The 57671-nt window shown below is 31.8% G+C and carries 62 protein-coding genes (2 of these 62 cut by a window edge); all 62 read left to right on the top strand.

Features of this window, described 5'->3' with window-relative positions; translation table 11 throughout:
• A protein-coding gene (fliI, locus tag SYNTR_RS02775; protein ID WP_156204673.1) for a flagellar protein export ATPase FliI crosses the window boundary here: on the top strand, nucleotides 1-751 show its 3' portion. The gene continues 572 nt to the left of window position 1, outside the view; only the last 751 of its 1323 coding nucleotides appear in the window; its start codon lies beyond the left edge, outside the window; its stop codon occupies nucleotides 749-751.
• A gap of 6 nt (nucleotides 752-757) precedes the next feature.
• Complete coding sequence (gene fliJ / locus SYNTR_RS02780) at nucleotides 758-1198, top strand: flagellar export protein FliJ (protein WP_156203089.1); 441 nt, start codon at nucleotides 758-760, stop codon at nucleotides 1196-1198.
• A gap of 25 nt (nucleotides 1199-1223) precedes the next feature.
• A complete protein-coding gene (locus SYNTR_RS02785; protein WP_243140253.1) occupies nucleotides 1224-1784 on the top strand; it encodes a MotE family protein in 561 nt (186 codons plus the stop codon).
• Between the two features lie 61 nt (nucleotides 1785-1845).
• Entirely contained in the window at nucleotides 1846-3237 is a 1392-nt protein-coding gene (locus SYNTR_RS02790) for a flagellar hook-length control protein FliK (RefSeq protein WP_243140254.1), read from the top strand.
• Between the two features lie 15 nt (nucleotides 3238-3252).
• On the top strand, nucleotides 3253-3843 hold the full coding sequence (locus tag SYNTR_RS02795; protein WP_156203092.1) for a flagellar hook capping FlgD N-terminal domain-containing protein: 591 nt from the start codon (nucleotides 3253-3255) through the stop codon (nucleotides 3841-3843).
• On the top strand, nucleotides 3830-4219 hold the full coding sequence (locus tag SYNTR_RS02800; protein ID WP_156203093.1) for a TIGR02530 family flagellar biosynthesis protein: 390 nt from the start codon (nucleotides 3830-3832) through the stop codon (nucleotides 4217-4219). The genes SYNTR_RS02795 and SYNTR_RS02800 overlap by 14 nt, the downstream gene beginning before the upstream one ends.
• Before the next feature lie 97 nt (nucleotides 4220-4316).
• Nucleotides 4317-5678 (top strand): flagellar hook protein FlgE, encoded by a 1362-nt coding sequence (locus tag SYNTR_RS02805; RefSeq protein WP_156203094.1) that lies wholly within the window; start codon nucleotides 4317-4319, stop codon nucleotides 5676-5678.
• A 220-nt stretch (nucleotides 5679-5898) separates the two neighbouring features.
• Nucleotides 5899-6093: a flagellar FlbD family protein gene (locus SYNTR_RS02810; RefSeq protein WP_156203095.1), complete on the top strand. Its 195-nt coding sequence runs from the start codon at nucleotides 5899-5901 to the stop codon at nucleotides 6091-6093.
• Nucleotides 6094-6105: 12 nt separating this feature from the next.
• Complete coding sequence (locus tag SYNTR_RS02815; protein WP_156203096.1) at nucleotides 6106-6579, top strand: flagellar basal body-associated FliL family protein; 474 nt, start codon at nucleotides 6106-6108, stop codon at nucleotides 6577-6579.
• A 23-nt stretch (nucleotides 6580-6602) separates the two neighbouring features.
• A complete protein-coding gene (gene fliM, locus SYNTR_RS02820; protein WP_156203097.1) occupies nucleotides 6603-7598 on the top strand; it encodes a flagellar motor switch protein FliM in 996 nt (331 codons plus the stop codon).
• Nucleotides 7591-8802 carry a flagellar motor switch phosphatase FliY gene (fliY, locus tag SYNTR_RS02825; RefSeq protein ID WP_156203098.1) on the top strand — a complete coding sequence of 404 codons (1212 nt, stop codon included), beginning with the start codon at nucleotides 7591-7593 and terminating at the stop codon, nucleotides 8800-8802. The genes fliM and fliY overlap by 8 nt, the downstream gene beginning before the upstream one ends.
• Before the next feature lie 18 nt (nucleotides 8803-8820).
• Complete coding sequence (locus SYNTR_RS02830) at nucleotides 8821-9183, top strand: response regulator (protein ID WP_156203099.1); 363 nt, start codon at nucleotides 8821-8823, stop codon at nucleotides 9181-9183.
• 23 nt (nucleotides 9184-9206) lie between these two features.
• The gene (fliO, locus tag SYNTR_RS02835; protein WP_156203100.1) at nucleotides 9207-9845 is read left to right on the top strand and encodes a flagellar biosynthetic protein FliO; all 639 of its coding nucleotides are present in this window, start codon (nucleotides 9207-9209) and stop codon (nucleotides 9843-9845) included.
• Nucleotides 9832-10614 (top strand): flagellar type III secretion system pore protein FliP, encoded by a 783-nt coding sequence (gene fliP / locus SYNTR_RS02840; protein ID WP_156203101.1) that lies wholly within the window; start codon nucleotides 9832-9834, stop codon nucleotides 10612-10614. The genes fliO and fliP overlap by 14 nt, the downstream gene beginning before the upstream one ends.
• Nucleotides 10615-10633: 19 nt before the next feature.
• Entirely contained in the window at nucleotides 10634-10906 is a 273-nt protein-coding gene (gene fliQ, locus SYNTR_RS02845) for a flagellar biosynthesis protein FliQ (RefSeq protein ID WP_156203102.1), read from the top strand.
• A gap of 19 nt (nucleotides 10907-10925) precedes the next feature.
• Entirely contained in the window at nucleotides 10926-11690 is a 765-nt protein-coding gene (fliR, locus tag SYNTR_RS02850) for a flagellar biosynthetic protein FliR (RefSeq protein ID WP_156203103.1), read from the top strand.
• A gap of 8 nt (nucleotides 11691-11698) precedes the next feature.
• On the top strand, nucleotides 11699-12805 hold the full coding sequence (gene flhB / locus SYNTR_RS02855) for a flagellar biosynthesis protein FlhB (protein ID WP_197079167.1): 1107 nt from the start codon (nucleotides 11699-11701) through the stop codon (nucleotides 12803-12805).
• A gap of 12 nt (nucleotides 12806-12817) precedes the next feature.
• Nucleotides 12818-14878, top strand: coding sequence for a flagellar biosynthesis protein FlhA (gene flhA, locus SYNTR_RS02860; RefSeq protein ID WP_156203105.1), 2061 nt, complete (start codon nucleotides 12818-12820; stop codon nucleotides 14876-14878).
• Complete coding sequence (gene flhF / locus SYNTR_RS02865; protein ID WP_156203106.1) at nucleotides 14875-16053, top strand: flagellar biosynthesis GTPase FlhF; 1179 nt, start codon at nucleotides 14875-14877, stop codon at nucleotides 16051-16053. The genes flhA and flhF overlap by 4 nt, the downstream gene beginning before the upstream one ends.
• Entirely contained in the window at nucleotides 16034-16930 is an 897-nt protein-coding gene (locus SYNTR_RS02870) for a MinD/ParA family protein (RefSeq protein ID WP_156203107.1), read from the top strand. Before flhF ends, SYNTR_RS02870 begins: the two co-directional genes overlap by 20 nt.
• A 38-nt stretch (nucleotides 16931-16968) precedes the next feature.
• Nucleotides 16969-17610 carry a flagellar brake protein gene (locus tag SYNTR_RS02875; protein ID WP_156203108.1) on the top strand — a complete coding sequence of 214 codons (642 nt, stop codon included), beginning with the start codon at nucleotides 16969-16971 and terminating at the stop codon, nucleotides 17608-17610.
• 19 nt (nucleotides 17611-17629) lie between these two features.
• Complete coding sequence (locus SYNTR_RS02880; RefSeq protein WP_156203109.1) at nucleotides 17630-18700, top strand: protein-glutamate methylesterase/protein-glutamine glutaminase; 1071 nt, start codon at nucleotides 17630-17632, stop codon at nucleotides 18698-18700.
• A gap of 20 nt (nucleotides 18701-18720) precedes the next feature.
• The gene (locus SYNTR_RS02885) at nucleotides 18721-20748 is read left to right on the top strand and encodes a chemotaxis protein CheA (protein WP_156203110.1); all 2028 of its coding nucleotides are present in this window, start codon (nucleotides 18721-18723) and stop codon (nucleotides 20746-20748) included.
• 16 nt (nucleotides 20749-20764) lie between these two features.
• On the top strand, nucleotides 20765-21238 hold the full coding sequence (locus SYNTR_RS02890) for a chemotaxis protein CheW (protein ID WP_243140226.1): 474 nt from the start codon (nucleotides 20765-20767) through the stop codon (nucleotides 21236-21238).
• Nucleotides 21239-21253: 15 nt separating this feature from the next.
• Nucleotides 21254-21886 (top strand): chemotaxis protein CheC, encoded by a 633-nt coding sequence (locus SYNTR_RS02895; RefSeq protein WP_156203112.1) that lies wholly within the window; start codon nucleotides 21254-21256, stop codon nucleotides 21884-21886.
• Entirely contained in the window at nucleotides 21879-22364 is a 486-nt protein-coding gene (locus SYNTR_RS02900; protein ID WP_156203113.1) for a chemotaxis protein CheD, read from the top strand. Before SYNTR_RS02895 ends, SYNTR_RS02900 begins: the two co-directional genes overlap by 8 nt.
• Nucleotides 22365-23138 carry an RNA polymerase sigma factor WhiG gene (whiG, locus tag SYNTR_RS02905; protein ID WP_156203114.1) on the top strand — a complete coding sequence of 258 codons (774 nt, stop codon included), beginning with the start codon at nucleotides 22365-22367 and terminating at the stop codon, nucleotides 23136-23138. It begins immediately after the preceding gene.
• Nucleotides 23139-23156: 18 nt separating this feature from the next.
• Nucleotides 23157-24575, top strand: a complete 1419-nt coding sequence (locus SYNTR_RS02910) for a DUF342 domain-containing protein (RefSeq protein ID WP_156203115.1) — start codon at nucleotides 23157-23159, stop codon at nucleotides 24573-24575.
• A gap of 26 nt (nucleotides 24576-24601) precedes the next feature.
• Nucleotides 24602-24922: a hypothetical protein gene (locus tag SYNTR_RS02915; RefSeq protein ID WP_156203116.1), complete on the top strand. Its 321-nt coding sequence runs from the start codon at nucleotides 24602-24604 to the stop codon at nucleotides 24920-24922.
• Between the two features lie 4 nt (nucleotides 24923-24926).
• Nucleotides 24927-25622 (top strand): translation initiation factor IF-2 N-terminal domain-containing protein, encoded by a 696-nt coding sequence (locus tag SYNTR_RS02920; RefSeq protein ID WP_156203117.1) that lies wholly within the window; start codon nucleotides 24927-24929, stop codon nucleotides 25620-25622.
• Between the two features lie 201 nt (nucleotides 25623-25823).
• Nucleotides 25824-26522 carry a 30S ribosomal protein S2 gene (gene rpsB / locus SYNTR_RS02925; protein ID WP_156203118.1) on the top strand — a complete coding sequence of 233 codons (699 nt, stop codon included), beginning with the start codon at nucleotides 25824-25826 and terminating at the stop codon, nucleotides 26520-26522.
• A gap of 104 nt (nucleotides 26523-26626) precedes the next feature.
• Entirely contained in the window at nucleotides 26627-27277 is a 651-nt protein-coding gene (tsf, locus tag SYNTR_RS02930) for a translation elongation factor Ts (RefSeq protein ID WP_156203119.1), read from the top strand.
• 46 nt (nucleotides 27278-27323) lie between these two features.
• Nucleotides 27324-28040, top strand: coding sequence for a UMP kinase (pyrH, locus tag SYNTR_RS02935; RefSeq protein ID WP_156203120.1), 717 nt, complete (start codon nucleotides 27324-27326; stop codon nucleotides 28038-28040).
• A 6-nt stretch (nucleotides 28041-28046) separates the two neighbouring features.
• Nucleotides 28047-28604: a ribosome recycling factor gene (frr, locus tag SYNTR_RS02940; RefSeq protein WP_156203121.1), complete on the top strand. Its 558-nt coding sequence runs from the start codon at nucleotides 28047-28049 to the stop codon at nucleotides 28602-28604.
• A 90-nt stretch (nucleotides 28605-28694) separates the two neighbouring features.
• Nucleotides 28695-29435: an isoprenyl transferase gene (locus SYNTR_RS02945; RefSeq protein ID WP_156203122.1), complete on the top strand. Its 741-nt coding sequence runs from the start codon at nucleotides 28695-28697 to the stop codon at nucleotides 29433-29435.
• A 16-nt stretch (nucleotides 29436-29451) separates the two neighbouring features.
• Nucleotides 29452-30249, top strand: a complete 798-nt coding sequence (locus tag SYNTR_RS02950; RefSeq protein ID WP_156203123.1) for a phosphatidate cytidylyltransferase — start codon at nucleotides 29452-29454, stop codon at nucleotides 30247-30249.
• Nucleotides 30250-30306: 57 nt separating this feature from the next.
• Nucleotides 30307-31422 (top strand): sporulation integral membrane protein YtvI, encoded by a 1116-nt coding sequence (ytvI, locus tag SYNTR_RS02955; protein ID WP_156203124.1) that lies wholly within the window; start codon nucleotides 30307-30309, stop codon nucleotides 31420-31422.
• Nucleotides 31422-32570, top strand: a complete 1149-nt coding sequence (locus SYNTR_RS02960) for a 1-deoxy-D-xylulose-5-phosphate reductoisomerase (RefSeq protein WP_156203125.1) — start codon at nucleotides 31422-31424, stop codon at nucleotides 32568-32570. Before ytvI ends, SYNTR_RS02960 begins: the two co-directional genes overlap by 1 nt.
• Before the next feature lie 17 nt (nucleotides 32571-32587).
• The gene (gene rseP, locus SYNTR_RS02965; protein ID WP_156203126.1) at nucleotides 32588-33619 is read left to right on the top strand and encodes an RIP metalloprotease RseP; all 1032 of its coding nucleotides are present in this window, start codon (nucleotides 32588-32590) and stop codon (nucleotides 33617-33619) included.
• A gap of 4 nt (nucleotides 33620-33623) precedes the next feature.
• Nucleotides 33624-34676, top strand: coding sequence for a flavodoxin-dependent (E)-4-hydroxy-3-methylbut-2-enyl-diphosphate synthase (gene ispG, locus SYNTR_RS02970; RefSeq protein ID WP_156203127.1), 1053 nt, complete (start codon nucleotides 33624-33626; stop codon nucleotides 34674-34676).
• A 127-nt stretch (nucleotides 34677-34803) separates the two neighbouring features.
• On the top strand, nucleotides 34804-36507 hold the full coding sequence (locus SYNTR_RS02975) for a proline--tRNA ligase (RefSeq protein ID WP_156203128.1): 1704 nt from the start codon (nucleotides 34804-34806) through the stop codon (nucleotides 36505-36507).
• Nucleotides 36508-36534: 27 nt separating this feature from the next.
• Nucleotides 36535-37200: an MgtC/SapB family protein gene (locus tag SYNTR_RS02980; protein WP_156203129.1), complete on the top strand. Its 666-nt coding sequence runs from the start codon at nucleotides 36535-36537 to the stop codon at nucleotides 37198-37200.
• A gap of 220 nt (nucleotides 37201-37420) precedes the next feature.
• A complete protein-coding gene (locus tag SYNTR_RS02985) occupies nucleotides 37421-41068 on the top strand; it encodes a PolC-type DNA polymerase III (protein WP_156203130.1) in 3648 nt (1215 codons plus the stop codon).
• Nucleotides 41069-41330: 262 nt separating this feature from the next.
• Nucleotides 41331-41789, top strand: a complete 459-nt coding sequence (locus SYNTR_RS02990) for a ribosome maturation factor RimP (protein WP_197079168.1) — start codon at nucleotides 41331-41333, stop codon at nucleotides 41787-41789.
• 14 nt (nucleotides 41790-41803) lie between these two features.
• Nucleotides 41804-42859, top strand: coding sequence for a transcription termination factor NusA (nusA, locus tag SYNTR_RS02995; RefSeq protein ID WP_156203132.1), 1056 nt, complete (start codon nucleotides 41804-41806; stop codon nucleotides 42857-42859).
• On the top strand, nucleotides 42852-43118 hold the full coding sequence (gene rnpM / locus SYNTR_RS03000; RefSeq protein ID WP_156204674.1) for an RNase P modulator RnpM: 267 nt from the start codon (nucleotides 42852-42854) through the stop codon (nucleotides 43116-43118). Before nusA ends, rnpM begins: the two co-directional genes overlap by 8 nt.
• Nucleotides 43119-43131: 13 nt before the next feature.
• The gene (locus SYNTR_RS03005; RefSeq protein WP_197079169.1) at nucleotides 43132-43476 is read left to right on the top strand and encodes a L7Ae/L30e/S12e/Gadd45 family ribosomal protein; all 345 of its coding nucleotides are present in this window, start codon (nucleotides 43132-43134) and stop codon (nucleotides 43474-43476) included.
• The gene (gene infB / locus SYNTR_RS03010) at nucleotides 43464-45881 is read left to right on the top strand and encodes a translation initiation factor IF-2 (protein WP_156203134.1); all 2418 of its coding nucleotides are present in this window, start codon (nucleotides 43464-43466) and stop codon (nucleotides 45879-45881) included. Before SYNTR_RS03005 ends, infB begins: the two co-directional genes overlap by 13 nt.
• Nucleotides 45882-45898: 17 nt before the next feature.
• Nucleotides 45899-46267, top strand: a complete 369-nt coding sequence (gene rbfA / locus SYNTR_RS03015) for a 30S ribosome-binding factor RbfA (RefSeq protein WP_156203135.1) — start codon at nucleotides 45899-45901, stop codon at nucleotides 46265-46267.
• Complete coding sequence (locus SYNTR_RS03020; protein ID WP_156203136.1) at nucleotides 46257-47228, top strand: DHH family phosphoesterase; 972 nt, start codon at nucleotides 46257-46259, stop codon at nucleotides 47226-47228. Before rbfA ends, SYNTR_RS03020 begins: the two co-directional genes overlap by 11 nt.
• Entirely contained in the window at nucleotides 47229-48119 is an 891-nt protein-coding gene (gene truB / locus SYNTR_RS03025; RefSeq protein WP_156203137.1) for a tRNA pseudouridine(55) synthase TruB, read from the top strand.
• Nucleotides 48120-48154: 35 nt separating this feature from the next.
• Complete coding sequence (locus SYNTR_RS03030; RefSeq protein ID WP_156203138.1) at nucleotides 48155-49081, top strand: bifunctional riboflavin kinase/FAD synthetase; 927 nt, start codon at nucleotides 48155-48157, stop codon at nucleotides 49079-49081.
• A 317-nt stretch (nucleotides 49082-49398) separates the two neighbouring features.
• The gene (rpsO, locus tag SYNTR_RS03035) at nucleotides 49399-49668 is read left to right on the top strand and encodes a 30S ribosomal protein S15 (RefSeq protein ID WP_156203139.1); all 270 of its coding nucleotides are present in this window, start codon (nucleotides 49399-49401) and stop codon (nucleotides 49666-49668) included.
• 54 nt (nucleotides 49669-49722) lie between these two features.
• Nucleotides 49723-51834, top strand: a complete 2112-nt coding sequence (locus tag SYNTR_RS03040; RefSeq protein ID WP_156203140.1) for a polyribonucleotide nucleotidyltransferase — start codon at nucleotides 49723-49725, stop codon at nucleotides 51832-51834.
• Nucleotides 51835-52122: 288 nt separating this feature from the next.
• On the top strand, nucleotides 52123-52845 hold the full coding sequence (locus tag SYNTR_RS03045; protein WP_243140227.1) for a VanW family protein: 723 nt from the start codon (nucleotides 52123-52125) through the stop codon (nucleotides 52843-52845).
• On the top strand, nucleotides 52842-53567 hold the full coding sequence (locus SYNTR_RS03050; protein WP_156203141.1) for a polysaccharide deacetylase family protein: 726 nt from the start codon (nucleotides 52842-52844) through the stop codon (nucleotides 53565-53567). Before SYNTR_RS03045 ends, SYNTR_RS03050 begins: the two co-directional genes overlap by 4 nt.
• 26 nt (nucleotides 53568-53593) lie before the next feature.
• Entirely contained in the window at nucleotides 53594-54700 is a 1107-nt protein-coding gene (locus SYNTR_RS03055) for a D-alanyl-D-alanine carboxypeptidase family protein (protein ID WP_156203142.1), read from the top strand.
• A 70-nt stretch (nucleotides 54701-54770) separates the two neighbouring features.
• Nucleotides 54771-56039 (top strand): M16 family metallopeptidase, encoded by a 1269-nt coding sequence (locus tag SYNTR_RS03060; RefSeq protein WP_156203143.1) that lies wholly within the window; start codon nucleotides 54771-54773, stop codon nucleotides 56037-56039.
• Between the two features lie 3 nt (nucleotides 56040-56042).
• On the top strand, nucleotides 56043-56480 hold the full coding sequence (gene dut, locus SYNTR_RS03065; protein ID WP_156203144.1) for a dUTP diphosphatase: 438 nt from the start codon (nucleotides 56043-56045) through the stop codon (nucleotides 56478-56480).
• A gap of 15 nt (nucleotides 56481-56495) precedes the next feature.
• Nucleotides 56496-56765, top strand: a complete 270-nt coding sequence (locus SYNTR_RS03070; protein WP_156203145.1) for a YlmC/YmxH family sporulation protein — start codon at nucleotides 56496-56498, stop codon at nucleotides 56763-56765.
• A 175-nt stretch (nucleotides 56766-56940) separates the two neighbouring features.
• Entirely contained in the window at nucleotides 56941-57162 is a 222-nt protein-coding gene (locus SYNTR_RS03075) for a response regulator transcription factor (protein WP_156203146.1), read from the top strand.
• A gap of 90 nt (nucleotides 57163-57252) precedes the next feature.
• On the top strand, nucleotides 57253-57671 hold the 5' end (the start) of the coding sequence (guaB, locus tag SYNTR_RS03080) for an IMP dehydrogenase (protein ID WP_156203147.1). Its footprint extends 1039 nt past the window's final position; only the first 419 of its 1458 coding nucleotides appear in the window; it begins with the start codon at nucleotides 57253-57255; its stop codon lies off the right edge, out of view.

Below are 57671 nucleotides of genomic sequence, written 5' to 3' on the forward strand. Positions count from 1 at the left end.
TGTAATAGCCTTAATTGGAGAAAGAGGTCGCGAAGTTAAAGATTTTTTGGAAAGAGACTTAAAGGAAGAAGGTTTAAAAAAATCCGTGGTAGTTGTTGCAACTTCTGATCAGCCAGCTTTAGTAAGACTTAAAGGGGCTTTTGTAGCAACTAGTATAGCTGAATATTTTAGAGACCAAGGAATGAATGTTCTTCTATTAATGGATTCAGTAACTCGATTTGCATTAGCTCAACGAGAAATAGGACTCGCTATTGGAGAACCACCAGCAACTAGAGGATATACTCCATCAGTATTTGCACTTTTACCTAAATTGCTTGAAAGAGCTGGAACCTCCGATAAAGGGAGTATTACTGGCTTATACACAGTGCTTGTTGAAGGAGATGATCTTAATGAACCTGTTACTGATACTGTTAGAGGAATAATAGACGGACATATAGCATTAAGTAGAACCCTTGCATCTATGAATATTTATCCTGCTGTAGATATATTGCAAAGTGTTAGTAGATTAATGATAGATTTAGTTGAAAATGAGCATATGGATAATGCTAATAAATTTAGAGCAATAATGTCTACTTACGAAGAGGCTAAAGACTTAATTGATATTGGAGCATATCGCAAGGGCTCTAATACCAAAATAGATGAAGCGATAAAGCTAATTGATAAACTAAGAGGCTTTGTAAAACAGGATGTTTATGAAGAAACTACCTTATCCAATACATTAGACGAACTAAATAAAGTTATTAATGGGTAGGTGTGAATGTTGAAAAAATTTAATTTTCGCTTAGAAAAAAACTTAAATATATCTTACCAAGAAGAACAAAGAGCTAAAGAGAATTTACATGAGAAAATAAAAGAAAGAGATGTAGCACAAGAAGAGCTTAATATTGTGCAAAATAAATTAGTTAGTTTAGAGGATTCAATAAGGAATGAAAAAATTTTACAAAAGATTATGATAAAAAAAGATTATATACAGGTTTTAAAAAAGCTGATTTATGAAAAAGAAGAAGATTTGAATTTAGCACAAACCAAATTAGAAAAAGCTCGTAAAATACTTATACAAAAATCGCTTGAAACAAAAACCTTAGAAAAGCTAAAAGAAAAAGAGTGGAAGACTTACTTATTAGAAGCTAATCGAGAAGAACAAAAAGCAATAGATGAAATAGCTTCAAGTAAGCATATTAGAGAAAACGTGAACTAATAATGGAGGTAATTTTCTCTTGAATATGATTAAAAAAATTCTTATATCTATTATGGGTATAGCTATTATATTGCTTGCTGTATATTTAGTTTTTACTTTTGACATAGTGGAGAGGCCAAATTTTGTTGAGGATATCCCTGTACTTGGTGGTGTTGCAAATGGAGAAACCGAAGAAACTGAGCTTCAGAAACTACAAAGATTATACGATGAAACAAATATGACTTTAGACGAAAAAGAGAATGAGTTACAAGAACAAATGCAGGCTAATATACAGCTAGAAAATCAATTGAACAGACAATTACAAGAACAAGAACTATTAGAGGATGAGATTAGTGAACTAAATGATGAATTAGAGAGCTTAAGACAAGAATTAAGTGGACAAAGAGCAACTTATAGAGATATGGCTACCTATTATTCAGCTATGAGAACAGGTGATGCAGCAGAAATAATATCAGAATTAGAAGATGAAGATATAATAGGTATATTATCAGAAATGGAAAGAGAGTTAGCAGCCTCAATACTTCAAAATATGGATAGAGATAAAGCAGTAACTATTAGTGAGCAGATGTTAATTACATCACCATAAAGTGTTGTAGTTTCATCATAAAAAATAAAGCAAAGGAGGGAGGTGAGACGGGTTGATAGAAGTGCCTGTTATGCAAAACGCAAAGCCTTCTAGGGATATAAATAATTCCCAAACAAAAGCAGATGTAGAAAACACAAGATGCAGAGAAAGTGCTTTTAAAACAAAAGATGGCAACTCTTTTAATAATTGTTTAAAGCAAACTTGCAATCAGGTAGATACCGATGATAAAAAGGCTATTGATGTAGAACAACTTAACTTAATATGCAAAGAAACTATTAAAAAAGAGGTAAAAATATTAGTAGGAGATAAAATACCTGATGATTTGCTAGAGGAATTAATTGAAGATTTACTTAACGAGTTATTAAAGGAAATATCTTTAACTGATGTGTTAGTAGACAATGAAGATGCAAAAAACAATGAAGAAATTAGTGAAGTAAAAGCCCTTTTATTTAAATTAATACAAGATAAAGGATTAACAGAAGAAAAAAACTTTAAATCACAAAAAAAACAAAGCAATCAATTAATTAATCAAACAATTGCTAGACTAATTGCTAATAAAATTTCTACATCAAATGAAGGCAAGAAAGCTGATGTTGAGTTAAAGGTGAAAAAAGATGATGCAAAGACACAATTGCCTAGAAATATCAAAAATAATAATAGGGAAAATAGAACAGAATCCAGAGAAAATTCCCAAATTAGATTTCCTTCATCAGTAAAAAATGTATCTTCAGAAAAGCAGGTGCAGAAAAAGGAAAGTAATACTAGAAAGGTTATTGATATGGAAAGCAGGAGATTAGGTTTAACCCAATCTGATACTAGAGCAAGCTCATCTGACGTAAGAGGTGCAGTAATTAATGAAGAAATTACTAATACGTTAAACAATAATAATACACGATTAGTAAATAGTGATAGCAACCGAATGTTTTTTATGAATGGCACAACCAATAATGCACCAGCAGCAAGAGAAGTAATACAACAGATTGTTCAAAATGCTCAGTTAATGGTAAACCAAAATTCTTCTGAAATGCAGATTCAATTAAAGCCTGAGTTTTTAGGTAAAATGTTTATCAGAATTTCAGTTGAAGAAGGTATTGTTACAGCAAGATTTGTTACTGAAAGTCATAATGTAAAACAACTTTTAGAAGCAAATATGAATACTCTAAGACAAACTTTAGAGGCAAATGGTTTAAGAGTAGAACGCACAGAAGTTAATGTTGGGATTAATAACAATGGCAATAATTCTCCTGATCAGGAAGAAGCTCAACAATTATTGCAATGGCAACAACAGGAGTCAAAACAAAATCAAGGCTTTTTACAATTACAAGATGACGAAATAGAAGACGTAGAAGAAGAGCTAATTGATGTAATATTTGACCATGAAGAAGACCTAGATTATGACATACGATCTTCTGATGAGTTCTTGGTAAACAAACAGGTCAATTTCGTTGTATAAAAGGAGGTGTAATAAGTGCCAGCAGTTTACAATGATAAAACAGCAGCTCCATGGTTAAAGGCTTCTGAAGGTGCAAATGAGACTAAAAAAGTTGACAAAGATCATGGGATTTTAGGTAAAGATGATTTTTTTAAATTATTAATAACTCAGCTTAAGTATCAAGATCCCTTAAAGCCTATGGAAGATCGTGAGTTTATAGCACAAATGGCGCAATTTAGTTCGCTTGAACAGATGCAAAACTTAAATACGTCATTTGAAAACTTTAATAGCAAAATTACTGAAGAATTACTTCCAGGTATGCTAATGCAGCAATCAACTACATTAATCGGTAAAAATATAGCATTTGATAACCCGGAGTGGAGTACAGATGATGAATCAGGTAGTCCGGTTTTAACAGGAAAAGTAGAGTCTGTAGTTGTCAAAGAAGGAATACCATATTGTGTGGTTAGAGAAGAAGGTACCTCTAACTTACATGAAATAAAAGCTAATGAAGTAGTTGAAGTAGGAGAAGGTTCAAACAATACCGAACAATTATTAGCAGCTATTCTTGAGCGATTAGATGATAGGCAGCAAATAGAAGAGGGTGATGGGTATGGTAAACAATAAAATATTTTTTCCTCAAAAACCAGTTCAACCAATAGGAACAGATAAAACCAAGAAGGATATTGATAATAAAAAGACAGAGCCTAAAACTTCATTTAATGATATCCTACAAAAGAAAATTGAGGGAGAACTTAAAATTTCCAACCATGCACAACAGCGATTACAATCGAGAAACATTGAACTAACAGAAAATGACATGAATAAAATAGAAGAAGCAGTTGTAAAGGCTCGTGAAAAAGGCTCAAAAGACTCACTTGTACTTATGGATGATTTAGCATTTGTAGTAAGTATTAAGAATAATACCATTATAACAGCAGTAGATGGAACTAACTTAAAAGAGAATGTATTTACTAATATAGACAGTGCAGTAATTGTATAGGGCTGGACCTCCAAAAGGAAGCCCTTTGGATGTGGAATGATAGAAACATCCTAGAAAACAAAATAACAACAAAATATAAGGGGAGGTCATATATAATATGATGCGTTCAATGTATGCTGGTGTCTCCGGATTACAAAATCACCAGACGAAAATGGATGTAATAGGTAATAACATAGCCAATGTAAATACTAATGGCTTTAAAAAAAGTAGAGTATTATTCCAAGATACCCTGTATCAAACAATGCGGGGAGGTTCAAGCCCAACAGATGCACGTGGAGGAACTAACCCCATGGGAGTAGGTTTAGGAATGCAAGTTGCTAGTATAGACCAAATCCACACTCCAGCACCAGCTCAGTCAACTGGTAAAACCACAGATATGGCTGTAGATGGAAATGGTTATTTTATAGTTGAAGATGGCAATGAGCGTTACTATACAAGAGCAGGAGGCTTTGACTTTGACCGAAATGGCAATTTAGTAACTACTGCCGATGGTTTTAAAGTACAAGGCTGGAATGCTGATGAAAACTGGAATATTGATACAGTAGCTCCACCCGAAGATATTGATATACAAGACCTTAGATCAGTAGAACCAAGGGCAACTACGGAAATGACTTTTACAGGGAATCTAGATTCGACATTAAGGGCTATAAATGAAGGTGAAGATGAAAATTTTGTTTTTCAACCAGATCAAGAAGGTAGTGTTATTTTTAATAATGAAAACTCGGTTGTAACCTCTAAAGAAATGTATAATTCATTAGGTGATGAAGAAATTGTTTATTTTAGGTTTTATAAATTTGATGGCGGTGATGATGGAATCACATGGGGTTGTCAGGTTTCTTTAGATCCAGATTTTGGGGATATAGATGATGTAGATGAACTTAACCCTAGTAACGAATCAGATACTATTACAGAGCTTCCATTTGACCAAGATACCGGAAAATTACCTGTAGGCACATCAGCCACATTAAAAATTCAAGATGATAACGAAATTGACTTTGGAAATGATGATGATGTTAGAGAAATAGAAATTGACTTCAGTGATCTTACCCAATATAATTCTAGCTCAACTGCTTGGGCTGAGCATCAGGATGGTTATACATCTGGTGATTTAACTAGTTTTGATGTGGGTGCAGATGGTTCTGTATTAGGGGTTTATGATAATGGTGAGATTAGAAATTTAGCTAGGGTAGCATTAGCTAATTTCCAAAACCCTACTGGATTACAGCAAGAAGGAAATAATCTTTATCAGGTAACTAACAACTCTGGGGATGCTAATATAGGTGCCCCTGCAGATCAGGGTATGGGTTCTATAATGCCCGGTTCACTTGAAATGTCAAATGTAGATTTATCCGAAGAATTCACTGACATGATAGTAACCCAAAGAGGTTTCCAAGCTAACTCTAGACTAATAACAACCTCTGATGAAATGTTACAAGAGCTAACTAATCTAAAAAGATAAAAACTATCTACCAAAATAAATAATTGATTCTACTGTAAAAACCTTATTTACGAAGCAAATAAATATTATAAAAATAGTCTGCGTAAGTCTAAAAAGGCCGCGAAGTCCGCGTCTATAAAAAACCATCCTCCACTAACCAGTGGGGGATGGAAATATAAAAAACAGACAAAAACCGAGAGAAATTTACTCGGCTTGCGTCTAAAGGACAAGGAGATAGAATATGATTTATCTTACCCGACTAAACGGTCAAAAAGTAATGGTAAATATTGATTTAGTAGAGTTCATTGAAGAAACACCAGATACGGTTATTACTCTTACTACAGGTAAGAAATTTGTTGTAAAAGAGTCTGCTAAAAGAATAACCGAAAGAATAATAAAATTTCGCAAAAGTACTAATACAGTTTTAAAAAGGTAAGGGGAGAGGCAAATGGCTGAAGAGAATAAAACTGAAGCAACGGAAAAAAAGTCCGGATTAAATTTTAAAATAATTCTAGCTGGATTAATTGTTTTTTTAATAGCTATGGGTGCCTCCTACTTTATGATGCAAAGTGCACTAAAACCACTTTTACCTGATGAAGATACAGAACAAGAAAAATTGGCAACTGGTGATTTAGTATTAATAGATCAATTTACTACTAATATTAATGACATTGCAGGAAGTAGATACCTGAAAATTGAAATATATGTAGAAATAACTGATGAAAAAGCTAAAGAGTCTATAGAAGAACGAATGCCAATTATAAAAGATGGCATTTTAACTATACTTTCGTCAAAAAATGTAGCAGATTTTGATGCAAGTAACTGGGGAAGTTTAAGGCAAGAGATTAAAGAAGTGGTTAATTCTAAAGTAGGCATTAATGCTGTTAGTAATGTGTATTTTACTGATTTCATTATGCAGTAGTTATAACCGTAAGGAGGGTTATAATGAGCGATGTTCTCTCTCAAAATGAAATTGATGATTTGCTATCTGCTCTAAGTACTGGTTCAGTAGATGCAAATGAATTAAAGGAAGAGCAGACCAAGAAAAAAGTAAAATTATATGATTTTCGAAGACCTAATAAGTTTTCAAAAGATCAAATTCATACACTCCAGGTTATATATGAGAATTATGCTCGTTCACTGGGAACATATTTATCAGCTCATTTAAGAGCACCACTGCAAATGGAAGTTTTATCAGTAGAACAGCTAACATATGATGAGTTTATTCGTTCTATTCCCAATCCTACTATTTTTAGTATATTTTCATTATATCCTTTAGAAGGTAGTGCAATTTTAGAAATTAATCCCAATTTAGGCTTTACATTTCTAGATAGGCTCCTAGGAGGACCAGGAATAGTTCCCCCTAAAATTAGAGGACTAACTGAAATAGAACTAACAGTTATGGAAAAGCTAGGACAAAAAATGCTAGATGCACTTCAGGAACCATGGGAAAGTATTATAGAGCTAGATCCAGTAATAGAAAGGATAGAAACTAATCCTCAGTTTACACAATTAGTTTCCCCTGGAGAAATAATGATAATAGTATCTATTGAAGTGAAAATGAATGATGAGCTTGGTATGATAAATATGTGCATACCATTTATAGTTTTAGAACCAATCATTGAAAAACTAAGTGTACATTATTATTATGCACAATCATCAAACCAAAAGAAGTCACCAGAAAATGAGACTACAATAAAACAAAAATTACAAAACACAGCTTTACCGATAAAGGTTGTTTTAGGGGAAACAGTTATAACAGTAAAAGATTTGTTAGAACTAAGTGTTGGTGATGTAGTACCAGTAAACAAAAATATCGGTGATGAAATTGAAGTAATAATAGGCCAAAGAACAAAATTTCTTGGTAAACCTGGTATCCATAATAATAAATCTTCAATACAAATTACTAAAGTGTTAGAGGAGGGAAATGAAAATGAGTGATGATGGTATCCTTTCCCAAGAAGAAATAAATGCTCTTTTAAATGGTGAGTTAACCAATAATACAGAGCAAAATGAGAAAGAAAAATCCCAGGATTTTTCTGAACTTGTTAATGATTTTGAAAAAGATGCATTAGGAGAAATAGGAAATATTAGTATGGGTACTGCGGCTACAACGCTTTCAACGTTACTGCGCAGAAAAGTATCTATAACCACACCTAATGTATCAGTTATTAATAAAGATAAGTTACAAAATGATTATCCTCTCCCTTATTTAGTAGTAGAGGTGAAATATACTGATGGCTTAAGTGGTTCTAATATTCTTATAGTAAAGGAAGAAGATGCCAGTGTTATATCAGATTTGATGATGGGTGGGGATGGTACTTGTGAGGATTATTCATTAGATGAAATAAAACTTAGTGCAGTAAGTGAGGCTATGAATCAAATGATGGGTTCAGCAACTACAAGTTTGTCTTCCATGTATGATAAAAAAATTGATATAACACCTCCCCAGTTAACTTTAGTAAATCTAGGGGAAGAACCACTTGAGCTTTCAAGTGATTTTGATGATATTGTACAAATTAAATTTAAAATGGAAATAGAAAACCTTATAAACAGTGAAATAATGCAACTTATACCTATTGAAGCAGTAAAAAGTATGATCGGTAATTTGATGGATAATAGTGCTGAAAAATTAAATACTGCAACAGTTACTGAACAGCCATCAATAGAGCAGGATTCAGAGATAGAGCACCAAAGTCAGCATCCAAAGGATGTTGCACATACACAGGTTGAGCAAAATAATTTAGAACAAAATCAAGGCAAACAACAGATGTGGGCAGACCAAGCATATCAAAATATACCATCTAATATTAAAAAAGGAGAGCAGGTTTCAGTACAACCAGTTCAATTTGCTCCTCTTAATGAAGATAACATAGAGCCGTTACCACAAAATATTGGTCTTATAATGGATGTACCTTTAGATGTAACTGTAGAGCTAGGTAAAACTCGTAAAACAATTAAAGAAATACTTGAACTAAATCCAGGATCAATTATACAACTCGATAAACTTGCAGGTGAACCTGTTGACCTTTTGGTTAATGGAAAACTAATAGCTAAAGGAGAAGTAGTTGTTATAGATGAAAGTTATGGTATACGTATAACCACAATAATTAGTCCAATGGATAGAATGAATAAATTACAATAAGGTATTGGGAGGGTAACAATGAGTAAAAAAGTATTGATAGTTGATGATGCGGCTTTTATGAGGATGATGATTAAAGATATTCTTGCTAAAAATGGCTATGAAGTAATTGGGGAAGCAGAAAATGGTATTGAAGCGGTTGAAAAATTTGATGAACTAAAGCCTGATTTAGTAACAATGGATATAACTATGCCTGAAAAAGATGGAATTGCAGCAGTAAAAGAAATTAAGTCCAAGGATCCTAATGCTAAAATAATAATGTGTAGTGCTATGGGACAGCAAGCTATGGTAATCGATGCTATTCAAGCAGGGGCTAAAGACTTTATAGTTAAACCATTTCAGCCTGAAAGAGTGTTAGAGGCAGTAAGTAAAGCTATTGAATAGTTTATCTCTCTGGATGTGAAGTAATGTTTAAACTAACTAATAAATCAAAATTAATATTAGGGTTACTAATTATAATATTTGTTTTTACTAACTGTGATACTTCCTTAGCTGTTGATTTAAGTGAACTAAACAGAGAGTTAGAACAACAAGATCAAACAAATATTGAGAACCAAAACTTAGTTTTAGAGTTTTTAAAACTAATTATAGTTTTAGGATTAATAATCGGTGCAGCATGGTCATTAGTTAGATTGTTTTCTAGATATGGTAATTCTAAAACACAAGGTACATGGATTAATGTGGTTGATGAGGTGATGCTAGGACAAAATCGAGGAATAGTCTTATGTGAAGTTGGCGGCAAAATTTATGCCATTGGTATAACAGATAATAATATCAACATGTTGTTTGAAGTAGACAATCCAAAATTATTAGAAGATATTAGCGAAAATCAAGCCGAGGATGATCTAACAAATAATAAAAAATTCAATGATTTAAATCACAAGCTTAGAAGTTTTTTTGGAATGGAGAAGCTTTCTGTAAAGTCCCGTAAGGATTTTAAGAATATTATGGAGAGTCATACTAAAAAACTTGATGAACTATCAAATGGTTCATTTAATAGTGGGGATATCAGGGGTAGCAGGAGTAATAAAGATGAAAATAGCTAAAAAGTTTGTACCATGCTTAAAAATATTAGGGATTTTAACAATTGCGTTAATAATTATTTCATTTTTAACGTCTCCAGTATTAGCTCAACCAATCCAAGTACCTGATATTAACCTTCAAATTGGTGGGGAGGGTGATGACCCTCAAAATTTATCAACTGTTTTACAGTTAATTATTTTAATAACTGTATTAGCTTTAGCACCCGCCATACTAGTACTTTTAACATGCTTTACTAGAATTATTGTTGTATTAGCATTTATTAGAAGTTCACTGGCTACTCAACAAATGCCTCCTAATCAGGTTTTAATAGGTTTAGCTTTGTTTTTAACATTTTTTGTTATGGCTCCAACATGGCAACAAGTAAATGAACACGCATTACAGCCGTATTTTGAGGGTGAAATAAACCAAACAGAGGCTTATGAAACGGCAATGGAACCAATGAGAACTTTTATGTTTGAGCAAACAAGAGAAAAGGACTTAGCATTATTTGTAAGGATGGCAGAATTAGATAGACCTGAAAATTATGACGATATACCAAATTATGTACTTATACCAGCATTTGTTATTAGTGAATTAAAAACGGCATTTCAGATAGGATTTATTATTTTTGTTCCATTTTTAATAATAGACATAGTTGTTGCCAGTGCGTTAATGAGTATGGGGATGATGATGCTTCCTCCCATGATGATTTCATTGCCATTTAAGGTATTATTATTTGTATTAGTAGATGGATGGAACCTAGTAATTCAATCATTACTGCTTAGTTTCTGACGGGAAGGGGTAATTAACTTTGTTTGAAGATGTAGTATTAGGTATAGCAAACAGAGGTGTTTTAACAGCACTATTAGTTGCAACCCCTATCCTTGCAGCAGCATTATTAACCGGTTTATTAATAGCTATTATGCAAGCTACAACTCAGATTCAAGAAATGACCTTAGTTTTTGTACCTAAAATAATAGCTGTTTTACTAATTATTGTTTTGTTTGGTCCATGGATGATGAATGTTATAACAAGTTTTGCAATTGAGTTATATGTATCAATTCCAGAACTAATTACTATGTAAGAATAGGCGGTAGATTAGCATGCCGTTTGCTTTAGAAGGATTCTTAATGATTTTAGGTAGACTATCGGGTTTATTTATTAGTGCACCAGTATTTAATAGTCGCCAAGTGCCCGGTACCGTTAAAGTCTTAATTATAGTTATTCTTTCAGCAACTATGGCTTATTTTGTCCCGGTTAGTTTTTTAGTAAGCCTAGATAATCCTGGAATAATTATTGCTGCTTTAGTTGTTGAAATATTTATTGGTTTTACAATAGGCTTTGTTGCCTATATTGCATTTGCAGCTATTCAATTAGCAGGACAGTTAATTGATAAGCAAATGGGTTTTATGATTGTAAACGTTGTTGATCCACAAAGCGGTACTTCAATACCGTTAATGGGTAACTTTAAATATATAATTGCCTTATTACTTTATTTGGGTATGAATGGTCATCATTATCTATTACAAGCAATTGTCCAAAGTTATCAGTTTATACCCGTAATGGGACTAAATCTAGGTGCTAATTTTTACAACTTAATTATTGAAACTACCGTTTATATGTTTGTTGTTGCAATTAAAATAGCAGCACCAGTAGTAATGGCAATATTAATAACTGATGTTTCTATGGGATTTATAGCACGAACAGTCCCTCAAATGAATGTTTTTATAGTTGGACTTCCACTTAAAATATTCATGGGATTAGTTATCTTGTTGATGGTACTACCTGTTTATATATGGTTTATGGGAATACTTTTTGCTAGGTTTTTTGAGTACCTTGATCGCATTATATTTAGTATGGGCTTATAGGGAGTATTATGGAAGTTAATAAATATTTTTTATTAGATCTACAGCTTTTTGCAGAAGGCGATACTGGTGAAAAAACTGAAAAGGCAACACCTAGGCGTAGGGAAGAAGCTAGAAAAAAAGGTCAGGTTTTTAAAAGTAATGATCTTAATTCAGCTATTATATTAGTTGCTGGAGCAACTGTAGTTTTTTTAACTTTTCCTTATATGATTGATAATGTAAAAGAATTTACTACTTTTTACCTATTAGAAAGAACAAACCATGAATTTACGAATGAGTATGTGTATTTTTTATTAATAGAAGTATTAATATTACTTGCTAAAACTTTATTCCCGATATTTTTAACCACCTTTGTAACAGCATTAATTATTAACTATCTACAGGTGGGATTTATTTTTAGTGGAGAACCACTAAAACCTAAATTAGAAAGACTTAATCCTGTAAAAGGCTTTCAAAGGATTTTTTCTAAAAGAGCATTAGTAGAGTTATTTAAATCCTTGGTTAAAGTCATTACTATAGGATTTATAGTATATACAACAATTATGAAATATTTTTATATTTTTCCTCGCTTTGTTGACATGGAATTAATAGCAACAATAAGAATAATATCAATTATATTATTTGAGATAGCACTAAAAGCAGCTTTAGTTTTTATAATAATTGGAATCCTAGATTTTTTATATCAAATGTATGAATATGAAAAATCCCTAAAAATGAGTAAGCATGATGTAAAACAAGAACATAAGCAAACAGAAGGAGATCCCTTAATTAGATCAAAACAAAGACAGATACAACGTGAAGCAGCAATGAAAAGAATGATGAGTGAGGTTCCTGATGCTGATGTTATAATAACTAATCCTACACATTTTGCTGTAGCTTTAAAATATCAGATTTCAGATATGGATGCTCCAATAATTATAGCTAAAGGACAAGACTTTATTGCATTAAGAATCAGAGAAATAGGTGCTCAGCATGATATAGCAATAGTAGAAAACCCATCATTAGCTAGGACTTTATTTTATAATGCAGAGATTGGTGATGAGGTTCCTGAGGACTTATATCAAGCTGTCGCTGAAGTACTAGCCTTTGTATATAAACAGAAAAAAATTGTCCTATAGTGGGAGGAACATATGCTAAGTAGGACTAGTTTAACAGATAGAATAACCGATTATAGTGATGTTTTAATTGCTATGATTGTTATATGTGTAGTTATGATGATGATAGTGCCTTTAAGAACAGGCATATTAGATATATTAATAACTTTTAACATAACTTTTGCATTAATAATTTTAATGGTAACTATATTTAACAATGATCCACTAGATTTTTCAGTTTTTCCTGCATTATTACTAATTATGACCTTATTTAGATTAGCAATAAATGTTTCAACTACTAGGCTAATATTATTAGATGCAGATGCAGGTCAAGTTATTGAGGCATTTGGATCATTTGTAATAGGTGGTAATACCGTTGTAGGTTTAGTTATATTTTTAATTCTAGTTGTTATACAATTTATTGTTATTACCAAAGGAGCAGAAAGAGCTTCAGAAGTAGCAGCTAGATTTACTCTTGATGCTATGCCTGGTAAACAAATGGCTATAGATGCAGATTTAAATGCTGGGTTAATAAACGAAGAACAGGCACGTGAAAGACGTGAAAAGATACAAAAAGAAGCAAATTTTTATGGTTCTATGGATGGAGCTAGTAAATTTGTTAAAGGTGATGCCATAGCAGGTATAGTTATAATTATAATAAATATTGTCGGTGGTTTAGTTATAGGTATGGCACAAATGGGAATGGATTTTTCTCAAGCTGCTGGAACTTACACAATTCTAACAGTAGGTGATGGGCTAGTAACCCAAATTCCTGCATTACTTATATCAACAGCAACAGGTATTGTAGTAACCAGAAGTATATCTGAAACAGGGTTAGGTACACAATTAACCACCCAAATCCTTAACTTTCCCAATACGATGGGGATAGTAGCAGTAGTTCTTTTTGTGCTTGGTACTATTGGATTACCCACCTTTCCGATGTATACATTAGCTGTTCTTTTTGCCATTATGTTTTTTGTTTTTAGAAAAACAGAAGATGAAATTGTAGAAGAAGAGGAACCAGAGGATATTCAAGAGGCTGAAGAAGTTAAGAAGGCTGAAAATGTTATGGAACTATTACAAGTTGAAAAAATGGAAATGGAATTAGGCTATGGATTGATTCCTCTTGTTGATGCAGATCAAGGGGGAGATCTTTTAGATAGAATTGTAATGATTAGAAGACAATGTGCTGTTGAATTAGGCTTTGTTGTGCCTCCAATAAGAATTCGTGATAATATGCAACTTAAGCCTAATTCATACTCTATTAAGCTTAAGGGTATGGTTATAGCTTCAGGTGAATTAATCTTAGACAATTATCTAGCAATTGGTCCTGATATTGAAAATGATACGGAGATTACAGGAATTGATACTATTGAACCGGCATTTAATTTACCTGCCAAGTGGATAGATACCAATGAAAAAGATAGTGCTGAATTAAAAGGATATACAGTGGTGGATCCACCGTCTGTTTTAGCAACACACATCACATCTGTTATTAAATCACATGCCTTTGAGTTATTGGGTAGACAAGAAGTTCAAGGCATTATTGATTATGTTAAAGAGCAAAATCAAGCAGTTATAGAAGAACTAATACCAGATTTATTAAGTTTAGGTGAAATACAAAAAGTCTTAGGAAACCTTTTAAAAGAGCAAATATCTATTAGAGATATTATTACTATACTTGAAACTTTGGCTGACTACTCTAAATTAACCAAGGATACTGATGTTTTGAGTGAGTATGTACGTCAATCTCTAAAACGTCAGATAAGTAATCAATATTCTGAAGATAATAAAATTAGTGTATTAACAATAGATCCTAATTTAGAAGATAAATTGCGCGAATCTGTTCAGCAGTCTGAATTTGGTTCATATTTAGCTCTTGATCCTGAAATAGCTCAGACAATGATAGATAATTTAACAGCACATTACCAAGAGCTTACTAGTAGAGGTGTTAGTCCAATAATACTATGTGCACCAGTGTTAAGAATTTATTTTAAGCGTTTAATAGATAGATTTATGCCTGGTTTAACGGTACTTTCATATAATGAAATAGATAATAACATAGAGGTTGAGGTTTTAGGGATGGTGTCAGTATGAAAATAAAAAAGTTTGTAGCCGATGATTTTCAAACAGCAATAATGCAAGCTAAAAGAGAAATGGGAAGTGAAGCAATAATACTATATACCAAAAAGGTTAAAAAAGGAGGATTTTTGGGTTTATTCTCAAGTACAAAAGTAGAAGTAACAGTAGGTATTGATGATGATGTAAAAATTGAAAGGGATAATTTAAGTAATAAATCTAATAGTCCAAGCGCTAAAGATAATAAAATAAGCGATGAATTTAAAAATCTACTAAACCAACCACCTAAGGATAACGAAATAGTAAGTGAACTACATAAAATGAAGGATATAATGTCAGATGTAAAATCAAAAATGTATGATTTAGAAGTAATTAAAGGTTTATCAGAACCGTTACAAAATTTTTATAATTCATTAATAGAAGAAAATGTGGACAAAGAAATTGCACTTGAAATAATAAATAATATCCAATTACGGCTATCAAACGAAACTAATAACGATATCGAATTTGAAGAACTATGCTTAAATACAATAAAAGAGTACTTAAGAAATATTAGGCCCATAGAATTAACAGAGAATAGTAAAGCAAAAGTAATTGTCTTTGTCGGTCCAACTGGTGTAGGTAAAACTACTACAATAGCAAAATTAGCTGCTAATTCTACATTTATAGAAGGAAAAGATGTTGCATTAATAACGCTTGATACTTATAGAATTTCAGCTGCAGAACAGCTTAAAACCTTTGCTGAAATAATAGATATTCCTATTAGAGTTATATTTAATCCTAAAGATTTACATGATTCACTACAATATTTTAATGATAAAGACTTAATATTTATTGATACAGCAGGTCGTAGTCCTTATAAATTAGAGCACATGAATGAACTTAAAGAGTTTATGGAAGTAGCTAAACCAGATGAAAGTATTTTAGTTTTAAGTGTTACAACTAGTTCAACAGAGCTTATTAATATTTATGAAAAATTCAATGAACTAGGAGTTGACAAACTAATATTTACAAAATTGGATGAAACTCAAAACTATGGACATCTTTTAAATGTAATATATGAGATAAATAAACCAGTGGCATATTTTACTACTGGCCAAAATGTTCCTGATGATATAGAAGTTCCAGATGGATTAAGATTTGCTAATAAAGTTATTAGAAAGGAAGAGAGCCATGAAAGACCAAGCAGATAAAATACGACAAATGGCTCTAGAAATGGGAACTCAATTAGAAAATGAGTTAAGTAGTAAAATACTAAGGAGCCGAGTAATTGTTGTTGCTAGTGGGAAAGGTGGTGTAGGCAAAAGTACACTTGCGATAAATCTTGCATTAAGTATATGTCTGATGAATAAAAAGGTAGTTTTAATGGATGCAGATTTAGGGTTAGCAAATATAGATATAATGTTGGGTATTACACCAAACTATAATCTACTTGACGTTGTGCAAGGCAGTAAAAGTATTAAAGATATTATGGTAGAAGGTCCTAATGGATTGAAATTAATACCAGGAGGATCTGGCATAATTGAGCTTGCTAATCTAAAAGAACATGAACTCAAGAGACTTCTAATACAGATGAGTAGCCTTGATAGTGAATTTGATTATATGATTGTTGATACTGGTGCTGGTATATCCAATAATGTACTTAGCTTTATATTATCATCAGATGATGTTTTAATTGTAACCACCCCTGAGCCTACATCACTTACTGATGCATATGGTGTTGTTAAAAGTGCGGTGAGATTTGGATTTAATGGTAATATTCAGGTGGTTATTAATAAGGTTAACAACAAATCAGAAGGTTTATTAGTAGGTGAAAAATTTAAATTAGTTAGTGAGAAATTTTTAGATCTTAATATTAATATACTAGGACATATGGTTAAAGAACCTATGGTTGAAGAGGGTATAAAGAGACAAGAAGTTTTTATTGAGGCTTTTCCTAAGAGTATAGCAACAAAAAACATTAATAACATAGCTCAAAAATTAGTTAATGAAAACAATAGCGAAAATAAAGAGGTTAAAGCTCAAGGGATTAAAGGATTTTTCAAACAATTGGTGAATTTTAGAAAATAATTAAAATTTTATAAATGTGTATCTAGGAGTGCAAATCTATGAACGAACATTTAAAAGTTAATCAATTAATTGATGTTGCATTAATAAATAATGATGAAAAAAAAGAGTATTTACCTAGTAGAATAGAAGAGATAACTGAAGAAAATATACATATATCTGTTCCAATGAAAAAAGGAAGAATTGTTCCTATAAGGGTTGGACAGACAATAGAAATTGTTTTAAATCATAAAAATGATACTTTTGCTTTTATTTCTAATATATTAGCTAGAGAAAAAGAACCAATACCAGTACTAATAATTAAAAAGCCTACTAATTTTAAAAAAATACAACGTAGAGAGTATGTAAGACTTCCTGTGATGTTGAATATAAAGATATTTGATCAAAGGGGAGAAGATTTTAGTGATGGAACAACTGTTGATATAAGTGCTGGTGGTGCTTTAATTAATACCAAAGCATCACTGGAAGAAAGTGATATAGTAAAAATTCAGATTGAGTTACCTAATAGAACACCAGTATTATGTAAAGCAAAAGTAATTAGACTTTTGGAAAAACCTAGAACAAAAGGTGAAACATGTAAAGTGGCGCTTGAATATCATGATATTAGTCAGAGTGATAGAGATAAAATATTTAATTTTATTTTTGAAAAACAAAGAGAATGGAGAAAAAAAGGGCTTTTATAGTATAAAGGGGGGCAAATCTATGAACAAAATTAAAGTTCTAGTAGTTGATGATTCTGCCTTTATGAGGAAAGTTATTTCCGATATTATAAACAGCTATCCTGATATGGAAGTAATAGAAAAGGCTAGGGATGGTAATGATGCACTTCAAAAAATTGAAACATTCTCTCCAGATGTAGTAACTATGGATGTAGAGATGCCCAAACTTGATGGTTTATCAGCCTTAAAAAATATTATGGATACTAATCCAGTACCTGTAATAATGCTTAGCAGTTTAACTCAAAATGGAGCAGAGCAAACTGTAAAAGCATTACAATTTGGAGCAGTTGATTTTATACCCAAACCTTCAGGTTCAATATCACTAGATATTGAAAAGGTTAAAGATGATATAATTTCAAAAATTAGAATTGCGGCAGGTGCTAAAAGAAAATTACAGAATTTAAATATAAATCACGACTTAAATAGTATAGTTAAAATTAAACCCCCAACGAAAAAAATAGATTATAAAAAGCAGTTAAAAAAACTTATAGTTATGGGAACTTCAACAGGAGGACCTAAAGCACTTCATGAAGTGTTGCCTAAAATTCCAGTAAACATAGATGCGGCTATACTTATAGTTCAACATATGCCTCCTGGATTTACCAAATCCCTTGCAGATAGATTAGACATTCTATCTCAAATAAAGGTTAAAGAAGCTGAACATGGAGAAAAGGTTATACCGGGTTGTGCTTATATAACACCCGGTAATTATCATTTAAATGTTGAAAGCATTTATAACCAAATTAAAAAAGACTTAATTATAAATTTAAACCAAAATAATCCGATTAAAGGGCACAGACCATCGGTAGATGAAATGTTATTATCAGTAACCAAACATTTCTGGTCAGATATTATATGTGTAATAATGACTGGAATGGGAAGTGATGGTTCGAAGAATTTACATCTAATAAAACAAAAAGGTGGTAAGGTAATAGCAGAACATCAGTCAACCTGTATTGTGTACGGTATGCCTAAAGCAGCTATACAAACAGGAAACGTAGATAGTATAGTTCCACTTGAAGATATAACTAAAGAAATTATAAGTATGATTTAATACACTTAGGAGGTGGTTGTATGAATATGGATATGTCCAAATATTTAGATGTTTTTCTAGAAGAAAGCCAAGAGCATTTGCAAGTTTTGAATGAAAAATTACTTGAATTAGAAAAAACAAAAGAAAATCCATCAGCTATAGATGCTGTATTTAGATCAGCTCATACACTAAAAGGAATGTCTTCTACAATGGGCTTTGAAGATTTAGCTGATCTTACACACCATATGGAAAATGTGTTATCGGATTTAAAGGATGGATTGCTTGAAGCAAACTCTTTTGTAATCGATGCCCTTTTTCAATGTTTAGATAGAATCCAGGTTATGATTGAAAATATTGAATTAGAGGAAAAATCGAATTTAGACAATAGCGACCTTATAAAGGTTCTTCAAAACATAAAAGCAGGTGATATAGAGGCTGCTGCGGTAATTGAAAAAGAAACTAAAGAAGAAAGTGGTAAAGAATCTAAAAAATTAAATATTCAAGAATCAGAGTTAGATCTTAATGATTACGATATAACAATTTTTAGGGAAGCAGCAACTTTAAACTTTAATACCTTTTATATAAAAGCAAAAGTAGATGAAAAATGTTTAATGAAATCTGTACGCACATTTATGGTTTTTAAGGCGATAGAAGAAGATGGTGAAATTGTAAAATCAATACCTTCTGCTCAAGATTTAGATGAAGGTAAATTTGACACTGAATTTCAATTATTTGTAATAACTTCTACTTCCATTGATGTATTAATGGATCGTATTAATAAAATATCTGAAATAGAAGTAATAGCAATTAATGATATAAATGTAAGTTTACTAGAAGCAAGTTCTAAAGCAATTCCTCGAAATAACACCTTTGAGGAAAAGGAAGCTAATGATTTTGAAGCAGTTAGCAATAAAAGTAATAGAACCAAACAAACTGTTAGAGTTGATATTGATAGGTTAGATAATTTAATGAATTTAGTTGGCGAACTGGTTATGCACAAAGGAAGACTTGAGCAGATTGGTGCTAACAAAAGAGTTCCTGATTTAAATGAGACAATAGAACAAATAGATAGAGTTAGTGCTGATTTACAGTCTGTAGTTATGAAAGTAAGAATGGTTCCTATTGAACAAGTGTTTAATAGATTTCCACGTATGGTTAGGGATTTAGCTAAAGAACTCAATAAAGACGTAGATTTTATTGTAGAAGGAAAGGAAACTGAACTTGATAGAACAGTTATAGATGAAATAGGTGACCCATTAGTACACATATTAAGAAATGCTGTTGACCATGGCCTTGAACCGCCTGAAGTTAGAGTAGAAAAAGGAAAGTCTATAAGCGGTACAATATGGTTGAAAGCAAAGCATGAGGGAAACCATGTTTATATTGAGGTGGAAGATGATGGTAAAGGAATTAATCATGAAAAAATATTAAGAAAAGCAATCGAAAAAGATATAATTACACAATCTGAGGCTACGCAACTTAAAAACGAGGAAATAGTTAACTTACTATTTTCATCTGGCTTTAGTACTGCAGAAGATATAACAGACATATCTGGTAGAGGGGTAGGATTAGATGTAGTACGTTCTAAAATAGAAGCTTTAAATGGAGAGATTTTCTTAGAATCTGTAGCTGGTAGAGGGACTAAATTTAAAATTAAACTTCCATTAACTTTAGCAATTATTCAAGCATTAATGGTTTCTATTAAAGAAGAAATATATGCTATACCATTAAGTTCGGTAGATGAAACAACCCTAATAACTAAAAATGATATAAAAATGATACAAAACCAAGAAGTGGTAATGCTTAGAGGACATGTTTTACCATTATATAGATTAGGTGATTTGTTAGAAGTCCCTAATATTGAAACCAATGATGATGAAATGTATGTTGTTGTTGTTAGAAAAGCTGATAAACAAATAGGATTGGCTGTTGATACTTTAATTGGGCAACAAGAGATAGTTATCAAATCTTTGGGTAAAGTTCTTGCTGGTATACCAGGATTAGCTGGTGCAATAGTATCTGGGGATGGTAATGTTAGATTGATTCTAGATATAACTACTTTAATATAATATGGAGGTGTGCCACTTGGAATCGGTTAATATTAACAAGGAAGATTTAAATAGTTTTGAAGACGAACTGCAAGTTGTTGCTTTCAATTTAGGTGAAGAAGAGTATGCAGTTAATATATTATATGTTCTTGAAATAAATAGGTTATTAAATATTACTAGGGTTCCTAGGTCTAATCGGATTGTTGAAGGTGTTATGAATTTAAGAGGTAATATTATTCCAATAATTAATCTATATAAAAAGTTCGATATAGAATCGAAAGGCAATGAAGAAGAAAAAAGGATTATAGTTTTTAACTATGATGGAGTTAAAATCGGCATTATTGTTGATGGTGTATCCGAAGTTTTACGACTAAACAAAGAAAATATAGAAGAAACTACCAAAGTTTATAACTCAATGAATGCTGAGACTATTGAAGGTGTTGCTCATATAGGTGATAGATTAATTATATTACTTGATATAGAAAAAGTTATTGAAATAGATGAAAAATAATTGGGGTGGAGTATTATGACTCGAGATTATAATGAACTATCAGGTTTAGAGATTGATGCATTAAAAGAAATAGGAAATATTGGTGCTGGAAATGCTGCAACAGCGCTTGGTCAGATGGTAAATGACAAAATTGACATGAGTGTTCCTAATGTAAACATACTTCCTTTTCAAAGTGTACCTGATTTAATTGGTGGAGCAGATTCCCATGTTGTTGGAGTATTTTTTAATGTTTCAGGCTCTGCTCCAACTAATATAATCTTTGTTTTACCTATTGAAAAAGCTTCCTTACTAATTGATATGCTTATGGGAAGGCCTGTTGGGCAGACACTTAAAGAACAACTTGATGATATGGAAATATCAGCAATGATGGAATTAGGAAATATTATAGCTGCAACATATTTAAATGCGCTAGGTATGTTTACTCAGTTAGATTTTTCACCATCTGTACCGGCAATAGGTATAGATATGGCTGGAGCAATTGTTGATGCTGTATTAGCTCAATTTGGTGAAGTGGCAGATCATGTTTTAGTATTAGAAACTAATTTTAAAAAAGATGAAAAGGATGTTGTAGGGCATTTCTTTTTACTTCCGGAGCCAGGATCGTTAGATACCATCTTATCAGCACTTGGGGTGAGCTTAAATGAGTAAAATTATACAGGTGGGTATGGCTGATTTTGACATTGCTAAAAAACCCGATAAACTTATGACTGCAGGATTAGGGTCTTGTATTGGTATATGTGTTTTTGACAAGTCTGCTAAAATAGGTTGTTTAGCTCATATAATGTTGCCATCCAGCCTGGATTCCAAAAAAGTATTAAATAAAGCTAAGTTTGCTGATACTGCAATAGAAATGGCTTTGGAGGAAATGAATAAAATGGGTTGCAATACCACAATGCTTACAGCAAAAATTGCAGGTGGTGCACAAATGTTTAAGTTTTCTGGTGAAAGTGACATAATGAAGATAGGGAAACGTAATGCTCAAGCTGTGGAGGAAAACCTAAAAAAACATGGAATAAAAATAGTATCTAAAGATACAGGTGGCAATTATGGTCGCACTATTATTTTTAATGTTGAAACAGGAGATTTATTTGTAAGAACTATAGGACATGGGGAGCGAACAATATAAATGAGTAGTAGCGAATTAAGCCTTCTTTGGGAAAAATATAAAGACCATGATGATTTAGAGGCTAGAGACAAACTTATAATACATTATGCACCTATGGTTAAATATGTAGCTAATAGACTAGCTATTAATCTTTCATCTGTTGTAGAAACAGATGAACTAATCTCTTATGGTATAGAGGGTTTAATTGATGCTATAGAAAGATATGATCATACAAGAAATATTAAATTTGAAACTTATGCAGTGACTCGTATAAGGGGTTCAATGATAGATGGATTACGTTCAATGGACTGGGTACCAGTTTCTATCAGACAAAAGAGTAAAGAATTAGAAAAAGTTTATACTAAGCTTGAAGCTAAGCTTGGCAGATCAGCTACTGATGAGGAAGTTGCAAAAGAAATGGGGATAAGTGTAGATGACCTACATCAATTATTAAAAGATGTTGCATCTACTACGATAATATCATTAGATGATTTTATTACAGGTGATGAAGAGGATAATAAAAAAAGAATTATTGATATGCTTGAGGATAATAATTCTACAGGCACGGTTGAGCTAGTAGAATTTAGAGAAATAAAAGATATTTTAGCCAAATCAATTACTAAACTTCCTGAAAAAGAAAAAACAGTTATTTACTTGTATTACTATGAGGGTTTAACTCTTAAAGAAATTGGAGCAGTATTAACTTTATCAGAATCTCGAATATCACAGCTTCATACCAAAGCTATTCTTAGGTTGAGAGGGAGTTTAAGCAAGAAAAAACAATTACTTTTTTAAAAAAGAGAGGTGGACCTGATGACAGATAATGAAACAAATAGCAATGTGAAAGTTGATGGTCAAGTTAAAGTAATTGTCGATCGTGAAAAACTTAATGCATATATTGAAGTAACCCCTCCATTAGGGGACGGTAAACCTTGCGAGTATGAAGATGTAATAAATACTTTAAATGAAAATTCGGTTGTATATCAACTTAAAAAGGAAAAAATTAAAGAAGCTCTTAAAAAAGAAAATTGGAACAAACGGATTCACATATCTCAAGGAAAACCTCCTGTCAACGGTAAAGATGCTATTATTACATATAAATTCCCTCTTCCTTGGGAAAGAATAGCTAAACCCAAAATAGATGAAAAAGGAAAAGCAAATTATCAGGATTTAGATTTAATACACAACGTAAAAACAGGTGATTTGTTAGCAGCACGAACACCACCTGATGAAGGTAATCCAGGTATAGATGTATATGGCAATGAAATTAAACCAAAACCAGGGAAAGATAAATTATTACCTAGAGGTAAAAATACTGTTTGTGATAAAGAAGAGTTAATATTATATGCGTCTGCGGCTGGACATGTTACTATGATAGATAATAAGGTAGTAGTTAAGCCTATATATGAACATGATGGAGATGTAGATTATTCTTCTGGAAATATAGAATTTGTTGGCAATGTAGTTATAAGGGGCAATGTGAATAGTGGCTTTACTGTCAAGGCAGAGGGAGATATTGAGATATATGGGTTTGTTGAAGGGGCGCAAATACTAGCAGAAGGTAGTATATATATAAAAGGTGGAATAACAGGAGGAATAAGAGGATATATAAAAGCAGGTGAAAACATATATGCTAGATTTGCAGAAAATTCACGTTTAGATGCTGGACGCGATATATATATTCGTGATGCAATAATGCAATCTTCGGTTAAAGCAGGAGGGAGCATAAAGGTTGTTGAAAGAAGGGCTACCATAGTTGGAGGTAATATTCAGGCGTCACAGGAAATTGAAGCTAAATTTATTGGATCACAAATAGGTACACAAACAATAATTAATGTAGGTATAAAGCCAGAATATAGGCAGGAATATCAGGAATTAATAAAAAATAGAAATGAAAAGAAAAAGGTTTTTGATCACTTATCACATAATTTACAGATATACCAGAAGCGAGGTATTTCACCTGAAAATTTAACTGAGAAAAAGCGTTTAACATTAATTAAAATGTTAGATGAGTTGAAAAAAAGTAAACAAGAATTGACTAATATGGATAAAAGAATAGCGATATTAGAAGAAGAATTTAAAAATATTAATAACGCAAAAGTTAAAGCAACAGAAGTTGTTTATCCCGGTGTTAAAATTTATATTGGTCAATCTATATATTTAGTAAATGATGAAATCAAGTATTCTCAATTTATTTTAGAGAATGGTGATGTTGTTATTTCACCACTATAATTAAAAGATTGGGGGGGACTTAAAAAATGACAATTAGAAGTACTGATATGCAGGTCCTCATTCAAAGAGTTGGTGATGTAGCAAGGATACAACAAACTCAGCAACAAGAACAATCTAATAGACAACAAGAATTTATAAATCAAATAAATCAGCAAAAAGAAAAAGATAGCAAAACTACTAATAAGCCAATAAAACCAGAATCTGCACATATTAACGATAAAGAAGAAAAGAAAAATAAAAAAAATAAGCGTAAAAAAGAAAAAAATAAAAAGGAAAATGATGAAAAAAAGGAGAATAAAGAAGAATTGGTATCAGAAAAAGGTAATAATATAGATGTAAAAATATAAGTAGGTGATAACAATTACAAATGTACTAATGCTAATATCTGTTCTTCTTTTAGTCATTACAATTTTATCAATATATATTCATAAGCAGTATTTGGAAAATTTTAAAAATGAAGTGCAAGATATCGTGAATGAAGGAAAAGATATTCAAGAAAACTTGGAAAAAATATTGGATCAATCACTTGATGTTTCGCAGACTATTTTGGATCGAGTAGAAATGTCCAACCTAGCAAGTGATAAAAATACTCAACCTCTACAGTCTAATGAAAAAGGACAAAAAATAAATTCAAATAAAAGTAATTCTAATAAAATACGTGTTTACCAACTTGCAAAAGAATTAAACATGACTAGTAAAGAAATGGTTAATAGGCTTAACCAATTAGGATTAAAAATAAACAATCATATGAATATTTTAGAAGAGGAGAAAGCTAACTGGGTAAGAGATATATTAAAAATAAATGAAGAAATGAATAAAAATACTAACAGTAATAAGAGTAATATTAGTTTATTTTTAAAAAGAAATGATAAAAATATAATTGATGTAAATCATTTAGATGAGTTAAAAGCAGTTGATCCATATATTGCAGTTAAAACTCTTAATGAAAAAGGCTATGACATTAAAGAAATTGCTCAATTATTAGGCAGGGGTCAAGGTGAAGTTAGTTTGATATTAAATCTTAATAAAACGAAGAAAGCATTATAAGTCGAAGAGTATATCTTCGACTTTTTTGGTGTAAAATGCTTTTAGATACTTTGTATTATTGCAAAGCCTTTAACCATATGGTATATTAATTTTTGGTAATTACACACGCTACAGAGTTTAAGGAAAGTGCTGTTACAGAAGTAACAGTCTCCAAAAATGATGAAGTAGCGGAGGAATAAAACTTAAAGGAGGTGTTAGTCTGTGTCAGTAATTACTATGAAGCAACTGCTTGAAGCAGGAGTGCATTTCGGACATCAGACAAGACGTTGGAACCCTAAAATGTCGACTTATATTTATATGGAGAGAAACGGCATTTACATTATTGATTTGCAGCAAACAGTAAAAAAATTTGAAGAAGCTTATACATTTGTTAAAAATGTAGCTGCAGAGGGCAAGGGAGTATTATTTGTTGGTACTAAAAAACAAGCCCAGGAAACAATTAAAGAGCAAGCTGAAAGGTGTAGTATGTACTATGTAAACCAGCGTTGGCTAGGTGGGATGCTTACTAACTTTAAAACCATTAGAAAGCGAGTCTATCGTCTTAAGGAACTTGAAAAGATGGAAGAGGATGGCATGTTTGAAGTTTTAACCAAGAAAGAAGTTGCAAGGTTAATAAACGAAAGAGAAAGGTTAGAACGTTTCCTCGGTGGTATAAAAGATATGGACAAACTCCCAGGTGCTGTTTTTGTAGTAGATCCAAGAAAAGAAAGAATCGCTGTAGCTGAGGCTCGAAAGCTAAATATTCCTGTTATAGCTATAGTTGATACTAATTGTGATCCGGATGAGGTTGATTATGTAATTCCAGGTAATGATGATGCTATCAGAGCTGTAAAATTAATGTCATCAAAAATAGCTGATGCTGTAATAGAAGGCCAACAGGGAGAGCAAACAGCCGAGTAAGTAGAAAAGGGGTGAAGGGTTTTCCTGTACGCCCCTTTTTTGTGAAACTTACTATTGTTTAAAAATACATTTTATAATTACTTTTACATAAGGAGGTAAATATTGTGGTAAGTGCGCAATTAGTAAAGGAACTACGAGAAAGAACCGGTGCAGGTATGATGGATTGCAAAAAAGCCTTAGTAGAAACTAATGGTGATATTGAAAAAGCTATTGATGAATTAAGAACTAGAGGGCTTGCAAAGGCTGCTAAAAAATCAGGCAGAGTAGCAAGTGAAGGGCTTGTAACTTCATATATTCATGGTGGTGGACGTATTGGAGTATTAGTAGAAATAAATTGTGAAACAGATTTTGTTGCTAAAAACGAAGATTTTAAAAACTTAACTCGTGATATAGCTATGCAAATTGCAGCTTCTAATCCAGATTATATTTCTCGTGAAGAAGTTCCACAAGAAGATATAGATAGAGAAAAGGAAGTACTTAAAGCTCAAGCGATTGAAGAAGGGAAACCCGAAAAAGTCATAGAGAAGATGGTAGAAGGTCGAATAGAAAAATTCTTTAAAGAAAGATGTTTATTAGAACAGGCGTATATAAAAGATCCAGATACAACTGTTCAGGACTTAATTCATACAAGTATTTCCAAAATAGGAGAAAACATTAACATTAGACGTTTTGCTCGTTATGAAGTTGGAGAAGGCATTGAAAAAGAAGAAACAGATTTTGCCTCAGAAGTAATGTCACAAATAAAGTCTGAATAAACATAACTGTATAAAGCAAACAAGGTCATTCTCAGGAGGTAATAAATTGCAAAATCCCAAATATAATCGTATTGTTCTCAAACTTAGCGGAGAAGCTTTAGCTGGTAATAAAGGTTATGGAATAGAACATGATATATTAGCCTCTATTGCCAACCAAGTTGTTGAAGTAGTCAAGTTAGGAGTTCAAGTATCTGTAGTAGTAGGAGGAGGCAATATTTGGCGAGGAGTATCTGGCAGTGCCAGGGGAATGGATAGATCAACAGCTGATTATATGGGGATGCTAGCTACTGTTATTAATGCATTGGCATTACAAGATGCTCTTGAAAATGAGGGCATGGAGACTAGAGTTATGTCAGCAATTGAGATGAAAGAAGTAGCAGAACCATATATTAGGCGAAGAGCAATTAGACATCTAGAAAAGAACCGTGTTGTTATATTTGCGGCTGGTACTGGTAATCCATATTTTTCAACTGATACTGCAGCAGCTTTAAGATCAGCTGAAATTGAAGCTGATGTGATATTAATGGCTAAGAAGGTGGATGGGGTATATGATTCAGATCCACTAAACAATCCTAATGCGAAAAAATTTGAAGATTTAAAATATATAGATGTATTAAATAAGGGTTTAGGTGTTATGGATTCTACTGCTACTTCTCTGTGTATGGACAATACTATACCTGTAGTAGTGTTTGACCTAACTAAAAAGGGCAACATATATAAAGTTGTTATGGGTGAGGATATAGGTACCTATGTAGGGAGGTAATTAAAAATGATGGATGATATACTTAAAGATAGTGAAGATAGGATGAAAAAATCAATTGAACACTTAACCAAAGATTTTGCAGCGTTAAGGGCTGGTAGAGCAAATCCTGCTATGTTAGATAAAGTTATGGTAGAGTATTATGGTGAACCAACACCACTAAATCAGTTGGCTAGTATTACTGTACCAGAAGCTAGATTGTTAGTTATTCAACCGTGGGATAAAGGAAGCATAGCTGATATAGAAAAGGCTATATTAAAGTCTGATTTAGGTGTAAACCCCACTAATGATGGTAATGTAATTCGTATAGCCATACCTCAGTTAACCGAGGAAAGAAGAAAAGAATTAGTAAAAGTAGTTAAAAAAAGGGCTGAAGAAGGCAAAGTAGCAATAAGAAATATTAGAAGAGAAGCTAATGATATGTTAAAAGATACTGAAAAAGACAAGGTTATATCAGAGGATGAATTAAAAAAAGGATTAAATGATATTCAAAAAATAACAGATAAATATATTAAAGACATTGATTCCGTACTTCAAGCAAAAGAAAAAGACATTATGGAAGTTTAAGCTTGCAAAAAGTTGAATTGTTGTTTTTTAAAAAAGCAATACCCCCCACACAATGTCGGGGGTTTTGTATTTTGGGAGAGAAGGGTTCTAGTGAGCAAGAATATAAATTACCGAACAAAATTAAATTCAGAGACTTTACCCAAACACATCGCAATTATTATGGATGGAAACGGTAGGTGGGCTAAAAAAAGATTATTACCACGTACCGCAGGTCATCGTGCTGGTATGAAAAGTTTACGGAAAGTCGTTGAAACCTGTACTGAATTGAAGATACAGGTATTAACTGTCTATGCCTTTTCTACTGAAAATTGGAAAAGACCTGAAGGTGAAGTTAGTTATCTAATGGAACTTCTTGTTGAGTATTTAAACAAAGAAATAAAAGAACTTCATGACAATAATGTCAAAATTCAAATAATTGGTGATATTCAGGTACTAAACAATTCATGTAAACAAGAAATTAATCGTGCAATTTTAATGACCGAAAATAATACTGGTTTGATTTTTAATATAGCTTTAAACTATGGATCAAGAACTGAAATAATATATGCCATAAAACAAGTAGCAGAACAAATTCAAGCTAATTTAATTACTATTGATGATATAAATGAACAAATGTTGTCAAACACTTTATATACTAGCAATATTCCTGATCCGGATTTATTGATTAGGACAGCAGGTGAAATGCGTTTAAGTAATTTTCTGCTATGGCAAATAGCCTATTCAGAATTATGGATAACAGAAAAACTATGGCCAGATTTCGGAGAAAAAGACCTAATTAAAGCTATTGTTGATTACCAAAAAAGAGATCGGAGATTTGGCGGAATTAAATAGGAGTTGAGGAGAATATATGCTTAGTACGCGGATACTTACAGCTATAGTCACTATACCTATATTAACTTTTATTCTTTACCAAGGTGGAATTTACTGGACATTATTATTTGCTTTAATAGCAGCACTTGGTCTATTTGAATTTTATAACATGATTTCGAGTAAAGGTTTAGCCCCTTTATGGTTATTAGGATATTTAACAATGTTTCTCATCTTGTTTTCTAGCTATTACTTAGAATTTATAGGAATTATCATATTTATATTAATATTTACTATAGTACTATTTACTATTGTTTTTTATCCACAAAAAACCATTGGAGAGATATCATTAAGCTTATTTGGCTCAATATATATAGGTTATTTACTGCATTATGCTATTAACGTACAGACTTTAAATAATGCCTTTTGGATAATATTATTAGCTTTTATACTTACATGGGCTAGCGATGTAGGTGGTTATTTTTTTGGAAGATTATTTGGAAGAGAAAAAATTGCGCCACTATTAAGCCCTAATAAGACTTGGGCAGGAGCTATTGGGTCTATAGTTTTTTCAGTTGTAATAACAATTGGATATTTCTCTTTTGTTCCTTTAAACAATATTGAGTTCATAAATTTAATAACACTAGGTATAATTGCTAGTATAATGGCACAATTAGGTGATTTATTTATATCAAGTGTAAAAAGGTATTGCAATGCAAAAGATTCAGGTAATATCATACCTGGCCACGGAGGGGTTCTTGATAGGTTTGATAGTTTTATTTTAGTATTACCAACAGTATATTACTTTTTTACATTCTATTTGAATATGTTTATATAAATAAGAAGATTAGGTTAGTGTTAATGTATTAATTGTATTGAAAAGTGAGGGAAACATGTGGATCCTGAATTACAAAAAAGCATTAAAATATTAACTAAATTAGCTATTATTGTATTAGCTCTTTATGCTATTTTTTTACTCTTTACTTACGTCTTTCCTATAGTAGGTGATATATTAACTTTTATCCCTAATCTTATACTTCCTTTTGTGCTTGCAATAATTTTAGCAGTTTTAATTGAACCAGTAGTTCATTTTTTTGAAAATAAAACAAAAATGCGTAGAAGTTTATCTGTTTTTTTAAGCTTAACATTAGTTGTTGGTGGCTTAGTATATATTATTTCTTTGGTTATATCGGTAGTAACTAGAGAATTAATGGCCCTATATAAATTAGGTTTATCTTATTCAGATGAATTAACTTACAATATTTTAGCAGCTATAAGTGATTTTCGTCTTTTTTATCTACGATTAGATCTTCCGCCACAGGTACATACTGCAATAGAAGATAACATCGAGAATGCTATTGAAATTATCCAAACAGTAGCAGAAAGCATTATTAATAATCTTGTGAATTTACTTACAATGCTACCTAATATATTTGTTTTTATAATGATTGCAACAGTAGCTACCTTTTTTATCATGAAAGATCGTGCTATAATTAGAAAATTTATATTGCAAATAATACCATCTAATGTTAGGTCAAAGACTCGTAATATAGTTGGAGATTTATTTCGAGCATTAGTTGGTTTTTTCAAAGCTTACACAATACTTATTTCGGTAACTACTATTATTACAGTAATAGCCTTAAAATTATTAGGAGTAGACTATGTTTTAACAATTGGGATTTTAATAGGTTTACTTGATATATTACCAATATTAGGTCCGGCGTTAATATTTATTCCTTGGATAATATGGCAATTTGTTGTAGGGAATACATTTATGGGACTAAGTTTATTAATTTTGTATATAACAATATCGATAGTAAGACAATTTCTTGAGCCTAAAATAGTAGGTGATAATATAGGACTACATCCTCTAGTAACTTTAATCTCTCTTTATATAGGGTTAAGGATAGCAGGAGTTATAGGAATAATTTTAGGACCTGTAACAGTAGTAATTTTTATTGCTTGTTATCGAGCAGGATTATTTGATGGATTAATTTTGAGGAGGACATAATGCAAAAAGAAACAAATGTAGTTATTTTAGGATCTTCAGGCTCAATAGGTAAGCAAGCCTTAGAAGTAATAGATAAACATAATGAAAAATTTAATATTATTGGATTAGCAGCTAAAGACGAATTGAATATACTTACTGAGCAAGTATTAAAATACAAACCTGAATATGTTGTAATTGGGGATGAAAAGTACTATAGCGAATTAAAAAATAGAATAGATATTAATAACACTGAAATACTAACAGGGGTTAATGGAATGACTCATTTATGTGCTTTAAGCAATGTCGATATAGTAATAGTTGCTGTTAGTGGGGCAATTGGGATACTCCCAACTCTTAAGGCAATTGAAGCTGGCAAAACAATAGGATTAGCTAACAAAGAAACCTTAGTAAGTGCTGGGGATATTGTAATGCAAAAAATTAAAAATTCAAATAGTCAAATGATTCCTGTAGATAGTGAACACTCAGCTGTATATCAATGCTTACAAGGTGAAGAAAGATATTTAAAAAATATTTGGTTAACTGCATCAGGAGGACCTTTTAGAGATTATACTTATGAGCAACTTGAAAAAGTTACACTAGAGCAAGCATTGCGGCACCCTAACTGGGTAATGGGGCCAAAAATTACGATTGATTCGGCTACTTTAATGAATAAAGGGTTAGAAGTTATAGAAGCCCATCATTTATTTGATATAGATTACGAAAATATTAATGTAATTGTTCATAAGGAAAGTATTATTCATTCTATGATTGAACTGATTGATGGATCATTTATTGCTCATTTAGGTTTGCCTGATATGAGGATCCCAATACAGTATGCCTTAACTTATCCTGAAAGATTAGAATCACCCGTTAAACCTCTTGATTTTACTACTCTTAGTACATTAAATTTTGATAAACCTGATACTAAGCGTTTTCCTGCTTTAGAATTAGCATATCAAGCAGGAAAGCAAGGAGGATCAATGCCTGCTGTTTTGAATGCAGCAAATGAAATAGCAGTAGATAAATTTATAAATGGTTTTATTAAGTTTACAGAAATAAGCAAACTTGTTGAAGAGGTTATGTTAAAGCACCAATTAGTTAAAAATCCAAGTATTACTGAAATATTAGAGATTGATGCTTGGGCAAGAAATATTAGTCATGAGTTTTAAAGGGAGGCGCTAACAAAGTGACAGTTGTTATTACACTTATTATAATAGCTGTACTAATTCTTGTTCATGAACTAGGACATTTTTGGGCTGCACGTAGAGCAGGAATACAAGTACATGAATTTAGTCTAGGATTTGGATTTCAGTTATTATCAATTAATAAAGACGGTGTGGAATATTCTCTAAGGGCTATACCCTTAGGAGGATATGTCAGAATGGCTGGAATGGATCCTGATGACAATGATAATCCTAATGGATTTAACCAACGTAGACCACTAGAAAAAATAGGAGTAGCATTTGCAGGTCCATTTATGAATTTTGTGCTTGCTGCACTTATTTTTGTGATTAGTTTTACGTTTATTGGTATACCAAAACCTTTAGATACCCCTATAATTGGTGATGTATTAGAAGGGCAACCAGCTGCAACTGCAGGATTAGAAGCTGGTGATAGAGTGTTAACAATAAATGGTCTAGAGGTTAACAATTGGGAAGATTTTGTAGGAGTTATTCAAACTAGTGATGAAGGTGATTTACTAGAACTTACAGTACAAAGAAATGAAGAAGTTGTTACTCTACAAATAAGCCCTGTTATCAATGAAGCAACAAATACTCCTGTAATAGGAGTATATAGTGAACATGAATTTGAAAAACAAGGAATTGTTAATTCCATTAAATTTGGATTAGAACAAACCTATGACATGACAGTAGCCATATTAGGAGCACTAGGAATGTTATTTACCGGAGGCGCCTCAACTGATGATTTAGCTGGACCAGTAGGAATAACCATGATGATAGGTGATGCTGCGCAAGGAGGGATTGTATACCTGCTGAGTTTTACAGCATTACTAAGCATAAATTTAGGAATACTGAATCTATTGCCAATTCCAGCTTTAGACGGAAGTAGAATTGTATTTGCAGTAATAGAAGCTATCAGAGGTAGACCACTACCTCCAGAAAAAGAAGGATTTATACACTTTATAGGCTTTGTATTACTTATGACATTAATTATTGTGGTAACCTATAACGACATAATCAGATGGATTAGAGGATGATAGCATGGCTAAACATTCAAAGATTATAAAAATTGGTGATAAATTAGTTGGTGGAAATAACCCAATAGTGGTTCAATCTATGACTAATACCGATACTAGAGATGTAAGTTCTACAGTAGAGCAAATAAAACAGCTAGAAAAGGCAGGTTGCGAATTAGTAAGAGTTGCGGTAGTAGATAATGAAGCTGCTATTAGTATTAGTAAAATAAAAAAGCAAATAAAAATACCCTTAATTGCAGATATACATTTTAATTATAAATTAGCATTAAAAAGTATAGATTCTGGTGTAGATGCTCTAAGAATAAATCCAGGTAATATTGGTAGCAATGAAAAAATAAAAACAGTTGTAAAAGCATGTCAAGAACGAAAAATACCTATAAGAATTGGTGTGAATGCAGGTTCCCTAGATAAGCGTCTTTTAGAAAAGTATAATGGTGTAACCAAAGAAGCTATGGTTGAAAGTGCAATGCAAAACATAAAAATCTTAGAAGATATGAACTTTAATGATATAAAGGTTTCATTAAAAGCTTCATCTGTCAAATTAACTATTGATGCTTATCAAGAAATAGCCAAAATGATAGACTATCCTTTACATATTGGAGTAACCGAGGCAGGAACAACAGAAAGAGCATTAATTAAATCTTCCTTTGGACTAGGGATGTTACTTTATAAAGGTATAGGAGATACATTAAGAGTATCTTTAACAGATAATCCAGTAAACGAAGTATGGGCGGCATATGAGATACTTAGGATGCTTAATTTAAGAAACAAAGGCATTGAGCTTATATCATGTCCAGGCTGTGGGCGTTGTGAAATAGATTTAGTAAAAACGGCAGAACAAGTTGATAAAAAAATTAGAGATATAAATAAGACCTTAAAGGTAGCAGTTATGGGTTGTGTAGTAAATGGTCCTGGAGAAGCAAGAGAAGCTGATTTGGGTATTGCTGGAGGAAGAGGTTTTGGTTTACTATTTAAGAATGGAGAAATTATACGCAAAGTAAATAATGAAAACCTAGTGGACGAGCTATTACAAGAAATAAAACTGTATAATTATTAATTTTGATTTTGTTACAAAAAGTAACTACGAAAAACATGTTTGCTCAGCCGATTCCATAGTCTAAGTTTAGTTTTTCACAGTGAAACCAAAATTAATAATTACTTTAGTATATAAGGAGGTAGTACTTTTGAAAGCTTCTGAACTATTTTATCCTACATTACGAGAAGTGCCTAATGAGGCGGAAATTATTAGCCACCAACTACTATTAAGAGCTGGTTTTATTAGAAAAGCAAGTGCTGGTATATATTCATATTTACCACTAGCTAATAGAGTGTTAAAAAAAATAATGGATATAGTGCGTGAAGAGATGGATAATGCTGGTGCACAAGAGATTATAATGCCTATAGTTCAGCCCAAAGAACTATGGGAAAAATCAGGACGTTGGTCTGTTTATGGAGATGAGATGTTTAGGTTAAAAGACAGACATGAACGTGATTTTGCGCTTGGTCCGACTCACGAAGAAATTGTAACAGCTATTGTTGATGCAGATGTACATTCCTATCGTGATATGCCTGTTATGCTTTATCAAATTCAGAACAAATATAGAGACGAAATAAGACCTAGATTTGGGCTAATGCGTGGTAGAGAGTTTATAATGAAGGACTGCTATTCCTTTGATAATGATTATGATGCTTTAGATATTTCTTATAAAAAAATGTATGAAGCTTATAAAAACATATATGAAAGAATGAATCTTAAGTTTCGTGTTGTTGAAGCTGATAGTGGTGCAATAGGTGGAAGTGAAAATCACGAATTTATGGTATTAGCAGATAATGGTGAATCAGTTATAGTATACTGTGATGAATGTAATTATGCAGCTAATATTGAAAAAGCTGAATGTAAATATAGTGAAGATAATATTATCAAAGAAGAATTCTTAGATATTACAAAAGTTTCTACACCAGAACAAAAATCAATTAATGAAGTATCTAATTATCTAAATATACCCACTAATAAACTTCTTAAGACAATGCTATATGTAGCAGATGGAGAATTAATAGCTATTGTCCTAAGGGGTGATAGAGAGCTTAATGAAATAAAGCTTAAAAATAGCATAAATTGCAATCACCTTGATATAGCAGATGAAAATAGAGTCAAAGAGGAAATGGGTTTTAGCTTTGGTTATGTAGGTCCAGTTGGGCTTGATATAAAGGTTTATGCTGATATTGAGGTAAGCATGGTGCAAAATTTAGTATGTGGAGCTAATGAGGATGGATTTCACCTTATTAATGTAAACATGGGAAGAGATTTTACACCAGAACATATTATAGATATACGTAATGCTGTTGAAGGTGATAAATGTCCGGAATGTTCAAATTTACTCCAAGCTACACGAGGTATAGAAGTAGGACATATTTTTAAGCTTGGTACAAAATATTCAGAATCTATGAATGCAACTTTTTTAGATCAAAATGGTACTAACAACCATATGATTATGGGATGTTATGGTATTGGAGTATCACGTTCCATGGCTGCAGCTATAGAACAAAACTATGATGAAAACGGAATTATCTGGCCTTTACCTATTGCTCCTTACCATGTAATAATAGTGCCAGTAAATGTTAAAAAAGATGACCAACTAGATGTTGCCATGTCACTTTATGAACAACTAAAAGAAAAGGGAATTGAAGTTATAATAGACGATAGAGATGAAAGAGCAGGTGTCAAATTTAAAGATGCAGATTTAATTGGGATACCTATGAGAGTAACAATTGGACCTAAATCATTAAAAGAAAACAAAGTAGAATTTAAAAAAAGATGGGAGAAAGAATCCGAGTTAATAGATATTTACGAAATAGTTAATAAAATAACTAATATAATCGATAAATAAAAGATTATTCGTCAGGTGTGATAATTAATGGAAACTTATGAGATTATATTTAGATTGACTTTAGCCTGTATTTTAGGCGGTTTAATAGGCTTAGAAAGAGAAAGCTTAAATAGACCTGCAGGATTAAGAACCTATACATTAGTTTGTGTTGGTTCAGCGTTAGCTATGGTTGTATCTCTTGATATGTATTACCAATATTATCACACTGTAAATGCAGACCCCGGCCGAATTGCTGCTCAAGTAGTAAGTGGCATAGGCTTTTTAGGAGCAGGTACTATTCTTAGAGAAGGTGCAACTGTAAGGGGACTAACTACAGCTGCTGGGTTGTGGGTAGTAGCTTGTATTGGATTAGCAGTTGGAGCTGGCCTTTATGTTCCTGCAATTGCTACTACTATATTAATTCTTTTTATATTGATATATTTTATTAAGTTTGAAGAGCAGTTTACTGGGATGAGAGAGTATAAAGGAATAGTTTTAGTAGTAGAAGATAGACCTGGACAAGTCGGAATAATTGGATCGATATTAGGAGACTTAGGTATTCTTATCAAAAACATACAGTTAAATAGATTGGAAACAGACCATGATTTAGAAATAGAATTATTGCTAGACCTTCCACCTAATATGGAAATAGGTGAGGTTATTGAAGAGTTGTCTGTTTTACGCGGATTAAAAAACATAGATAGACTTAACTAAAATAATTTAATTTTGGTTCTACTACAAAAGTAATTACAAAAAACTTAATGTTTAGTTAACTTCTTTACGTAAGTCTTTAAGTAACAAGGTGTAGTGCATACATTATAGTAAAACAAATAAAATTTCACCGTCAAAAACATGTTTGTGCGAATTTTATAGCCTAAGTTTATCTTTAGTGAAACCAAAATTAAAAATAATTAAATATATTGGAGGTAAAAGCATGAATAAAAGTTTTCGTGCTTTTTTAGATAATATAAAATTTGATAAAGCTGAAATATGGGAAGATTCTATTGTTGATAAAGTATTAGTAGATTCACAGAATAAGATATGGAAAATACATCTTATAACTCCCCGACTTATGTCTTCAACTTTAATTAATAGTACAACAAAATATATAAGTGAAAAAAATAGTTACTTAGAAGTAGTAGAACTAGTACAAGTACCCGTAGATGCAAAAAAAAGTATAAAAGCTATTTTAGACTCCCGCAAGGATGAATTATCATCCTACTTATTTTCTGATAACAATTCTCTTGTTATTGATGAATTAGAATGGACTGTATCTAATAACAAAGTTGACATATTAATAAATAATAAAAAAATATATGATGAAATTCTAGAAAAAAATATAGCTTCATCAGTTTATCAATGGTTTTGGAATGAATATAAATATCAAGTTATAGTTAGGGTAATATTAAACTCAAGTGTAGACAATGTACCTACAGTGCCAAGTGTTATAAAAACAAAATCTAAGTTAAATGTTATAGAAGAAGATAAAAACAAAACAACCAATGAAAACAAGAAAAAGTCTTTTAGAAAAAACAAAAAATTAGAAGTAGAAGTTATTCAGGATGAAATTACTCCTGTTTCGGAGTTAGTAGAAGGACTAAGGTCTGTCGCAGTAAAAGGTGAAATATGGAAAAAAGATATTAATATTTTAAAAGATAATAGACTAGTTGTATCATACTACCTTACTGATTACAACGATACTATTGTTGTAAAGCAGTTTTATGATCGAGCAGAAGATGACTTGATTAACAAAGGAGATTGGATAAAGGTAAAAGGTAGTATAAGGTATGATACTTTTTTAAAAGAAATCGTACTATATATGGATATATTTGCTCGTGAAAAAAAACCTATAAGAATGGATAATGAATCTAACAAAAGAATCGAATTACATGCTCATACTAAAATGAGTTTAATGGATGGATTAACACCGATAGATGAGCTTATAAATAGGGCTGAAGAATGGGGACATAGTGCTATAGCAATAACTGATCATGGTTGTACTCAAGCATTTCCGGATGCATATGATGCAGCCAAAAACAGTAATTTAAAAGTAATTTATGGTGTTGAGGGATACTTAATAGAAGAAGATAAGAAAGAAAGACCCTATCATATTATATTGTTAGTTAAAAACCAAACTGGTTTAGAAAACTTATATAAACTTATAAGCCTATCATATGTAGATCATTATCACCGGTTTCCTAAAATGCCAAGAGGTTTAATAGAAAAATACAGAGAAGGCCTGATTATAGGATCAGCTTGTGATTCAGGAGAATTGTATTCTGCTATATTAAATCAGGCTAATGATGAAGAATTAATAAACATTGCTTCTTTTTATGATTATTTAGAAGTTCAACCTATATCAAATATTGATTTTCTCCTTAGAAAAGGTACAGTTAATACAACAGAAGACCTACAAAATATAATTAAAAAGATAATTAATTTAGGTGATCAGCTTGATAAATTAGTGGTTGCTACTGGAGATGTGCATTACCTTGATCCTGAAGATAGTATATTAAGGGAAATCATACAAGCAGGTCAAGGGTATGATGATGCATGGCAACAAGCTCCATTATACTTTAAAACAACTAAAGAAATGTTAGATGATTTTAATTTCATAAATATAGAAAATGCTAAAAAAATAGTGATAGAGAATCCAAGAAAAGTATCTGAACAAATAGAAAATGTACAACCTGTACCTGACGGATTTTATCCACCTAAAATAGATACCGCAGAAGAAGAAATAATAAATCTTACATATGGGAAAGCCAAAGAAATTTATTCTGATAATATTCCTGATATAATTCAAAAAAGAATTGAAAGAGAACTATATGCGATTACAACCCATGGTTTCAGTGTATTATATCTTATATCTCATAAGCTAGTTAAAAAATCTAATGATGATGGATATTTAGTAGGTTCTAGAGGTTCAGTTGGTTCCTCTATAGTTGCTTATTTAACTGGAATTACTGAAGTTAATCCATTACCACCACATTATATATGTATTTCTTGTAATTATAGTGAATTTATATTAGATGGTTCAGTAGGTTGTGGTTCTGATCTTAAAGATAAAATTTGTCCACAATGTAATAATGAACTTGGAAAAGATGGATTTGATATACCATTCGAAACTTTCTTAGGATTTGAAGGGGATAAGGTTCCTGATATAGATTTAAACTTTTCAGGAGATTACCAAAGTAAAGCCCATCAATATGTAGAAGAGCTTTTTGGAAAAGAAAATGTATTTAGAGCAGGCACAATATCAACTATAGCTGATAAAACAGCCTATGGTTTTGTTAAAAAGCATTTTGAAGAAAAGCAAAAAGATATCAAAAACTCAGAAGCATCAAGACTTACAAAAGGTATAACTGGTGTAAGAAGAACTACAGGGCAGCACCCCGGTGGGCTTATAGTAGTTCCTAAAAATAAAAATATATATGAATTTACTCCTATTCAACATCCCGCTGATAAAAAGGAATCAGGTATTATTACAACCCATTTTGAATATCATGCTATAGATAATCAGTTAGTTAAATTAGACATACTAGGGCATGATGATCCTACAGTAATAAAAGAGTTAGAAGATTTAACAGGTGTTAATGCATCTAAAATTAGTCTTAGTGAGCAAAAAACTATGAAAATATTTTCAGGTGTAGAACCCTTAGGTGTTAGTGCTGAAGATATAGATTCAAAAGTAGGGACGTATGGAATACCAGAATTTGGCACGAAATTTGTTCGTCAAATGCTTGAACAAACCAAACCAACAACTTTTGCTGAATTAGTTAAAATAAGTGGATTATCTCATGGTACTGATGTTTGGCTTAATAACGCTCAAGATTTAGTGAAAAATGAAGTAGCTAGTTTAAACGAGGTTATATGTACTCGTGATGATATTATGACTTACTTAATATTTAAGGGAATGGACAAAAAACTAGCATTTAAAATAATGGAAAACGTGCGTAAGGGAAAAGGACTTAAACCTGATGAAATAGAATTGATGAAAAAATGTGATATACCAGATTGGTATATAAACTCTTGCCAAAAAATAAAATATATGTTTCCTAAAGCTCATGCAGTTGCATATGTAACCATGGCATATCGTATAGCCTATTTTAAGGTATATTATCCATTAGAGTTTTATGCAAGCTTTTTTAGTATTAGAGCTGAGGATTTTGATTCAGAAGTTATTTTAGCAGGCTATGATGCAATAAAAAGAAAGATAAAGGAGATTGAAAATTTAGGATATCAAGCTTCACAGAAAGACAAAAAACTCGTTACTATACTAGAGTTAGCAATGGAAATGTATGCTAGGGGATTATATTTTTATCCAGTTAATTTATATAAATCAGATGCGAAAAAGTTTATTGTTAAAGACAAAGGTCTTATACTGCCATTTTCCTCTTTACCCAATGTTGGTTTAGCTGCTGCTGATGGTATATGTGAAGCAAGAGAGCAGGAAAAGTTTATATCTATAGAAGACTTTCAAGTTAAAACACGTTTAAATAAAACTGCAATGGATGTTCTAAGAAAAAACAATTGTTTTGAAGACTTACCCGAAACTACTCAGATAAGTTTATTTGGATAATGAAGTTTAATATAATAATATATAGATTTAATAAGGAAATAGTATTTAACATACATTGTCAAGGGTATAAAGTAACAATAAATTGAAAATATCTTTAGCTTAGTTAAAAAACCTAGTTTTAATAAACTTTACTAAGGTTGTATAATTTTATTCCAATGTGTTATACTGCTTAATAGCAACTAATATTTTTGTCACAAAGTGGGTGCAGCCCACTTTTTCTATTGTTATAACTAGTGCAAAATATTTTGGAGGTGATATTGTTTTGGCTGAGGATATAAAAAAATTAATAAATAAATTAATTGAGCATGAACTAAAAGAAGCTGGCATTGAACTAGTTGATATTGAAGTAAATAAAGAAGATAAAGCAAAAATGCTAAGAATATTTATTGATACACCAAACGGAGTAACTTTGGATTTGTGCACTGATGCCTCAAAAACAATAAAAGCTATATTAGATGACCATGAAGATAAAGTAGATTATGATTACTTAGAAGTATCATCTCCAGGAATAAATCGTGTTCTTAAAACAGAAAAAGATTTTAAAAAATTTATAGGTAGTAGAATAAAACTAAAAACCTATCAACCCCTTGATGGAAGAAAAAACTTTACTGGCATACTGAAAAGTTATACCAACGAAAATATTGAAATTGAATTTGATTCAAATGTAGTATTAATACCTAGGGAATCAATTGCCCAGGTAAAATTACATCCACAATTATAAGAGGAGGCAAAACAATGTCTAATGATTTAATCCAGGCATTGGGTGAAATAGAAAAAGAGCGGGGGATTCCTAAAACAGCTTTAATTGAAGCAATAAAAGTAGCTCTTAACACAGCATATAAAAAGAATTTTGGTACTGCTCAAAATGTTAATGTTGAATTAAATGAAATTACAGGAGCAGTTCAAGTTTTTGCTGAAAAACGTGTAGTTGAAGATGTAAAGGATGCTCGGTATGAATTATCACTCGAAGATGCTTTAGAACAAAATCCTAATATATCACTTGAGGATATTGTTACTGTTGAGGTTACTCCTGCAAACTTTGGAAGAATAGCTGCTCAAACTGCCAAACAAGTAGTTATTCAAAAATTAAGAGAAGCAGAACGAAGTATTATATTTGAAGAGTTTGCTGAAAGAGAAGGTGAAATAGTAACTGGTACAGTACAAAGAATAGAGTCAAGAATAATACATATTAATTTAGGGCGAACTGAAGCAATTATGATGCCTAATGACCAAATACCTTCAGAGACATATAATATTGGAAACAGAATTAAAGGTTATATTTATGAAGTGAAGAATACTGCTAAAGGGCCTAATATTCTAATATCACGTACTCATCCATATTTTTTACGGCGTTTATTTGAGCTTGAGGTACCTGAAATATATGAAGGTTTAGTTGAAATAAAATCCGTTTCGCGTGAAGCAGGGTCTAGATCAAAAATAGCAGTTAACTCAGTTGAAGATAATATTGATTCAGTAGGTTCCTGTGTAGGACCAAAAGGTATAAGAGTACAAAATATAGTTACTGAATTATCTGGTGAAAAAATTGATATTATAAAATATGATAGAGATCCAGAAAATTATATAGCTAATTCTCTTAGCCCTTCTAAAGTTTTATCGGTTACTGTAAATGAAGAGGAAAAAACAGCAAGAGTTATAGTTCCTGATTATCAGTTATCTTTAGCTATTGGCAAGGAAGGGCAAAATGCTCGCCTAGCAGCAAGGCTTACTGGATGGAAAGTGGATATTAAGAGTGAAAGTCAATTCCAAGAGGAGAATGATTTTGATGGTTAAAAAACGCAAAATACCTCAAAGGATGTGCGTTGGGTGTAAAGATATGAAAATAAAAAAAGAATTAAAACGTATCGTACGAACTCCTGAAGGTTTAATTGCGTTTGATCCTACAGGTAAAAGGTCAGGACGTGGTGCATACATTTGTCCAAACGAAGAATGTTTAAATCAAGCTATAAAAGGTAAGCGTTTACAAAAAGCTCTAGAAGTGCAAATCCCAAATGAGGTTTTTGAACAACTAAAAAATGATATAGCCAAATAAGGTGTGTGATAGATTGAAAAAAATTTACAGCTTAATAGGATTTGCTACCAAAGCAGGCAAGGTTTCTTCAGGTGCGATGGCGGCTAAAACCAGTTTGGTTAGACGTAAGGCAAGGTTACTTATCGTTACTCACGATATGTCTGAAAGAGCAAGAGAATCTTTAGTCGTAGCATGTTCAAAAAATAAAGTGCCTTGGGTAATTTTTGGGAATAAATATGAATTAGGTACTAGTGTAGGAAAAGCATATAGAGTAGCAATAACTATTAATGATAAAAAAATAGCGGATGCTATATTAGATGCGTTAAAGACACTAGGAGAAGAGGTAAATATCATGGGGGTGGTTGAATGGCCAAAATAAGAGTACATGAACTAGCTAAAGAACTAAATATTATTAGTAGAGAATTAGTGCAAACTTTACAAAATATGGGTATGGATATAAAAAATCATATGAGCACTCTTGAAGAATCACAGGTAGATTGGGTTAAAAGCAGAATCAACCAAGCTAATGCTAAAGAATCCGCTACTGAGAAAAAACAAGAGTCTTCACAAATGCAGGCTTCACAACCACAATCCAAAAATTCTTCTAAAAACATAGAATCAGGAAGAGACCGTAGCAAAAATACTTTTTCTAAAAATAAAAATGAAGCACAAAATCAGAATAAACAACAAACTAGTAATAAAAAAATTGGTGGGCAAAATCAATCTAAACAAGAGTCAGTTAGACATAAACATGCAGATGATCAATCTAAACAAAAACCCATTAGACAAAGACCTGTAGGAGATAATCAACCTAGCGGTCAAAAGCCAGCAGGGCAACATCAACCTAGTCAAAAACCTAGTGGTCAAAAGCCAGTAGGGCAACATCAAACTAAGCAAAAGCCTAGTGGACAAAAAACTAGTTATGATAATAAAAAAGGTCAGCAAAATAATAGAAATAATCAACCACAAAGACGTGATTATAGCAAACCGCAAAAGAAAAAACATAAAAAGAAAAAGGTGGATACAACACCAAAAACTCCTGATGTTATTACAATCTTGGATACAATAACAGTAAGAGAATTAGCTGAAAAATTAAACAAGGGTTCAGCAGAGATTGTGAAAAAATTAATGGAGCTTGGAACAATGGCAACTATTAATCAAGTTGTTGATTTTGAAACTGCTGAAATTATTGCAAGTTTATATGAAGTACGTGTTGAGCGTGGTATATCAGAAGAAGAAAAGATATTAGAGGAAATAGTAGATAGTGAAGAAAGCCTCGAACCTAGACCTCCTATAGTTACAGTAATGGGTCATGTTGATCATGGAAAAACATCTTTATTAGATAGAATAAGAAAAGCGGATGTAGCATCAGGTGAAGCCGGTGGAATTACTCAGCATATAGGTGCGTATCAAGTAAAAGTTAATGAAAACAGAGTAACTTTCATTGATACACCAGGCCATGAAGCCTTTACTTCAATGAGAGCTAGGGGAGCTAATATTACTGATATTGTTATATTAGTAGTAGCTGCGGATGATGGTGTTATGCCTCAAACAATTGAAGCAATAAACCATATAAAAGCTGCAGAAGTACCCTTTGTAGTTGCAGTTAATAAAATAGATAAAACAGAAGCAAATCAAGATAAGATAATGCAGCAACTAACAGAATACAATATTGTCCCGGAAGCATGGGGCGGTGAAACCATATTTGCACCAGTTTCTGCTATTACAGGTGAAGGTATTGAAAATCTTTTAGAAATGCTACTACTAGTTGCTGAAATGAATGAGATTAGTGCTAATCCAGATAGAGCTGCAGAGGGTGTAGTTATTGAAGGTGAGCTTGATAAAGGTAGAGGTCCAGTAGCAACAGTTTTAGTACAAAAAGGAACTTTAAAAGTTGGTGATAGCTTATTAGCTGGTTTTAATTGGTGTAAAGTAAGGGCTATGACTGATGATAGAGGAAGAAGAGTAGAGGAGGCTTTACCCTCTACACCAGTAGAAATTATGGGATGGTCCGATGTTCCTGAAGCTGGAACAAAAGTCCAAGTTGTAGATGAAAAAATAGCCAAGGAAGTTACTAATTTAAGACTCACTGAAAAGAAAATCGAAGAGCAAAAACAACAAAGCAAAGTTTCACTTGATGATTTCTTTGAGCATATGAAAGAATCAGATATAAAAGACTTAAACTTAATTATAAAAGGTGATGTTCAGGGCTCGGTTGAGGCTCTTATCCAGTCATTAATAAGATTAAGTACAGATGAAGTAAAAGTTAATGTAATACACTCTGGTGTTGGTGCAATTATAGAAACTGATGTTATGCTAGCATCTGCATCCAATGCCATAATTATAGGTTTTAATGTACGTCCAGATACCAAAGCTAGAAAGCATGCTGAAAATGAAGGAATAGATATTAGACTATATAGAGTGATTTATGAAGCTATAGACGATGTTAAAAAGGCAATGGCTGGTTTACTAGATCCTGAATATAAAGAAAAATTTCTTGGTCGTGCAGAAGTTCGTGCTACATTTAAAGTGCCTAATGTAGGGACTATTGGTGGATGTTATGTTATAGAAGGTAAAATTCAAAGAAATTCTAATGTCCGTGTATTAAGAGATGGAGTAATTATATACGAAGGAAAACTTGCTTCACTAAAACGTTTCAAAGATGATGTTAGAGAAGTAGCTGAAAACTACGAATGTGGTATGGGAATTAAAGACTTTAATGATATAAAAGAGGGAGATTTAATAGAAGCTTATATATTAGAAGAAGTCGCAAGGAACCTATAATTAGGAGTGAGTTATAGATGAGTAAAAGAAGACCTGAACGTATGTCAGTAGAAATAAGAAAAGCATTATCAGAGATTATTAAAGAACATATAAAAGATCCAAGAATAGACTTTACAACAGTTTCTATAACCCGTGTTGATGTTACTAACGACCTAAGCCATGCGCGAATTAACATTAGTGTACTTGGCAATGAGGAAAAACAAGAAGAAACTATTAATGTAATACAAAAAGCTAAAGGTTATATTAGAACGGAATTAGTTAAACAAATTAAAACTAAACATGCACCAGAACTAGAATTTAGGCTAGATAAGTCTATTGAACATGGTATTAAAATCTCATCTTTACTTGATGAAATAAAAGAAGAGAATAATTCTAATGGAAAATAATCTTAGCCTAATTTCTGAAAAATTAATTGAAAAAAACAATTATATTATAGTGGGACATAGTATTCCTGATGGAGATTGCATTGGGTCAATGATAGGCTTATACCTAGTGTTATTAAAAATGAATAAAAAAAGCATAATGTTATTAGAAGATCCTGTACCCCCTATATACCATTTTCTTTTTGGTAGTAACATGATTTTAAAACCACAGGATATTTCTAAAAATGATTTTGAAAATATTATATATTTAGATTGTTCTGATAAAAATCGAGTTGGTGAGTCTGTAGCCGATTTTTTAAATGATAAAAGATATATAATAAATATAGATCACCATGCAACCAATGAGTTATTTGGTAATATAAATTTAGTCAATCCTGAAGCATCTGCAACTGCGGAAATAATAACCAACCTAATACCATTATTAAATGTAGATATAACTAAAGATATTGCAAACGCATTATTTACAGGAATAGTAATGGACACAGGTAGTTTTCAATATAGCAATACTACAAGTGAAACACTAAAAATTGCTTCTTATTTAATTGACTCTGGAGTAGAGCAAGAAAAAGTTAGAATTAATCTTTTTGAATCTAAATCTCATAAAGAAGTTTTGTTGCTTCGCAAATCTCTTCAATCTCTTAAGGTTAGTTCTGATGGCAAAATTGCTTGGATGCAACTTAGTATAGATGATATTAAAGAATTAGATGTAAAAGATTTGCATCCGGAAGGTATAATTAACCATACCCGTTCAATCAAGGGGGTTGAAGTTGGAATTCTATTTAGAGAAACAAGTCCAGGTATTGTTAAGGTTGGCTTTAGGTCCAAAAGTGCAATTGATGTTGCACAAATAGCTAAAAAATTTGGCGGTGGCGGACATGAAAAAGCTGCAGGTGCTCGGTTAGAGGGACGGTTAGATGATGTAAAATCAAAGGTATTAAATTCAGTTAAGGAAGTGATTGATTAATTGGATGGATTTATTAACATTAATAAACCTGAGGGAATTACTTCTTTTGATGTATTGCGTACCTTGAAAAAACAAATTGGAAAAATTAAAATGGGACATCTAGGCACCCTTGATCCAATGGCAACTGGAGTTTTACCTGTAGCACTTGGTAATGCTACTAGAGTTATAGAATATATAAAAGATGAAACGAAAGCTTATACAGCTACAATGATAATGGGTCGAGTTTCCGACACTCAAGATGAATATGGTACTATTAAAGTTATTCAAGAACAACCAATTATTGAATTAGATATTCTTAAAGAAGCCATAAAAGAATTTACAGGGAAAATAAAGCAATTACCACCTATGTATTCAGCTGTACATCATAATGGCAAAAGGCTATATGAGTTAGCACGAGAAGGCAAAGTAGTTGAACGAGAACTACGTGAAGTAGAAATATATAAACTAGATTTAGTAACCATTGAACTTAATGAAAATAATATTCCTCTTATCACTATTTATGTAGAGTGTTCAAAAGGTACCTATATACGAACATTATGTCATGACATAGGACAAAAACTAGGAACAGGTGCTTATTTGAATAAATTAATTAGAGTTAAATCTGGAATATTTAATATAGATGATTCCATAACCCTTGAAAAATTAGAAAAATGCACCAATATTAAAAGAGTTATAAAAGATATAGACTATCCATTAAACGAATTACAAAACTATTACATAAGTAATCCAAGCGATTTATATAAATTGTTAAATGGTAATAAAATACAGTGTTCAATTGAGGATGAAGAACTTGTTAAGGTTTATTCACCAGAACAAAACCTAGTAGCTATTGCAGAAATAAATAAAAATAACAATACACCCATGCTTAAACCAAAAAAAGTATTTAAATAATTGAAACTATTTAAACTTATATAAAGGAGTTTCAAATGGAAGTAATTAAACATATTGATGAATACAAAGGTATAGAACCAGTATATTTGGCATTAGGGAATTTTGATGGAGTTCATTTAGGACACCAAAAACTGCTTAAATCGCTAGTAACTAAAGCTAAACGCAATGGTTATAAACCAGCAGCATTTATTTTTGAACCTCATCCAAATAAAGTATTAACTCCTGATAAAGCTCCACGCTTATTGGTTACATCTGAAAGAAAAGCTAAGCTGCTTAAAAAATTGGGTATAGAACTTTTAATATATACACCTTTTACACGAGAAATTGCCAAATGTTCACCATATGACTTTGTTGAAAATATTCTCGTTAAAAAATTCAAAGTAAAGGAAGTATTTATAGGATTTAATTACTCATTTGGTTATAAGGGTGTTGGCAACTCACAACTATTAAGTGATTTAGGCAAGGAGTTTGGTTTTAGAGTAAATGTAACTTTGCCAGTAAAAATAGAAGATAAAGTTGTTTCAAGTAGTTTGATTAGGAAGGCACTTGAGAATGGTGATATAAATTTAGCAATAAAAATGCTAGGATACCTACCTGTACTTGAAGGACAAGTTATTAAGGGTGAGCAAAGGGGTTCTCAAATAGGATTTCCTACCGCTAATATTAATATTAATCCAGAAGTTAATCTGCCAGCGAATGGTGTATATGCAGCTAAAGCAGTAATAGAAAATAAAAGATATAATTGTGTGGTTAATATTGGAAGAAAACCTACATTTCATGATGATTATCCTACTTCTGTAGAAGCTCACATAATAGATTTTAATCAAAACTTATATGATAAATTTATTACTCTGTGTTTTATTGATAAGATTAGAAATGAAAAACGCTTTAATGGAATAAATGAACTAATAGCTCAAATAGAAAAAGATAGGCAAAAAGCTTTAGAACTTATAAATGTATAGCAAAGTGCTTTAAGTAAAATAAAAATAATTATCTATATTGTGGTTAGAAAACTAACGTTTATAGTTTAAATATTAGACAAAAGCTTAAAAGTTTACTTAAACAAATTGCTATGATAAAATTAATTTTGGTGTTTTTAAGAAAAAAGTATACATGAGGAAAAAAAAGGTAATAATATTTATAAATTATAGAAAAGAGCGGCAAAAGAGTCCCTTTTGTTTGGATAATAAAAACCTAAGGAACCAAGACTAGGGTATGCGATTTTCACCGACGTTTACCTTGGTTTCTGGCGATTACATGAAAATGAGGAGGTGAAACAATGGCACTAAGCCAAGAGAGAAAACAAGAAATTATTAATCAATATCAGACACATGAGAATGATACTGGGTCACCTGAGGTTCAAATAGCTATTTTAACCGATCGGATTAATTATTTAAATGAACATTTAAAGATTAATAAAAAAGATCATCATTCGAGAACTGGGCTACTAAAAATGGTAGGTCAACGTAGATCACTTTTAGAATATTTAAAGAACAAGAACTTTGATCGTTACCGTTCAATAGTTCTTCGACTTGGTCTAAGAAGATAAAGAGCGGAATTGCCGCTCTTTAGTTTATTGTAGTCTAAGAAAGGAGGAAAATAATTGCATACTTATAAAATTGAAATCGGTGGAAGACAACTAGTAGTTGAAGTAGGAAAGGTTGCTAAACAAGCAAATGGTGCTGCCGTAATGAGATATGGCGATACTGTTGTTTTGGTTACAGCTACAGCATCCAAAGAACCTCGTGAAGGTATAGACTTTTTTCCTTTAACAGTTGATTATGAAGAAAGATTATATGCAGCTGGGAAAATTCCTGGTGGGTTTATAAAAAGAGAGGGGAGACCAACAGAGTTTGCCACACTTTCTGCCCGATTAATAGATAGACCACTAAGGCCTTTATTTCCAAATGGATATAGAAATGATGTAAATATAGTAGCAACAGTTATGTCAATGGATAACGATAATATTCCTGATGTGATTTCCATTATTGGGGCATCAGTTGCGCTTACTACTTCAAATATACCATTTAGTGGTCCTGTTGCAGCTGTAACAGTTGGCTTAGTAGACGGTGAATTTATCATTAATCCAACAGTTGAACAATCTGAAAAGACAAAAATGCATTTAACAGTAGCAGGAACTAAAGATGCTATCATGATGGTTGAAGCAGGTGCAGATGAGATTCCAGAAGACCAGATGCTTGATGCTATATTCTATGGGCATGAAGAAATTAAAAAGATAGTAGAATTTCAAGAAAAAATTATAGCTGAAATTGGGGAAGAAAAAATTGAACCAAAACTAATAGATGATGACCCAGAAATTGAGGCTGCTGTTAGAGATTTTGCCACACAAAAATTAGAACAAGCTGTAAGAAATGAAAACAAAAAAGCAAGAGAAAGCGATATAGACGAGGTTAAGTCAATAACAAAAGAACATTTTCAAGAAATATATCCAGAACAAATGAATGAGGTAAAATCAGTATTAGAAAAAATCTTAAAAGAAGTAGTAAGAAAAATGACTATCTATGAAAATGAAAGAGTAGATGGAAGAAAAAATGATGAAATAAGAGCAGTAACATGTGAAGTAGGTTATCTGCCGAGACCTCATGGTACAGGTTTATTTACCCGTGGACAAACTCAAGTTCTTTCTATAACTACATTAGGTTCAATGAGAGAAGAGCAGATACTTGATGGTTTGGGTGCAGATGAGTCAAAAAGATATATCCATCATTATAATTTCCCACCTTGGAGTGTAGGTGAAGCAAGACCAATGCGTGGACCGGGTAGAAGAGAAATAGGTCATGGAGCTCTTGCTGAACGTGCTTTATTAGCTGTACTACCTTCTGAAGATGAATTTCCATATACTATACGCGTAGTATCAGACGTTTTAGAATCAAATGGTTCAACCTCAATGGGAAGTGTTTGTGGTAGTTCCTTGTCATTAATGCATGCTGGTGTTCCAATTAAAGCAACAGTATCAGGTATTGCAATGGGTCTTGTGAAAGAAGGAGAAGATTTTGCAATATTAAGTGATATACAAGGTATAGAAGATGCTTTAGGGGATATGGATTTCAAGGTTGCAGGGACTAAAGATGGTATAACTGCATTACAAATGGATATAAAAATAACAGGTGTAAGTCGTGAAATTATTGAAAAGGCATTAGCTCAAGCTAATGATGGAAGAATGTTTATTATGAGTAAAATGCTAGAATGTATTTCAGAGCCTAATAAACAATTATCACCTTATGCACCTCAAATGATAAGAATGCAAATTAATCCAGATAAAATACGCGAGGTTATAGGTGCTGGTGGAAAAACTATTCAAAAGATAGTTGCTGAAACAGACTGTAAAATTGACATCGAAGATGATGGCAGCTTATTTATCATATCAATTGATGAGGAATCAGCTAACAAAGCAAAAAGCATAATAGAAACAATAATTGCAGAGGTTGAAGTAGGAAAGACTTACATGGGTACTGTTAAAAGAATAATGGATTTTGGTGCTTTTGTTGAAATAATTCCTGGTGTCCTAGGTACCCAAGGCAAAGAAGGCTTAGTTCATATATCTCAACTTGCAGAAGAAAGAGTAAATAAAGTAAAAGATGTTGTAAATATAGGTGATCAGATAATGGTAAAGGTAATCGAAATAGATCAACAAGGAAGAATAAACTTATCTAGAAAAGCAGCATTAAACAAGGTGGCAAAACCAACAAACTAAACTGAAATATTTTAATATATACGATAAACCGAGTAAACTCGGTTTATTTGTGTTTTTGCGCGGAAATGTTCCTAACTTTAGTGAAAAATTGCATATGAGTACTCATTACTGAATACAATTTAGGAGACGTATACAAGGGCGGTGAGTACTATTTATATTAAAAAGGGCTTATCGTTTTTGCAACTAAACGGAAAAGTCCTTTTTGTATTAGTGTTTTTTATTAGTTTTTATGCATTTAATATATCGATTGACAAAATTGAACGATATTATTTAGGGGTTAAACCGGGAGTGACGATAGAAGGAAGAGATATATCATATTTATTAGAAAAAGAAGTAGAGTTGGTTATTAAAGAATTAGCAATCAAAAATCAAAAGTTACCTGAAGAGCCATATATAGATCGTGAATCAGGGGAAATAATACCTGAACAAAGTGGTTATATAGTTGATATTCCTTTGACTTTATCTAAAGTATTATCAGCAAATGAATACGAGTCTATTAATATTGTTAAAAAGAAAACAAAACCTACATACACTAGTGAAGATATTGAGAAAAGTAACGAAACAATCGGTTATTATAAAACAGGAATTCATGGAAGTAGTGATCGTATTAAAAACCTAAAGTTAGCATCAGATGCTATTAATAATCGTTTAATTTGGCCTAACAATATATTTTCTTTTAATGAAATAGTTGGACCTAGAACTCCTAATAGAGGATATTTACCAGCACCAATTATTTTTAAAGGTGAAACGATATTAGATTATGGGGGTGGTGTATGTCAGATAGCGAGCACATTATATAATGCTGTAACAGAGTCTGAGTTAGAAATAGTAGAACGTCATACTCATAGCAAACCAATTGGCTATGTACCAGTTGGAAAAGATGCTACTGTTTACTATGGATATAAAGATCTAAAATTCAAGAACAATAAAAACAACCCAATAATTGTTATGTCGGGAATTGATCAAGGGTATGTATGGGTTAAAATATTAGGGAGGGGGAAAAACGAATGAAGATATACTTTTTAACCAAGAAAAAGGTGTATAGCTCATTTGTGCTGATATTGCTACTAGCTGTTTTTATAGTATTTGGATATATAAATTTAAACACTACTACTTTTACGGCTACAACAGGAACAACTGAAGCTATATTTCAAGGAAATAGTGGAGAAAAAGTCGTTGCCATAACAGTTAATGTTGATTGGGGAGAAGAATTTATCCCAGATATGTTAAAAAACTTTAAATCTTACGATGCTAAAGCAACGTTTTTTGTAACTGGTAAATGGGCAGAGAAAAATGAAGATCTTTTAAAAGAAATGCAAAAAGATGGTCATAGTATACAAAATCATGGATATAAGCATCTGCATTTTAATAATTTAGGCTCTGATGAAATAAAAAGTGAGATAAAAAAGGCAGAAGATATAATATATGATAAAACAGGAGAAAAAACTACATTTTTTGCCTCACCTTATGGAGAATATAATCAGCGACTAGTTAGTGCAGTTACTGAAATGGAATACAAATTCATAATGTGGAGCGTAGATACTATAGATTGGCAAAAACCTAATCCAGAAACAATAATAAAGCGTGTTATGAATAAAGTACACAATGATGCTATTATTCTTATGCATCCAACAGATCCAACTGTTAAAGCTTTACCTAATTTATTAAAGCAGTTAAAAGATCAAGGATATAAAATGATGACAATAGATAAAATAGTATTGGATGAGAAATAACAGAAAGGAAGTATAGTTATAAATATATGAGATATATATTAAAATTATTTTTATCTGTTTGCATCTTATTCTTAATACAAGTAACTTCTGTTTCTGCTGAACCAAATGTTAGTTCGCAGTATTTTTGTTTAGTTGATAAAAAGTCGGGGCAGGTACTATATGAAAAAAATATGGATGAACAACGTCCAGTAGCAAGCACGACAAAAATAATGACTGCAATTTTAACAATGGAATACATGAACTTAAGTGAAATAGCAACTGTTAGTGCAAAGGCAGATAGAACTCCCGAGGTTACAATTGGCTTAAGAGAAGGTCAAGAATTAACAGTAGGGGAATTATTAAAAGTAACTTTAATACGATCAGCTAATGATGCAGCTGTAGTTTTAGCGGAACATATAGCTGGTGATGAGGATTTTTTTGGAGAGCTTATGACTAGAAAAGCAATAGCTTTGGGTGCATTTAATACTCAATTTAAAAATGCCTCTGGTTTACCAAATAAAGAACATTTTAGTACGGCATATGATTTATCTATTATTAGTAGATATGCTCTGAAACATGATTACATAAAAGAAACAGTAAAAAAAGAAAAAGCTGAATTTAAACATCCGGGCTATTCTAAACCTATAACAATAAAAAATACTAATACATTATTAGGATCCTTTCCCGGTGCTGATGGAATTAAGACTGGAACTACTAATGCTGCAGGAAAGTGCTTAGTTGCATCAGCTACTAGAGATCAACATCAACTAATAACGGTTGTTTTACGTTCACCTGATAGAAAAGGGGATAGTGCTCGATTATTGTCTTATGGTTTTAATAATTTTTATTTAGAAAAAATAGTAGATAATCAACAACCTTTTAAGGAAGCAATTGTGATAGGTGGAACAGAGAATTATGTAGAAGTTATACCTAATGATGAAATTTATATATGGAGTAGTGGAAGTCTGAAAAATATAGAGAAAAAAACAATTATGAAATATAGTTTAGAGGCCCCCGTTAGTTATGGCAATAAAGTAGGTTTTTTAGAAGTATATGCATATGATAAAAAACTAGCTAAAGTTGATTTGGTTGCTAAAAATGATATTGAACAAGAAAAAAATGTTTTGTTGCGAATTCTTTCGAGTTTTTTTTAGTTTTTAACAGGAAAAGCAATTATATTAAAGAAGTAATCTAACTAGTGCAAGTATATTGGAGGTAGTAGATGTGATATCGACATTTAATTTGAATAATACTAAGTTAGTAGTAGAAGAAATACCTTTTGTAAGATCTGCTGGGATAGGTGTATATATAAAAGTTGGCTCAAGACATGAAAAACAAAATATATCAGGTGTTAGTCATTTTATTGAACATATGTTGTTTAAAGGAACCGAAAAGAGAACTGCTAGAGAAATTGCAGAAAGCTTTGAAGGTATGGGGGGACAGTTAAACGCATTTACTTCTAAGGAGTATACATGCTTATATTCTAGAACTCTTGATGAAAATGTTGATAGTGCTATAGAAATTATGTTTGACATGCTCTTTAGTTCAAAATTTGCTCCTAAAGATTTTACAACTGAAAAAGGAGTAGTCATAGAAGAAATAAATATGTATGAAGATACTCCTGATGATTTGATTCACGATCTTTTTTCCCAAAAATTTTGGGAAGGACATTCAATGGGTCTGCCTATATTAGGAACAGAAGATAGTATTATTAATATGGATAGAGACTTAGTATATGAATATTATAAAAAATATTATGTTCCCGCTAACATGGTTATTGCAGTTGCTGGAAATGTAAATAGCAATAAAGTTAGGGATAAGATTCAAAATCTTTTAGAAAAACAGCCTAAAAATAATATAACTATAAATCAAACTATACCAGAAGAAAACAATTCATTTATTAGTTTAATGAATAAGGAAACAGAACAAGTTCAGTTATGTCTAGGTGTTCCTAGTATTTCTTATCATAATGATAATCGTTATGTTCAAAATGTAATGAACAACATATTAGGTGGAGGCTTAGGTTCAAGATTATTTCAAAGTATTAGAGAAGAGTTAGGATTAGCTTATTCTGTATATTCATATCCATCAACTTATTCAGATACTGGGGCATTTTCTATATATGTTGGTACTAGTCCAAGTAAAGTAGCTCAGTTTTTTGAAGCATTAATAGAGTTACTTGATAATTTTACTAATGAAGGGGTTAGTGAAGAAGAAGTAACTAGAACGCAACAGCTAATCAAATCTAGTATTTTATTAGGTTTAGAAAGTGTTATGAACAGAATGACTAGATTAGCAAGGTCGATAATGATTTATGATGAAATAGTTTCTCCTGAAAAAATTATTGATAGGATATATGCAATTGATTCAGAACAAGTAAATCAATTTGCTCAAAATTTATTTAAAAAAGAACTTTTTTCTCTTGCAGCCATAGGAGACAAAGAGATTCTTCCAAATGTAGAAAAACAATATAAACAGTTATGGAGATTATAAATTATGAAAGTATTAATTAAAAAAAATCATTCGTTTGATTTACCTCTTCCTAAATACATGACAAATTCATCTTCGGGTGTTGACTTATATGTTGCTATAACTGAAGAAATTTCAATTAAGCCTTTAGAAAGAGTATTAATTCCTACAGGGATATCACTATCCATACCTAATGGTTTTGAAGCCCAAGTACGTCCTCGTAGTGGACTAGCATTAAAACACGGTTTAACCTTGTTAAATACTCCTGGAACAATTGATGCAGATTATAGAGGAGAAATAAAGCTTATTGTTATAAATTTAGGGGACAAAGAGTATATTTTAAATAGGGGAGAAAGGATTGCTCAATTAATTTTTTCCAAAGTTGAACAGGTAGAGTTTATTGAAGTTGAAGAACTAGACGATACTTCTAGATCAAAAGGTGGCTTTGGGCATACTGGTATTTAATAGGGAGGGCTGCTAATGAGATTAAATCAGTTAGTTGGAAAAGAAATGGTAAACATATATGATGGTATGAGGATGGGTACAGTTGGCGAATCAGATATGATTGTTGATCCTGAAACAGGAAAAATTATTTCAATAATATTACCTAATAAGGGCAATCTGTTAACATTTTGGAGTGATAAACAAAAGTTAGTAATACCATGGGAAGCAATAAAAAAGATAGGTAAAGAGGTTATAGTAGTTGATTTAGACCATACCCATATGCGACTTAAAAACAATTCAATATAAAAATGTGGTTTCACTGCAAAAACCTAAACTTAGACTATGGAATCGGCTGAGCAAACATGTTTGCTCAGCCTTAAGTTTGTTGTAGTTACTTTTTGCAACAGAATCTGATTTTAATTAAAAAAAATCATAATTAATTTTTAAAAGGGAATTCTATAGCTAAAAAGGAGATTTTAGCATGCAAGAAGATAAAAGATTTCCTCCTTGGTCTGTTCGCCCATCAATTAATGAATTAGCAGAAGAAGCTGGAATTGATGCTGATATGCTTATTGATTACCTTGGTCAGGGATTATCTAATAATGAAATAGCAAATAAATTTGGAGTTAGTGAAAAAATAATAAAAAATCTTAGTGAGCATTTTTATAGGTACGGATTAGGGTCAGTACAGGGTGGAGATTAATTATTTTTTGTTGTGAGGCCTAGATATATCTTGAAAAAATTGCTTAGAATATTATAATAGAAGTTAAACTTCTTAAGGAGGAGCAGATTTATGACAAATAGATTTAATAAAGAAGGTCTCACTTTTGATGATGTATTACTTCTTCCGGGACGTTCTGAAATAATGCCTAAAGATGTGAATACCTCAACATATTTAACCAAAAATATACGTTTGAATATTCCGATAATGAGTGCTGGGATGGATACGGTTACCGAAGCGAAAATGGCAATTGCTATTGCCCGTGAAGGTGGCATTGGCATAATTCACAAAAACACCTCAATATTGGAGCAAGCTAAGATGGTAGATAGAGTTAAACGTTCTGAACATGGCGTTATTTCTGATCCATTTTTTTTAAGTCCAAATCACAAAATTAGAGATGCCCTTGCAATCATGGAACATTATCATATTTCAGGTGTTCCCATAACAGAAGGCAGTAAGTTAGTCGGTATAATAACTAATAGGGATATAAG

Source organism: Candidatus Syntrophocurvum alkaliphilum (assembly GCF_009734445.1).
Taxonomy (GTDB): Bacteria; Bacillota; Syntrophomonadia; order Syntrophomonadales; family Syntrophomonadaceae; genus Syntrophocurvum; species Syntrophocurvum alkaliphilum.

Excerpts from the sequence above, each read along its gene's own strand:
- fliJ (WP_156203089.1), top strand. The coding sequence starts at position 758 with ATGTTGAAAAAATTTAATTTTCGCTTAGAAAAAAACTTAAATATATCT.
- SYNTR_RS02785 (WP_243140253.1), top strand. The coding sequence starts at position 1,224 with ATGATTAAAAAAATTCTTATATCTATTATGGGTATAGCTATTATATTG.
- SYNTR_RS02800 (WP_156203093.1), top strand. The coding sequence starts at position 3,830 with ATGGTAAACAATAAAATATTTTTTCCTCAAAAACCAGTTCAACCAATA.
- SYNTR_RS02805 (WP_156203094.1), top strand. The coding sequence starts at position 4,317 with ATGATGCGTTCAATGTATGCTGGTGTCTCCGGATTACAAAATCACCAG.
- SYNTR_RS02810 (WP_156203095.1), top strand. The coding sequence starts at position 5,899 with ATGATTTATCTTACCCGACTAAACGGTCAAAAAGTAATGGTAAATATT.
- SYNTR_RS02815 (WP_156203096.1), top strand. The coding sequence starts at position 6,106 with ATGGCTGAAGAGAATAAAACTGAAGCAACGGAAAAAAAGTCCGGATTA.
- fliM (WP_156203097.1), top strand. The coding sequence starts at position 6,603 with ATGAGCGATGTTCTCTCTCAAAATGAAATTGATGATTTGCTATCTGCT.
- fliY (WP_156203098.1), top strand. The coding sequence starts at position 7,591 with ATGAGTGATGATGGTATCCTTTCCCAAGAAGAAATAAATGCTCTTTTA.
- SYNTR_RS02830 (WP_156203099.1), top strand. The coding sequence starts at position 8,821 with ATGAGTAAAAAAGTATTGATAGTTGATGATGCGGCTTTTATGAGGATG.
- fliO (WP_156203100.1), top strand. The coding sequence starts at position 9,207 with ATGTTTAAACTAACTAATAAATCAAAATTAATATTAGGGTTACTAATT.
- fliP (WP_156203101.1), top strand. The coding sequence starts at position 9,832 with ATGAAAATAGCTAAAAAGTTTGTACCATGCTTAAAAATATTAGGGATT.
- fliR (WP_156203103.1), top strand. The coding sequence starts at position 10,926 with ATGCCGTTTGCTTTAGAAGGATTCTTAATGATTTTAGGTAGACTATCG.
- flhB (WP_197079167.1), top strand. The coding sequence starts at position 11,699 with ATGGAAGTTAATAAATATTTTTTATTAGATCTACAGCTTTTTGCAGAA.
- flhA (WP_156203105.1), top strand. The coding sequence starts at position 12,818 with ATGCTAAGTAGGACTAGTTTAACAGATAGAATAACCGATTATAGTGAT.
- flhF (WP_156203106.1), top strand. The coding sequence starts at position 14,875 with ATGAAAATAAAAAAGTTTGTAGCCGATGATTTTCAAACAGCAATAATG.
- SYNTR_RS02870 (WP_156203107.1), top strand. The coding sequence starts at position 16,034 with ATGAAAGACCAAGCAGATAAAATACGACAAATGGCTCTAGAAATGGGA.
- SYNTR_RS02875 (WP_156203108.1), top strand. The coding sequence starts at position 16,969 with ATGAACGAACATTTAAAAGTTAATCAATTAATTGATGTTGCATTAATA.
- SYNTR_RS02880 (WP_156203109.1), top strand. The coding sequence starts at position 17,630 with ATGAACAAAATTAAAGTTCTAGTAGTTGATGATTCTGCCTTTATGAGG.
- SYNTR_RS02885 (WP_156203110.1), top strand. The coding sequence starts at position 18,721 with ATGAATATGGATATGTCCAAATATTTAGATGTTTTTCTAGAAGAAAGC.
- SYNTR_RS02895 (WP_156203112.1), top strand. The coding sequence starts at position 21,254 with ATGACTCGAGATTATAATGAACTATCAGGTTTAGAGATTGATGCATTA.
- SYNTR_RS02900 (WP_156203113.1), top strand. The coding sequence starts at position 21,879 with ATGAGTAAAATTATACAGGTGGGTATGGCTGATTTTGACATTGCTAAA.
- whiG (WP_156203114.1), top strand. The coding sequence starts at position 22,365 with ATGAGTAGTAGCGAATTAAGCCTTCTTTGGGAAAAATATAAAGACCAT.
- SYNTR_RS02910 (WP_156203115.1), top strand. The coding sequence starts at position 23,157 with ATGACAGATAATGAAACAAATAGCAATGTGAAAGTTGATGGTCAAGTT.
- SYNTR_RS02915 (WP_156203116.1), top strand. The coding sequence starts at position 24,602 with ATGACAATTAGAAGTACTGATATGCAGGTCCTCATTCAAAGAGTTGGT.
- frr (WP_156203121.1), top strand. The coding sequence starts at position 28,047 with ATGATGGATGATATACTTAAAGATAGTGAAGATAGGATGAAAAAATCA.
- SYNTR_RS02950 (WP_156203123.1), top strand. The coding sequence starts at position 29,452 with ATGCTTAGTACGCGGATACTTACAGCTATAGTCACTATACCTATATTA.
- SYNTR_RS02960 (WP_156203125.1), top strand. The coding sequence starts at position 31,422 with ATGCAAAAAGAAACAAATGTAGTTATTTTAGGATCTTCAGGCTCAATA.
- ispG (WP_156203127.1), top strand. The coding sequence starts at position 33,624 with ATGGCTAAACATTCAAAGATTATAAAAATTGGTGATAAATTAGTTGGT.
- SYNTR_RS02980 (WP_156203129.1), top strand. The coding sequence starts at position 36,535 with ATGGAAACTTATGAGATTATATTTAGATTGACTTTAGCCTGTATTTTA.
- SYNTR_RS02985 (WP_156203130.1), top strand. The coding sequence starts at position 37,421 with ATGAATAAAAGTTTTCGTGCTTTTTTAGATAATATAAAATTTGATAAA.
- nusA (WP_156203132.1), top strand. The coding sequence starts at position 41,804 with ATGTCTAATGATTTAATCCAGGCATTGGGTGAAATAGAAAAAGAGCGG.
- rnpM (WP_156204674.1), top strand. The coding sequence starts at position 42,852 with ATGGTTAAAAAACGCAAAATACCTCAAAGGATGTGCGTTGGGTGTAAA.
- infB (WP_156203134.1), top strand. The coding sequence starts at position 43,464 with ATGGCCAAAATAAGAGTACATGAACTAGCTAAAGAACTAAATATTATT.
- rbfA (WP_156203135.1), top strand. The coding sequence starts at position 45,899 with ATGAGTAAAAGAAGACCTGAACGTATGTCAGTAGAAATAAGAAAAGCA.
- SYNTR_RS03020 (WP_156203136.1), top strand. The coding sequence starts at position 46,257 with ATGGAAAATAATCTTAGCCTAATTTCTGAAAAATTAATTGAAAAAAAC.
- SYNTR_RS03030 (WP_156203138.1), top strand. The coding sequence starts at position 48,155 with ATGGAAGTAATTAAACATATTGATGAATACAAAGGTATAGAACCAGTA.
- rpsO (WP_156203139.1), top strand. The coding sequence starts at position 49,399 with ATGGCACTAAGCCAAGAGAGAAAACAAGAAATTATTAATCAATATCAG.
- SYNTR_RS03050 (WP_156203141.1), top strand. The coding sequence starts at position 52,842 with ATGAAGATATACTTTTTAACCAAGAAAAAGGTGTATAGCTCATTTGTG.
- SYNTR_RS03055 (WP_156203142.1), top strand. The coding sequence starts at position 53,594 with ATGAGATATATATTAAAATTATTTTTATCTGTTTGCATCTTATTCTTA.
- dut (WP_156203144.1), top strand. The coding sequence starts at position 56,043 with ATGAAAGTATTAATTAAAAAAAATCATTCGTTTGATTTACCTCTTCCT.
- SYNTR_RS03070 (WP_156203145.1), top strand. The coding sequence starts at position 56,496 with ATGAGATTAAATCAGTTAGTTGGAAAAGAAATGGTAAACATATATGAT.
- SYNTR_RS03075 (WP_156203146.1), top strand. The coding sequence starts at position 56,941 with ATGCAAGAAGATAAAAGATTTCCTCCTTGGTCTGTTCGCCCATCAATT.